This window comes from Flagellimonas allohymeniacidonis, assembly GCF_004296335.1.
Classification (GTDB): Bacteria; Bacteroidota; Bacteroidia; order Flavobacteriales; family Flavobacteriaceae; genus Flagellimonas; species Flagellimonas allohymeniacidonis.
On the sequence record NZ_SGIU01000002.1, the window covers coordinates 302,239 to 359,909 of the forward strand.

The window sequence follows — 57,671 nt, forward strand, 5'->3', positions numbered from 1 at the left end:
GTACAGCCCAACACAAGGCAATCTATTCCCACCTCAAGCATTGGTGCAAGGTATTGGATCAGCAATTTCCGAACTTCGTCAGACGCTTGCTTTCCCTGCTCAATAAGCTCTACCAAACCTTTCCCCTCTTGTTCCATAACAGTAATGCCTTCAGCATACATTTTAGAAGTACTGTGGAACAAAGAGCTGGACAGTGTGCCTTTTGTAGCCAATACCCCCACTTTCTTGGTTTGCGTATGAAGGGCAGCCGGTTTTATGGCTGGTTCGATGCCAATAAATGGCACTTCATAGGTTTTCCGAAGATATTCTATCGCATTGGTAGTAGCTGTGTTGCATGCCACAACAATAATTTTACAATTTTTCTCTAACAGCAGCTCTACATTCTTTATGCTCAATTGTAAGATTTCCTCACTTGGCTTGGCCCCATAAGGGGCATTCTTGCTATCGGCCAAGTAGATGGTATCTTCATATGGCATTTTCTTTCGAATTTCTTTCCAAATGGATGTACCACCAACTCCAGAATCAAAAATACCGACGGGTTTTTGCATACCTAAAAATAGCTAGAATTACAGCAACAAAAAACCGCTCATCCTTTCGGGAGGCGGTTTTCTATAGTATTTTTTTGAGCGTAATTGTTAGAACCCCAGCTCTTGCTTTACTGCAGGCAAAAGGTCTTTCCCTTTGGCCACAATTAGACTCAACCCTGGGCTGGCATCAATTACATATTCGATACCTTCGGAAGCGGCCACTTTCTCAATGGCTGCTTTGGCCTTATCGGAAATAGGTGCAAACAATTCTTGTTGCTTTTTCTGCATTTCTTGTACCGCAGCTTGTTCCGCCTCTTGAATATTTTTTTCAAATCCCTGTAGTTCAACCGCTCTTTTTTGGTTCTCTTCTTCGGATTTTGAGGTAGCCTCGTTTGAGTATTGGGTATATTTATTTTTAAGCTCTGTCATTGAACTTTCTATATCCGCCCGGTAGGTTTCCTGTAATTTTTTAAGTTCGGCCTGAGCTGCCTTCATTTCAGGCATTTCAGAAAGCAATTGCTGCACGTTGATGTGGGCAACCTTACTCTGGGCATTTACAAATCCCGTAGCCGCTACAAACAAAACCAGAGCTACGGCCATCTTCTTTACATTTTTCATGATCTAAGTTACTATTTGAATGTTAATTTTAGTGTTTCAATATCTATTTTTGAATTGAATCCTTTGGTTGTTCTTGCGCCTTTTTGCGATCCTCCAACTTTGCATTTCTTTTTGCCTCGCGTTCCTCCAACAACTTCTTTCTTCTTTCTTCGTAGGCTTTTTTGCGTTCTTCCCTTAACTTCAGCTGTTCCGCTCTTCGATCCTCAGCCGCTTTGGCCTTCGCATCGCGAGATTCCGCAGCTTTTTCTTGTCTTTGTTTCAGGGCTTCGCTGATTTCCTTATCGGCTTCTTCCTCCTCCTCCTTGAACTGATCCAAACGACTTTTTTCTTTTGCTTTTCTATTGGATTTGCTCACCTTTCGGGTTCGAGCTATTTCCCTAAGAACCAAGTCGCTAATGTCATGTCTTTTTTCGGAGTACAACATTACGACATCTGCCGATTTATCGAAAATAAAATCGTATCTTTTATTTCCTCCTATTTTCTGCACCTCATTAAAGACCTGATCTTGGATTGGTTGGATCAATAGTTGCTTTTGAAGCACCAAATCGCCCCTGGGTCCAAAGCGGTCTTGTTGATAATCCAGCATTTCGGCTTCCAAAATCTGAATTTCCTCTTCCCTTTCGGTAATCAATTCATCCGTTAAAAGAACTTTTTCGGCCATCAAGTCTTTTTTCATTTGCTCAATGACACTTTTTTTGAGCTCAATTTCCTGCTTCCACTTTTCAGCTTTGGCGCTCAATTGTTCGCTAGCTTCTCGATATTCCTCCACATTTTCAAGGATATATTCCATATCCACATATCCGATGCGCACACCTCGTTGCGAGAAGCCATACAGGCAGGTCATTAATGCAATAAATGACCATAGAATCTTGCTATTCATGCGAAATCCGCTTTTATAAAGAAAATATCGTGCCAAATTACTAAATAATTTAAAATGAATTACTTAGACATTTTTCCATGCCCGAATTTTCCATTGATTAAAACTGCTGCCCGATGATGAAGTGTGTTTGCCAGCCGCTAGGACCCACTGACCCGGGCCTGGCATCTGTATCGAAGCCGTAACCGAAATCAATTCCCAATAGACCGAATGCCGGCATAAAAATACGTAGCCCCACTCCGGCAGATCTTTTTAATTCAAACGGATTAAAGTCGCTAAAATTGTTGAAGGCGTTTCCTGCCTCCAAAAACGAAAGTGCATAAATGGAAGCCGCTGGTTTAAGCGTGAGGGGATAACGCAGTTCAAGAGAGAACTTGTTATAAATGGTTCCCCCGTCCTGTTCCTGGCGACCTGTAATCGGATTTATGATGAAAGGAGTCAAAGAGCTGTTTTCATAACCCCGTAACTGAATAATGTCCCTACCATCCAAAGTAAAGTTTCCTAGACCGTCTCCCCCAACAAAAAAGCGCTCAAAAGGAACATCGCCAATATCATTATTGTAGCTTCCCAAAAACCCGAACTCGGCATTGGTACGCAGCACCAGTTTGTCTACCAAACGGGTGTACCAATCGCCCCTGAACTTGATCTTGTAGAATTCCAAAAGCTTGAACCGTTCTTCTTCCAATTCTTCCAAATCGTTACTCAGACTCTGAAATTCCTGCTGCTCTGCCAATGAACCCGGTGTTTGCCCTATTTCGAAAAGTCGTTCGGTAATTTCGTCAATTTCGTTGCGTATTGCCTTAAAATCCTTATTTCTGAACAGCGAGTAAGGAGGTGTAAATTTGGCCGTAAACTCAAAATTGGAACCTGTCAGCGGGAATATTCGGCTCGGTCCCTGAGAACTTCTTGATATCCCAAAAGTATAGTTCAGGGAATTTGAGGTTCCGTTTCCAAAATTGAAAAGACCGTTATTGAAATCATTAAAGTCATATAACTGGTAGCTCAAGGCATGGGATACCGTAAAGAAGTCATCAGGCCATTGAACCCTTTTTGCCAAACCAAGTGAAATTCCCGTGATGGAAAATCCACGATCCCTATCTACATCAATTCGGCCCCTATTGTCAAAATTACTGGCAAACTGTTGGGTCCGCGATAATGAAAAGTTAAATCGAACCGGTTTTTTCCCGCCCAACCACGGTTCTGAGAAATTCAGACTATACACCCTAAACGACCGACTTGCCTGAAGACGAAGGGAGAAGGTTTGACCGTCTCCCATTGGGACAGGTTTGTAAGCCTCTCCTTTAAAAATATTCCTGAGTGAAAAATTGTTGAACGAAAGCCCCAAGGTTCCTATAAAGCCACCCCCACCGAAGCCACCTTGCAGTTCAATCTGACTGGATCCTGATTCAACCAAGCTATATTTTATGTCCACGGTCCCTGCATTGGGGTCTGGGTTTTGAATATCCGGCACGATTTGTTCCGCATCAAAAAACCCAAGTTGACCCAATTCCCGAATACTTCGAACGATATTGTCCTTACTGTATCGCTGACCTGGTCGAGTTCGCAATTCCCGGAAAATAACGTGATCATTGGTTTTGTCATTTCCGGCAACGGTAACATGATTGAGGAAAGTTTCTTTTCCTTCGATAATACGAATCTCAAAATCTATGGTATCGTTGACCGCAGAAACCTCAACCGGGTTAATGCTTGAAAATAGATAACCGTTGTTTTGGTAGAGGTTGGTCAAATCTTCCCCATCAGGCTTGGAATCATCGGCAATTCGTTTTTTAAGCAAAACACCATTATATGTAGCCCCTTTTCGAATTCCTAAAACCTGTGCAAGTTGCCTATCGGTGTAAACCGAGTTACCTACAAAGTTGATATCTCCGAAGTAGTATTTATTTCCTTCTTCAACCTTAATTTTAAGGTCGATGTTGTTCTCATTGACCTTAATGAAGGTATCTGAAAGAACCCGGGCATCACGATATCCTCTTTCCGCATAGGTATCAATCAGGTTTGAAAGGTCTTCCTGGTAATCACTTTTAATGTATTTCGATTTCTTCCAAAAACGATAAAGCTTCTTCTTTTTGGTCTTCTTCAATGCTTTGCTCAGCCTACTGTCGGACAGCTGTTCGTTGCCCTCAAAGGTGATACTTCTGATTTTTACCTTATCTCCTTTATTAACGTTGATTACCATATTTTGGGTATTGGTACCCGAGGTATCAGCAGCTGTTGCGATATTAACTTTGGCATTTAAGTAGCCTTGCTTCTTATACTTGTTCTGAAGATAATTTTTTGTGTTGGCGATTAGACTTTCGGTAATTTTCTTGCCTTTCTTTAAATCGGTATCATTGATGATATCATCGATTTTTCTTTTCTTGACTCCGTAAATGGTAACATTTGCCAGCGTGGGACGCTCCAAAATATTCAACTCCAAGAAAATCTTTCCGTCCTCAATTTTGGTGTAGTACATGGAGACGTTGCTAAAAAGCTCTAAACTCCAAAGCTTCTTGATCACAGCACTTATCTGGTCACCGGGAACGGTAATGGATTGACCAACTCTGAGTCCGGTATACGTTTTTACGGTCTGCTCGTTGTAACTTTGAAGACCGGTTACCGACAAACCCCCTAAAATATACGTTTTGCCATCTTCAAATGAAGTTTCCTGGGCAAAGCTGGTATTTAGGCTGAAGAGGAGAAGGAGTAGTGTTAGGTATGGTTTTATAGTATGGAGTTTGTTCTCAATTGAGTTGTTCGCTAGTTTTTCCAAATCGTCGTTCTCTATTTTGGTAACTTAATATTGCTTCTACCAAATGATGCTCACTAAAATCGGGCCAAAATACGTCAATAAAATATAATTCGGCGTATGCAATCTGCCAAAGTAAAAAATTGCTTATTCTATGCTCTCCACTGGTACGAATAAGCAAGTCTACATCCGGCAAAAAATGCGTGTAAAGATGAGTATTTATAACGGCTTCATCAATATTTTCAGGTGAAATTATATTATTTTTAACTTTGAGACTGATGTCCTTAATCACGGTCTTCAACTCTTCGCGAGAACCATAGCTAAGGGCCAATGTCAAGGTCAATCCTGAATTTTTGTTTGTTTTTGAAATCACTTCGGAAAGTTCTTTTTGAGCCTTTGTGGGAAGTGATTCGATATTGCCGATGGCCCTTAATCGAATATTGTTCTTGTTAAGGGTATCCAATTCTTTTCGCAAAGAGGCTACCAGAAGTTTCATTAAAGTTTCGACCTCAATCTTGGGACGATTCCAGTTTTCCGTGGAAAAAGCGTAAAGGGTAAGGAACTCTATTTCGAGTTTAGCACAGTTTTCAACGGTCCTGCGAACCGCATCCACCCCATTCTGATGACCGAATACCCGGAGTTTTCCCCGTTGCTTCGCCCATCTCCCGTTGCCATCCATAATGATGGCCACGTGTTTGGGAAGTCTATCCTTGTTTACATCGGTTAAAGTGTGCATTTCATTCAAAGCAGTCCTGGCAAGGTTTGCGTCCAAAGGTATACGTTAACGTAAGACCTGTAAAGACGTACCAGTCGTCGCTCAAAATGTTTCCAAATCTAAATTGCTCAAAATTGGAACCTTCGGGATTACTTCCATCCAAATTATCCGTGAAGGTATATCTTGCTCCAATCTCAGCACCTAGAATGAGAAAATTGTTCAAGCGGTACTTGGCCCCAACCGTCATTGGAATTGCAAAACTACCTTCTTTTTGGTTAATATCCTGCACTTGTTGTGCATCAAAATAATTGAAGTCGTATCGAAAATAGGTCAAACCCGTATAAAGATAGGGTGTGAAGGCTGGTCCTAACTTATGAAGATTGTACTCAACAAAGTTGAATTCAAGGCCGGCAGAGGCTTCTAAGACCGAATTATCGATAACATACCCTCTTTGCACCCGAGATGCTTTTGAAGATTTGGAATCGTCGGCGGTAAAGCTGCCGTAGATAACACTGGCACGCCAAGCATACCTTTTGCTCTTGTTCCATTTGAATATACCCCCAAAAGCAGGTCCTGAAGGTAGAATGTAATTTGTTCTACCAACATCCCCTATCATATTGGCTCCTCCGGCAAAAACCCCAATTTCATAGGTTTGCGCATTCATTTTGAAGACAATGCACAAAAAAATAGCCAAAACTATTCGCATACGATCAAAAAAGTTATTGTAATTAGGAGTAAAGGAAAGTCAATAAAAATACGGTTTTAAATGTTCTCCCTTGTTAAACAGTTTTTAAACGCTTTTATTGTTTTTTCTTGGTTCAATTACGCTTATCCTCGCCCCAGAGAAGTTTATTGCGAAGTGTTTTCAAAAAGCTTTCCGATTTATACTCTATCATTTTAATGGTGAAGTCTGATTTTCTTATACGGATTTCCGTTCCATTGGGGATACTGGCAATTCTAGAATCCAAGGAAATAAGGTGATTTTCTTCCCTACCGGAAACCTTTAGCCGAATTTCAGTGTCATCTGAAATTACTAAAGGGCGTGCGTTAAGATTATGTGGTGCAATTGGGGTAAGCACTAGTGACTTTGCAGTTGGTGCGATTACCGGTCCACCACAGCTCAGCGAATAGCCTGTTGAGCCGGTCGGCGTGGCAACGATCAGTCCATCGGCCCAGTATGAGGTGAGATACTCCTCATTCAAATAGGTCTCCACGGTAATCATGGAGGTAGTATCCTTTCGACTCACAGTGATTTCATTTAAGGCAAAGTTTAGGCCGTTAAATTCATCCAAACCCGAAGTGGAGACAACTTCGACCAAGCTTCTTTCCTGAATCTTATAGGATTCCTTCAAAAATTCAGTCACCACCTTCCGGACATCTTCTTTTTTAAACGTTGACAAAAATCCGAGTCTTCCGGTATTGACCCCCACAATGGGAATCCCTAAATCCTCTATATAGGTCACAGCTCTCAACATAGTGCCATCACCGCCAAAACTGACAAGCATGTCATACGATTTGTCCAAGCCGGAAGATTGCGTAAATTTTTGGTAATCGTCAGATATTCCGAATTCGTAGAGAAGTTGAAAAAATTGTTCCTCAATACAGACCGTCGCTCCTATTTTGACAAGTTCATCCAACAACTCGTTTACGCAAGCCGTGTCCTGCTCGAGCAAGGTTTGACCGTAAATTGCCACTTTCATACTAAACGTTGAGGTATTTTTCGAGGTATTCCGAACGTTGCTTTAGATCCTCCAAAAACTGGTCGTCCCCGTTTCCAAAAACAACGTTGTAATTATATCGTCTAAAGGTCTGAGCCACCTCATTAAGGTTTAAGGTGCCTACTTTTAGGGTAATTTGAACCACATCATTTTGGGAATCAGAAATAAAGGCACCAAGCAATCGGGCGTTGTTACCTTCCACAATCTGGGCAATTTCGCTAAAGGAATAATCTTTTATGCCTACAGAAACCACCAAAATTCCACCAGGCTCCTTAAAAAAAGGAGTGTCAATAAAACGTGCTACCACGTCACCCAGGTCATAATAGCCAATAATAAGTTTGTTTTCATCCAAAACCGGTAGAATATTGGCTTCGTTTCTGGCAAACATCTCCAAAACATCCATCCAAGCCGTCTCTTTGGTTACTGAGAAGGTCTCCATGTCATATCTGAAATCCTCAATTTTTTTGTCTGGCTCAAAACAAGGAAGGTCGTTTTCTGAAAGTACCCCCAAATATTCACCATTTTCCGTAACACCTACATGGGAAAAAGTGGTTTCCTCAAAAAAGAGAATCACTTTTTCCAGGGTTTCAGAAACCTCAAAAACAGGTACCGAAGAGATTATTTGATCTTGAATCTGCATAACTAAACTCTTAAACGCAAAATACTAATTTTAAATCGCAAAAGGCGTGCCTAATTCTTAATTTTGCTGGTCTAAAATAAATCCATGACAAAGCTAAGCGTAAATATCAACAAGCTGGCAACTTTACGAAATTCAAGAGGGGGAAACGTTCCCGATCTTATTCAATCTGCAAAAGACATCGAGTCCTTTGGTGCCCAAGGCATTACCATTCATCCAAGGCCCGATGAACGACATATTCGCTACCAAGATGCCCTGGATTTGAAGCAAGTGGTACAAACCGAGTTTAATATTGAGGGTAATCCTATTCCCAAATTTGTCGATTTGGTCTTACAAGTTAAACCAACACAGGTAACTTTGGTCCCCGATGCGGAGGATGCCATTACTTCCAATGCAGGTTGGGACACCCTAAAACACAAGGATTTTTTAGTAGATGTTATCGAAACATTTAAATCAGAAGGTATACGTACCTCGATTTTTGTAGATCCATCTCAGGAAATGGTTGAAGGAGCCGCAATGGTAGGGACGGACCGAATAGAATTGTACACAGAAAACTTCGCCAAGGAGTTTGCTCAGGGTAACCAAAGCAATGCAATACAGCCCTATTTTGAAGCCGCACTCGTAGCGCAAAAAGTGGGGTTAGGAATCAATGCGGGCCACGACTTAAATCTGGACAACGTGAAATTTTTCAAGGAGAATATTCCCAATCTTTTAGAAGTGTCCATAGGGCACGCTTTGATCTGCGAATCCATCTATTTGGGTCTTGAAAATGTTGTCAATATGTATTTACATCGTTTAAAATAATGGAATTACTACATTCAAAAATACTTGGCGAAGGAGAACCCTTGCTTATTTTACATGGATTTCTGGGTATGTCCGATAACTGGAAATCCTTGGGGAAGCAGTATGCAGATGCTGGGTTTCAGGTGCACCTTATCGACCAACGTAATCATGGGAGGAGTTTTCACTCCCCAGACTTTGACTACGAACTTATGGGTGAGGACCTATTGTTTTACATGGATCATTATCAAATCGGCGAGGGCAACCTTATTGGTCATTCCATGGGTGGAAAAACGGCCATGCAGTTTGCGACATCAAATTATGAACGTCTGGACAAGTTAGTTGTGGCGGATATCTCTCCAAAATATTATCCTGCCCACCATCAACCCATCATCAATGCGTTGACCCAATTGGATTTTGAATCCATCTCCAGCAGAAAAGAAGCCGATGAACAACTTGCCAAACATTTATCAGACTTTGGAATTCGACAGTTTTTGTTAAAAAACCTTCATTGGGTAGAAACAGAAAAACTGGGGCTTCGTTTTAATTTGGATGTGTTGCGAAACAAAATGGAGGAAGTTGGGGATAACATTGATCCCCATGCAACCTTCAAGGGACCCACTCTATTTCTGCGTGGTGACCGTTCGGAATACATAGTGCCCAATGACTTTGGTGACATTAAAAAACATTTCCCTCAAGCTGCCATTGAGACCATTGAAAATGCCGGTCATTGGTTGCACGCAGAGAACCCAAAGCAATTCTTCGAAAAATCAGTCGATTTTTTAAATTCCTAAAAAATAACACCTTTTATTATGCATGCATAATTTTTTTGACCAATTAATTGTCTGTATAACAAATTTCGCCTAGATTTGGTTAATACTGGTTAACGCTAAGTTTAACTTAAACTAACTCAAATTAATTTTAAATATGAAAAAGCTTTATGCCCTACTCCCCTTATTAGGGTTATTGTTTATTGCATGTGAGGATGATGACGCCCCGATCACAACTACACCAGACCCAGACCCGCCGGTTTTCTCCGCGGGCACAGCAAATTTTTCGAACTATGTAGCCGTTGGTAATTCCCTTACCGCCGGTTTCTCCGATAATGCCCTATTTAGGGATGGACAAGAGGCTTCTTTACCCAACATGTTGGCTTCCAATTTTGCGCTAGTTGGTGGCGGTGCTTTCAATATTCCTTTTATGGCCGATAATCTTGGAGGAGCTACCCTTCAAGGGAATCCTATTTTAGGCAACCGTTTAATTTTGGCCTTCTTACCAGATGGTCCTTCTCCCGTGCCTGCAGATGGCGTTGGAACCACAGAAATTTCAACCAAGCTGGCAGGGCCTTTCAACAATATGGGTATCCCTGGAGCGAAGAGTTATGAATTGCTGGCTCCAGGATATGGCAGCGTGGCTGGTGTAGCCCTTGGCACGGCTAATCCTTACTTTGCTCGTTTTTCTTCTTCTGAAACAGCAACCGTAATCGGAGATGCTGCTGCACAAGGCCCAACCTTTTTCTCACTTTGGGCAGGAGCCAACGATATTCTGCTCTATGCCACCAACGGAGGCTCTGGCGTGGACAGAACTGGAAATTTAGATCCAACGTCCTACGACCGAAACGATATTACAGACCCCAACGTATTTGCTGGGGCACTCGACGGTATGTTGCAAGCATTAACTGCCAGCGGAGCAGACGGTGTTATTGCCAACCTTCCCAATGTAACGGACATTCCTTTCTTTAATACTGTCCCCTTTGCTCCATTGGATCCTACCAATCCAGATTTTGGACCTCAAATTCCGGTTTTGAATGCCCAGTTTGCTGGCCTTAACTTGGTTTTCCAAGCTTTGGGAGTACCTGAAAGGCAATTTGTATTTTCTGAAACAGCGGCAAGTGCGGTAATAATCCATGATGAAGATTTGCCAAACTTATCTGCTCAAATTACAGGGGCATTAATAATGAACGGAGTGGACGCTGCTACTGCCGGCGTAACAGGGTTTTTATATGGTCAAGCTCGCCAAGCCAATGAGAATGATCTTTTGACCCTAACAAGTTCTTCAGAAATTGCTTCCTTAAATGAAGATGCAGTGACCACTTTGGAAGGACTCGGTCTACCTCCTGCAAGTGCTGCTCAACTAGCGGTCAACGGTATCACCTATCCCTTGGAAGACCAATGGGTGTTGACCCCGCAAGAGCAAGACGCAGTGGAAACTGCATTGATGGCTTACAATCAAACCATTGAAACTTTGGCAACAGTATATGATTTGGCTTTAGTGGACGCCAATGCTTTACTATCCGAATTGAATGCCAATGGAATACCTTTATTGGATGGTAGTACGGTTACAGCAACCTTTGCTACCGGCGGCGGATTTTCATTGGATGGTGTCCACCCTGCGCCTCGGGGATATGCGATTTTGGCCAACGCCTTTATCGATGCCATTGAAGCAAAGTATGGCGCTGAGCTTCCAGGTGTAAACCCTTTGGATTATACAGGACTCTATATCGACTAACATCAACAAAATTTTATACCTTAAAGGCACCGCTTGTCGGTGCTTTTTTTTATTCACCTAATCAAACAACTATGAATTTCATTATTCGCTTATTGATCAATGCCCTGGCAGTAATTATTTTGTCATATGCCTTGCCGGGGGTTGGGGTAGATTCCTTTTTGACCGCTATCATTGTGGCTTTGGTGCTAGGGTTTCTTAACTTTTTGGTAAAACCTATCCTTGTGCTTTTGACCTTGCCCATCACCATTTTAACCTTGGGACTTTTTCTTTTGATCATCAATGCCATTATCATCCTTTTGGCAGCCCATTTTATTTCAGGATTTTATGTGTCCAGTATCTGGTGGGCCATTCTTTTTAGTATCCTGCTCTCGATTTTGCAATCCATTTTGCAGTCCCTTCTTAAAGAAGATAAAAAGAAATGATAAACTTTAAAGTACAGCACTTTAAAAGTTGCTGACCACAAGAAAATATCTTACTTTTGCCACCCGTTTTTCAACAGTAATTTTAAGGTAGAAGGATGAATATTACAAAAGAGCAGATTGATGATCTTAATGCAGTGGTTAAGGTTGCCATCACCAAGGATGACTATCAAGAAAAGGTGGATAAAATCCTTAAAGATTATAGAAAGCAGGCGAATGTGCCTGGCTTCAGAAAGGGGCAAGTACCATTGGGCTTGATTAAAAAGCAATACGGCAAAGCTGTATTGGTAGATGAGGTGAACAAACTGATTCAAGACAATCTCAACAAATATCTTACTGAAGAAAAGTTGGATGTTCTAGGAAATCCGCTTCCCAAGCAAAAGGAAGATTTTGACTGGGACAATGAAACCCTTGATTTTGAATTTGAGTTGGGCCTCGCTCCCAACTTTGATGTTCAATTGAAAACCAAAAAGGCCATTGTTCAGTACAAGATTGTTGCCGATAAGAAGATGATCGATGAACAGGTTGAACGTATTCAAAAACAATACGGAAAACTAGTTACCAAAGCAGAGGTAGGTAAAGTTGCTGAGGTCATCGGCATCTTCAAAAATGAGGCTGAGGAAATCGAAAACAAGAGCACTCTTGAAATCGATAAAATAAAAAGCAAAAAAGCCGTAAATGCCCTTTTAGGGAAAAAAGTTGGGGAAGAAGTTACCCTAAATACCAAAGGTCTTTTCAAAGAGGATTATTTGCTTTCCGGTGCCTTGGGAATCGATAGGGAAAAGGCCGAAAAATTGAACATCGATGTAACATTTACCATCGAGGAAATCAATGAAAGACAAGCTGCTACTCTAGATCAAGAATTGTTCGACAAACTTTTTGGAAAGGACAATGTGACCTCTGAAAACGAGCTTCGGGACAAAATCAAGGAGGATTCTGAAAAGCAATTCGAGCAGCAGTCTGATCAAAAATTATTGAACGACATAACCGAAAGGTTAATAGACAATACAAAGTTTGAACTTCCTGCTGAGTTTTTAAAAAAATGGATTCAACTTAGTGGAGAAAACCCATTAAGTGATGACGAAGCTTCCGAGGAGTATGAAAAATCAGAAAAAGGTCTTCGCTATCAATTGATTGAGGGTAAAATAATCAAGGAGAACGACCTCCAGGTACAGTTGGAAGAATTAAAAGAGTTTTCCAAAGGATTCATCAAATCCCAAATGGCCCAGTACGGTCATTTGAATCCTTCTGAGGAAGAATTGGAAAACATCTCCATGCGGGTTTTGGGCAATCAAGACGAGGTGAAAAGATTATCAGAACAATTGATGAGCCAAAAATTATTGGACCTTTATAAGGAAAAGGCCAATCTTAAGGTTAAGGAGGTGTCCTATGACAACTTCATTAAGGAAGCATATAGCTAAGCTTGGTCTAAAAGAAAATAAGTATCTTTACGGTGCCGAAAAACATAGTTTTCGGCACCTTTTTTTTAAGCTAAATTGAACAAAATCCTATGGATTACGGAAAAGAATTCGAAAAATATGCTACCCAACACTACGGTATAAACAGCATGTACTACGACAAAATTGTTAGTAGTATGTATCCCGTAAATATGACCCCAAATATTATTGAGGAAAGACAACTCAATGCCATTGCCATGGATGTTTTCTCCCGTCTTATGATGGACCGAATCATATTTATGGGAACCGGAATCAATGATCAAGTGGCAAATATTGTACAGGCCCAGTTGTTGTTCCTTGAAAGTGCCGATGCCTCAAAGGATATTCAAATCTACATCAACTCCCCAGGTGGAAGCGTTTACGCCGGTCTAGGGATTTATGACACCATGCAGTTCATCAAACCTGATGTGGCCACCATTTGTACGGGAATTGCCGCTTCCATGGCCGCAATCTTACTATGTGCAGGTGAAAAGGGAAAAAGAAGTGGCCTTACCCATTCAAGGGTCATGATACACCAACCTTTGTCTGGAGCTCAGGGACAGGCCAGTGATATTGAGATTGCAGCAAAAGAGGTCCTGAAAATCAAAGATGAGCTTTACCAAATCATTGCAAACCATTCAGGACAGAAGTTTGACAAGGTATATGAAGACAGTGACCGTGATTTCTGGATGAAGGCTCCAGAGGCAAAAGATTATGGGATGATCGACGAAGTTTTGGTAAGGGAACCCTAATAATTCCGAACCAATAAGTCAAAAAAAAACAGTTATCACGCGTACAAAACTCTCCTTTTTTTACGTTATTGTACGTTGAACCTCAAAGGTTAGTATGGCCAAGGAAAATTTAGAATGCTCTTTTTGTGGTAGAAAGAAACCGGAAACCAACCTCTTGATTGCCGGTTTAGATGCCCATATCTGTGATCGATGTATTGAACAGGCCCATAGCATTGTAGCCGAAGAATCGAAACAATCAAAAAATCAAGATTTATCTTCTGAGCTCATTTTGAAAAAGCCCATGGAGATCCGCGATTTTTTGGACACTTTCGTCATTGGTCAAGAACGTACCAAAAAGGTCATGTCCGTAGCTGTGTACAATCATTACAAAAGGTTATTGCAGCCCAAAGGAAAGGACGATGAGGTTGAAATACAGAAGAGTAATATCGTAATGGTAGGCCAAACAGGAACGGGAAAAACCTTGATTGCCAAAACTATTGCGCGTATGCTCAATGTTCCTTTGGCCATTGTGGATGCCACGGTGCTTACGGAAGCCGGTTATGTTGGAGAAGATGTGGAGAGTATTTTGACCCGTTTGCTTCAAGCAGCGGACTACAATTTGGAAAAAGCAGAGCGGGGCATCGTTTTTATTGACGAAATCGATAAAATCGCACGCAAAAGTGATAATCCCTCCATTACGAGGGATGTTTCTGGGGAAGGTGTTCAGCAAGGTCTATTAAAACTTCTGGAAGGTACCGTTGTCAACGTTCCACCAAAAGGTGGGCGTAAACACCCCGATCAAAAATTTATCGAAGTCAATACAGAAAACATTCTTTTTGTGGCGGGTGGTGCTTTTGATGGTATTGAACGGATCATCACCAAAAGGCTGAATATGCAAGCGGTGGGTTACAGTGCTTCAAAGGCAGAGGAAAGTCTGGACAGTGAGAATCTTCTGCAATACATTATTCCCAGGGATTTAAAGGAATTTGGATTGATTCCAGAGATTATTGGTAGACTTCCCGTACTGACCCATATGAACCCTTTGGATGCAAAAACCTTGCGGGCCATCCTCACCGAACCTAGGAATGCCATCATCAAACAATACGAAAAGTTGTTTGCCATGGACAATATTACATTCAGCATTACCGAGCAGGCTCTGAACTACATTGTTGAAAAAGCGGTGGAATACAAATTGGGGGCCCGAGGACTTCGATCTCTATGTGAAGCTGTTTTTACCGATGCCATGTTTACTTTACCAAGCAGCGAGGAAAAAGAATTTAAGGTAACCAAGGCCTACGCGGAAGAGAAGTTATCTCATGAGACCATTAAAAAGTTAAAGGCAGTTTCTTAAAGTTCAACCGCCTTGTTGGTCACTTTTTGTAGCAATCCCAAACAAACTTCTGAAATAATCTTTTCGTCAGAATATAACTCGTGACCAAAACCTGGAACGATCTCCATTTTGGCGCCTACCTTACTGGCCCAATCCATTTTGGGTTTAAATTCATCACATTCTCCAAAAATTAGGCGCATTGCCACATTGGGCTTTCGCTCCTCAAATCGAACTCTAGTAGGCGAAACTGCGGTTAATGATTTCATGGGCAGGCCTTTTAAAGCGGCCTTATATGCTATGGTCCCTCCAGTACTAAAAGCCAAATAATGACAGGCTTCAGCTTCCTTCTTTAACAAATGGGCCACCGCTGTATCCATACCACCCTCCACAAAAGCCTTATGGATATTATCCTCAGTAGAAACTCTAACGTCTACGTTTCCAAGCTGTTGGCAGTCATAAAAGACAATATTGAAGTATTGCTGGAGGTATCCAAAGTAGGAGGTGATCCAAAGACCTTTTTTTACGCCCCACATATCAGAAAGTACAACGAGTTTTTCAGCCATTTTACGGTTTGGTTATAGTCTGTTCAACGATTAGGATGTGAAATTTCAACAGAAAAACTCGAAAATGCGCAATTAATTGTTCATCTGAAGCAATTCTTCGATGTACGTTCTTTCATTGGACAATCTTGGTATCTTATGTTGCCCTCCCAATTTATCTTTAGATGCAAGCCAGTCACGGAACAAGTTTTTGCGGCCTAAATGCACTGTGGGCATTCCCAAGGTCATATTATTGTAGCGTTTGGCCTCATAGTCGGAATTCAAGGATTTTAAGGCATTATCCAAGAATTCAGTGAAGTAGGCGACATCCTTGGGTGGCTTTCTAAATTCAATGATCCATTCATGCCCTCCTTTTTCCGAACCGTTCATAAAAATGGGCGCTGCCGTATAGTCCATGATTTCCGTATCTGTTTTGATACAGATTTGCTTAAGTGCCTGTTCGGCGTTTTCAATGATCAATTCCTCACCAAAAGCGTTGATATGATGTTTGGTCCGCCCTGTTATCCGAATCCGGTAAGGGTTTTTTGAGGTAAACCGTACCGTATCCCCAATTTTGTATCGCCACAGACCCGCATTTGTGCTGATGACCAAGGCGTAGTTCACCCCAATCTCAACTTCCCATAATGGTATGGCCAGCTCCTCTCTTCCATAAACGTCCATGGGAATGAACTCATAGAAAATACCATAATCCAGCATCAGCAATAAATCTTCCGAGTTGTTTCGGTCTTGAATGGCAAAGAAACCCTCACTGGCATTATAGGTTTCGTAGTAGTTAAAATTTCGCCTTGGTAAAAGTTTTTTGAATTGATCTCGGTACGGGGCAAAACTTACTCCCCCATGAAAATAAACTTCCAGGTTTTCCCAAACTTGAAACAAATGTTCCGAACCGGTTCGTTCAAGAACATCATTGAGCAAGACGAGCATCCAAGATGGCACTCCGGCCAAGCTGGTCACATTTTCGGTCAAACTCTCCTGAATAATGGCCTCTAATTTTGAATCCCATTCGCTCATCAAAGACACCTTATTGCTTGGCGTACTACTAAACTCTGCCCATAGGGGCATATTGTCTATCAAAATTGCCGAAAGGTCACCGAAAAAGCTCCCACTGTCTTCATAAAGCTCCTTACTCCCACCCAAGCGAAGGCTCTTGCCCGTAAAAAGCTGTGAATTTTCATTATTGTTCAAGTACAAACAGAGCAAGTCTTTACTGGACTTGTAGTGGCAATCTTCCAAAGCCTCCGAACTTACCGGAATAAACTTGCTTTTTGCATTTGTGGTCCCGCTACTTTTTGCGAACCACTTGATGTTGGTTGGCCAGAAGAGGTTTTGCTCACCCTTTCGGGTTCGCTCAATTAAAGTGGCGATATCTTCATATTCCACCAGGGGGACCCTTTCACGAAATGCCTCATATTTCAATCTATCACCAAAACCGTGTTGTTTTCCCATTACCGTATCCTTAGAAAAGTCAATCAAATAGGAAAGAACTTCGCTTTGCACATCCAACGGATACTTTAAAAAAAGCTCAATCTGATGGTAACGCTTTCTCAGTAACCAAGAGGCTATGGAGTTGAATAATGGTATTGGCATTTTAGGTATCTTTATCCTACATAAGGTAGGACCTTTGGCTAAAATAGGTCATCTCCTTTTCATTATCAAATCCAATAAAACTCAATAATTCCACTATGCTGTATGAAGGCGTGTTGCGCAAAATGCAAACTGAACTTGGCAGTCCCATCCAATATTTTTTGGTATTCGAAAATGATTTTTTGAACATGAACCAAGCGCTGAACAAGCAGCTAAAAATCGAGTTCATTAAATATCAGTGCCTAAATTGTGGAGAAAACCGACCCATTTACAGACAAGGCTTTTGTAAAAGTTGTTTTTATGAAACCCCTGCCGCAGGGGAATGGATCATGAAACCTGAGCTCAGCAAGGCGCACTTAGATCAAGAGGACCGTGATTTGGAATATGAAAAGAAAGTACAACTACAACCCCATATTGTGTATTTGGCCAATTCGAGCAACGTGAAAGTTGGGGTAACCCGAAAATCCCAGGTCCCAACGCGTTGGATTGATCAAGGGGCCCATGAAGCCATTGCAATTGCCGAAGTGCCCAATCGCTATTTGGCAGGAATTACCGAAGTTGCCCTAAAAGATTTCGTCAGTGACAAAACAAGCTGGCAAAAAATGCTCACCAACCGTTTGGAAGATGTAGATTTAGTGGAATGGCGTGAACGTTTGAAAGACAACATTCCCGAGGAAGCAAAAGAGTTTTTTCTGGAAAACAATGGTGAAACGGAATTGGAATTCCCAGTACTTCAATATCCAGAAAAAGTAAAGAGTCTTAACCTTTCCAAAACACCCTCGTATTCGGGAATGCTTAAGGGCATAAAAGGTCAATACCTCATCTTTGAAGATAGCACGGTTTTCAACGTTCGGGGCAGCGAGGGGTATTATGTGGGAATTGATATCCGGTAAATGCGCATGAAAAGGTTTACCTCAGATATTACAACGCTTTCCCTAAAAAAATGAAGCATCCTTTAAGGGAACATATCGAGGAAATTATTGCAGTTACCGACGACGAATTCGACTTCATTTTAGGCCATTTCTCACCCCTGCAAAAGCGCAGACATCAGTTTTTGGTAGAAGAAGGAAAGATTGCGGATAAAGAATATTGGGTGGTCAAGGGATGTGTCAAAAGCTACTTCTTTGATGAGGAGGGAAAAGAACACATTCTTCAGTTTGGGATGGAAAACTGGTGGATTACGGATTATGAATCCTTTGTGACCCAAACCCCTTCAAAAATCTATATCGACTGCCTTGAGGACAGTGAACTGCTATATATTACCCACGAAAACCGGGAAAAATTAACCTCCCAAATGCACAAAATGGAACGTTTTTGGGCCAAAAAAAGTAAGTTTGGCCGAATCGCTCTTCAAAATAGAATTTTATCCCTACTCAAAAACTCGGCAAAAGAACGCTACAATGTGTTGCTTGCCCAATATCCTCAGCTATTTCAGCGTGTTCCAAAAAAATTGATAGCGGCATATCTCGGGGTATCCAGAGAAACGCTTAGCAGATTGAACGATTAGATAAGAGAATATTATTTCTCTATTCTCCTTCTCTTCACTTAGCGCATTTCGTCTTCATACAAGGTGACACACCTCACAAATTATTTGTGATTTTTCTCCTAACATCAGGGCTAAGCATGCCCATAATTTTGTGTCATATTTAAATCATACTGTTATGCCATACATTAACATTCAGGTTACGGATGAAAACGTGACCAAAAACCAAAAACGTCAGTTAATTGAGGGGGTAACCCAGCTTTTAGTCGACGTTCTCGACAAGAATCCCAAAACTACCCATGTGGTCATTCAAGAGGTACCCATCGATAATTGGGGATTCGATTCAAAACAATATTCAGAAACAAAAAAACAATGAAAATGAAAAATCAAACCGTAATTATTACTGGGGCTTCAACCGGAATTGGGAAGGGAATCACTAGCTACTTCCTTGAAAAGGGCAGTAATGTAGTTATGAACTCTTCTAACGAGGAAAATCTAAAGAAAACGTATGAATCATTGGGAGCTCCATCCAATGCGGCTTGTTTAGCCGGAGATGTCAGTAACCCTAAAACAGGGCAAAAACTTGTGGCCTTAGCGCTTGAAAAGTTCGGCAGTTTGGACGTACTCATCAACAACGCTGGCGTATTTGCCCCTAAACCCTTTTTAGATGTTGACGAAAGCGACCTGGATTATTATTTCAACGTCAATCTCAAAGGAACCTATTATACCTCACAAGCTGCTGTCTCAGAAATGGTAAAGCAGAACAACGGTTCTATTATTAACATCGGAACAGTGTTGGTAGACCATGCCATCGACGGATTTCCTTCGTCGGCACCCATTACCAGCAAGGGGGCTATTCATGCATTGACCAGACAGTTGGCCGCAGAGTTCGGTAAACATAACATTAAGGTCAACACCATTGCTCCAGGCATCATCAGAAGTCCACTACAAGGTAAAATTGGGGTGGAAGATGCAGACAGTCTGGCCGGGTTGCATTTGTTAAACCGAATTGGGGAAACCCATGAAGTTGCAGAAGCCGCCTATTACTTGGCCACAGCAGATTTTGTAACGGGAGAAACTATAAACGTAGCGGGCGGTCATACCGTTGGCCATGCTATTTAAATAGGTTGATATGTATCAAAATGAAATAGCCGCAATAGAGCAATTGATCGCAAATTACTTCAATGGAATTTTTAAGGGAGATGTGACCTTATTGGGTTCATGTTTCCAGGAAGATGTGACCATTTATGGGGACATTGAAGGCAATGAATATAAAAAAAGTGTAAGCAGTTACTTGGATGGGGTAAAAAACCGAAAAAGTCCTCGAGAACTCAACGAAGAATTTGCCATGAACATTATTGGAGTAGATGTAATGGGCAAAATAGCCATGGCGAAATTGCATGTTCCCATGTTGGGGTATAACTACTACGATTATTTGTCTTTGTGGAAAATAGACGACACTTGGAAAATTGTGAACAAGGTGTTTACCCATGTCACTTAATTGGGAATGAGAAATGGCTTGGTTGAAAAATACCAAGCCATTTCTATACTTTTTAACTGGGGGTTGGCAATTAATTTTCCTCATTAAACACTAGGTCGATTTCCCCACCTGTTTGATAATAGGTTCTATGGTGGCTTTGTCTATATAATCAAATCCTTAGCGTTCTACTTTACTGGCTTTTGGGGTCTGGGTTTAACAGGGCGGCAATGTGCAACGAAGACTTCGCCAATAACAAAACAAAGGAGTTTAACACACCTGTTTTTGGATAACTACATACGAATTTGAAACAATTTCTGTGATAACTCGTCTAAGGGTTAAGATACCATGGCCACTAGATTTTGAAAAAGCTTCTCTGTCTCTTTTTCATCGGACTTTTAAGTTCAAATTGCGCTGATTACACCAAAAAAAAGGAAATCAGCAACAACTTCGATTTGTCTTTGAAAATACAAGGAGAGTTGGATTCAATAAATCGGGTAAGCAATAGTCTGGTAAGGACACCAGAAACAAGCAAAGAAATTGTTCAAAATGATTCACTGACAAGAAGAATTAGCTATTTCACTGATAATATTATAGCGCTGCTGATTGAATCGTATGGAAAGGTAGAAACGGATACTATTCTTAAAACTTTGGGAGAACTGGATAACTCAGGTTTTATCCCTAGAAATCTTTATGATAAGATGACCATTGAAGATTTCTCTACGGAAATTGGAAAAAAGGCCAAAAAAAAATACTTAGCTCATTTATCATCGATAAGAAAAAAGCAGACCAGTATTGAAAATGTAAATCTCATATCAGAAGACTTCATCGTTTACAGAGTTTTAGAAAAAGATACGGTTTCCCTCATAAAAGTGCTATCCAACCATAAGGGGCACACCGTTCTGGATTTTTGGACCACATGGTGCGCGCCATGTAGGGCATTCAATCGAAACTTTGCCAAGGAATATCAAAAATTCAATGAAAGTGGTATACTCGTTATTGGACTAGGAGTTCGAGTACATGATGAGATTGAAAAGGAAAAATTCTTGACTGCTGTCCAAAACGATAACACTCCTTGGAAGCAGTACATTGATCTTGACAATCGACTTTATGATCGATTTAAAACCAAAAAGGTTCCTTTCCAAGTTCTTCTGGATGAAGAAAACAAAATAGTGAAAATCCTTTCATATGATATGGAAACCGAGCTTGAAGAATTAATACAAAGTCAATAAAATTCCAACCTGGGACGTTTAATTGATTTTAATCGTTTACGCTATCTTTCTTCTTTTTCTTCAACAAGCCCCCTAAAAGTGACTTGGCTGTTTTCTTGACTGGATCTTTGTCAGTTTCCGTGGAATCAGAAGTTTCTTCGTCTTTACCCCCCAATAAAGACCCCAGAACTTCCTTGGCAGCGGATTTTTCAGTATTGGTGGAATCCTTTCCTTCGGATTTGAACACGTCTGAAATTAAATCCTTAGCGGAATCCTTTCCCTTGTTGAGCAATTTTTGTTTTTGAATCTCCACCAATTGATGGGTAAGTTTACTTACGCCAGACGACAAATCTGTATTTACCGATGGGTTGGTATAGCTACCTCCAATATTGGCCACAACAGGAATGGTGATATCCTCCAAATCGGAATCATCCATCTGGGCGATGAGGTTGTTCACCTCACTTCCCAAATACTTGGCAGGAACGTCAAGAGTGGCTTTGTAATCGAGTTGTTTTTCAAAACTGTGCCCTCCTGAAACGTTCACGGCAATATCCTTATAATTTACCGTGAAAGGTTTTACAGAAACTAGACCGTTATCAAAATTGAGAACGGTCTTCAAATCATCAAGATTCAAATCTTTGGCATCCAAAAAATCCAATTGCCCGTTAAAGGCCGACAGAAGGGGTGCCTTTTGAGTGTTGACCTGAGTTGCCAAAAGTTCCGCCAAAATATTTCCTGAAATTGTTGCCAAATTTGGTGTGAAATCCTCCTTTAAGTTCCCAGAAATTTCGATGTCTGAATTGAGTTTTCCCTGCAAGGCGTTAGCAATGGGCGCAACCACCTTGAATAAATCCAAGGCCTGAAAAGATTCCCCGATATTAAAATTGTCCATGCCCAAATTCATGGCAAAAGTGGGAATGGACTCCTTGGTGGAAACGGAACCTTGAAGGCCCAACGTACCGCCAAAAAGATTGGATTGAAATCCATCCAGCGTAACCGTTTCATCCTTAATGACCATTGTCCCTTCAACGTTTTTCAAATTCAAATTGTCATATAGAACCGTATTTGCCTTAGCCCGTATCGTGCAATCCAAAAAAGAAGGGATCTTTAGCTGCTCGTCGGCATCAGATGTGTTCGTATCCGGTTCGGCTTCCGAGGTTTCATCCACCATAAAATCGTTTACAGCAAAGGTGTCGGAACTCAAATTGAAGTTCCCTTGCATATCCTCTTCATTGAACAGAAAGCCCAGAAAGTTCGTCAAGGTGCCAGATGCTTTAAAATCCGTACTGCCGGTCTTTCCATGAAAGGAATTCAAGACAACCGTTTGCGGATTAAAGGTTAAGGACGCAGAACTTATGGCTAAAGGGTTTTTCAATTCCGCACTGGTATACTCAAAATTTGATACCGCCAAGGTGCCTGAAGTCCTGGTTCGCTCATAGTGCTTATTCTCCACTGAGGCCATATCAAAGGCCGTGGTCACGTCCGCTTCTAAAATTCCTTTCAAATTGTAATCTTCGGGCATGGGGTAAACTTGTGAGAGATTGCCCAAATTCATTCTTCCATCTGCATGGGCATTGACCTTGGTATTTCCCAATAAATCAGTGATACGGGAATTGACACTAAAACGGTCTTGTCCGATCATAAAAGATAACCTTTTAATGTCCACATAAGTGTCTTCGGTAACCCCTGTTGTGTTGGCAATTAGAGCATCAATGAAAATATTCCGTACGGTCTGGGGTAATTCTGGATACTTGAATGAGGCATCATCGGAGTTTAACTTGATTTGAAACGTTGGAATATGTTCCTCATCCGCTATCCCCTTTAATTTTCCATCAACAGAAAAGTTTCCGGTGGTCTGAACATCTTCAATGTTTTTGGAATAGGTCTCTGGAATAACGGCCAAAAAATTCTTGAAATCTGACGAAGGCGTTCTAAAGCTGATATCAACTTCTTGATTCTCTTCATTGACTTGTACAAATCCCTCAAAAACCAAAGGCAATTGGTTTACCAAAGCTTTGTTTTCCAAAAATGAATATCGATTGTTCTTTAAGTCAATACCGATGAGGGCATCCAGAAACAATTTATTGTTTTTCAAATATTGAATACTGTCCAACTCAAAGGATACCGAGGCATCGGTCAAAGTCTTTAATTCAGAGGTTTCAAGGGAAAGGTCTCCGGTACCTGAGTGGTTCATCTCGGTAATTTCGAGGTGCATTCCACTGGCAAAATCATCGTAAACCACTTTGGATTCAAGTATTTCATAGGAATCCAATGCCAGAGTAAAACTATCATCCGTTGTATTGGACGTTGATGCTTCACTGGACTCTTTTCCAATATCGTAGTTCGCATTTTCCAAAGAATCAACCTTAATGGCCAAATGGGCACCGGCAATCTTTAAACTTTTTATGGCAATGGGTTCTTCCGCACTTTTAAACAACTCACCGATACCCATTTTTAATTCAATTGCATCGGAAGCAAAAAGGGTATCCCCTTCAAATGGCGCTTGATTGACCAGCGAAATGCCCTTAAGGGCAACATTGGCGTTGGGAAAGCTTTTAAGCAGGCTCAGTTGTGCTTCATCAATGGTCAAGGTCGCATTGATACTGTTATTGACTTTTTTGGTAATGATCTGTGCAATCTCACCCTTAAAAAAAAAGGGAAGGGCAATCAACAATACTAACAGAAGCAGTAGGGTTATTCCGGTGATTTTGAGAACCTTCTTTTTCATTTTATAAGATTTGAGAATACAAAGTAAAAGGGTAGCTGCTAATTGAGCGATATCTCTTCCCCTATTTTTAAGTTAAATCTTTTTCTTAGAAGATATACGAAAAAATAGAGCAAAGGGGTGTCCAAGAGGGCAATCATTATCTTAAAAACGAACCCACTCAAAACCAAACCGTAGAATTTATCCCAAGGAAGAACCCCAAAAACACATAGCAATCCCACTACAGTAAGGGTGTCCACAAATTGGGAAGAAAAGGTTGAAAAATTGTTGCGGAGCCAAAGCATTCTGCCCTCAGTAAGGCGTTTCCAAAAATGGTATATGGAAATATCGATGTACTGCGCGAAGAGGTAAGCCAACATCGACGCCAGTACCCCTAGAGGAGACAATCCAAAAACTTTGATAAAAGTTTCATCATCAATACCAGAATCTGCAATGGCAGGGACCTCATTGGCCACAAAAATGATCAGCATGGAGAAAAAGGAGGCGAAAATACCTGCAGTCACAACCTGGTTCGCCTTTTTCTTTCCATAGATTTCAGAAATAAGGTCAGTGATCAAAAAAGTGATGGGATAGGGCAATATCCCCACGGATAGCTCAAACAAAGGTGCCCCAAAAACGGTGACATCCCCAAAGGGTTTCCAATAAAAAAACTTTTGAAAAATAAGGTTGGAAACCACCAAGGAGGTGATGAACAATGCGCCCAAATAAAGATATATGGAAAACGCAAGCCGTTTATCTTTTTGCGTCATTCCCCTATTTGATATTTAAGCTGAAGGGCATTTTTGCCTGAACTCCTTTTTGTTTGTTAAACTGTTTAAATTCTTTGAGCACCTGATACACCTCGGTACCTATTTCCTCCTCAATCAATTCTGAGGTAATTTTAGATTTTGCTCCGCTAAAATCTTCCATAAATCGTTCAAAATCGGATTTGTACTTCGGATATTTTCGAATGCCATAAATATCAAGTTCCGCCATTTCGGCTGCAGCTCCAACGGCATCTTCCAAACTTCCCAATTCATCTACCAGTCCCAATGCTATGGCTTCTTGTCCACTCCATACACGACCTTGGGCCACCGAATCAACTTCGGCCACACTCATGTTCCTGCCTTCCGCAACCCGCTGTAAAAAAGTATTGTAAGTTTCCTCTATTCCTTCTTGTACCACCTGTCTAAAGGAATTGCTCATGGGTTCAAAAAGTGAGTAATCCACCGAGTTTTTGTTGGTTCCCACCTGCTCGGCATTGATTCCTATGTCTCCCGCCAATTCGTTGATATTGGGAATTGTTCCAAAGACACCTATGGAACCTGTAATTGTCGTGGGCTCCGCAAAAATTTTATCTCCACCTACCCCGATGTAATATCCGCCGGAAGCTGCGACATTCCCAAATGAAACCACTACGGGTTTTTCTTTTTTCACAAGTTGTACCTGTCGCCAAATAATATCGGAAACCAATGCACTACCTCCAGGAGAATCAACGCGCAATACAATCGCTTTTACATTGTCGTTCTTCATAGCCTTTTGCAGCGATTTAATAACAATGCCCTGACCAATAAAGTCCTTTCCTCCTTCCCCATAATAAATCTCACCTTGGGCATAGATAACGGCCACTTTGTCCTTTCCTGTTTGTAGTTTTTTCTTGCGGGCGTTACGCATATAATCATTAAAATCAACATAGTTGACCTCTTCATCTTCCGCCATGCCAAGCTCATTTTTCAAAAGGCCCTCATACTCATCAAAATGCAGGGTTTCATCTATGAGTCCAGAAGCAACCGCATATGTTGGCGTTCGGGCGCCAAGGGTATCAGCGATAACATTCAGATTGTCTTGATGTATATTTCGGGAATAGGATATATCATCTATCATCGTTTTCCAAAGCGAAATGAGCAAAGCTGTAATCTGCGCCCTGTTCTCCTCACTCATCGAATCGAATAAATAGGGTTCCACGGCACTTTTATATTTCCCATGCCGAATCACTTCCATTTTTATCCCTGATTTTTCTTGTAGATCTTTAAAATAAAGTACTTCCGTCGCCAAGCCCTTAAAATCCATCGCACCTACGGGATTAAGATAGATTTTGTCCGCCACGCTGGCTAAATAATAGTCCTTCTGTGTAAAAAAGTCGGAATGGGCGTAAACGAATTTGCCCGATAATTTGAAATCGACCAAAGCCTTTCGAATTTCTTGGGTTTGGGCCAGCCCGGCCTGCAAAAAACTGGTGGTGAGGCTAATACCCCGAATATCCTTATCGGAAGCCGCAACTTTTATGGTATGTAGAATATCATCCAAGCCTACTTCGTCTTCCCAAAGTCCAGCGAAGGGGTCTGTCTCATCCCGACCTACATAATCTTTGACCGAATCGGTAAAGCTCAACTCCAAAACCGAATTCTTTTTTACCACCACTCCGTCATCTCCACTGCCCACCAAGGCAAAGAAGAAAAAGAACATCACGAACAAAATTCCGACAGCAATCAATGTTCCCAGAATGGCAGCCAACAAATTCCTCAAAAACTTCATTAAAAATCATTTAATTCAACATCAAAGATAACCATTGTTGTATTGTTTTGCTTACTTTGTTTTCTTGATTATGGGCAAAACGCACAAGGTATATCTTTCGTTGGGAAGTAATTTGGGAGAGCGGTATGTAACGCTTCAAAAAGCCATATTTGAAATAGGTCATCGCCTGGGTTCGGTGGAAGATGTCTCCGCGGTTTATGAAAATCCCGCTGTCGGCTTTGACGGTGAGGATTTCTTAAATGCCTGCATTTTAGTGGAGACGGAGAAACCCCCTTCCGAAGTGCTGGCGACCATCTTGGAACTGGAGCAAGACCATGGAAGGCTTAGGACCCTAGCCGAAGGTTATCAGTCACGTACTCTGGATATCGATATTCTCTTTTATGATCACGAGGTCATCGATATGGAGAACCTCAAAATTCCGCATCCAAGTCTCCCAACACGAAGTTTTGTGTTGAAACCTCTGGCCGATATCGCTCCGCAATATTATCATCCCCTCTTGAACAAGGATGTTCGCAACTTGTTGCAACAGACCAAAGACCGTCAAAAAGTAAGAAAAACAAAACTACGGCTGTTTCGGAATCGGTCGGAGCTCTTCAACCAATTACAGTTTCTTTCGATTGAAGGAAATATTGGGGCGGGCAAGACCACCTTGTCGCAAATGATTGCCAAGGACTTCAATGCGAAACTTGTACTGGAACGTTTTGCCGACAACCCCTTTCTGCCTAAATTCTATGAGGATCAATCCCGTTTTGCCTTCCCATTGGAAATGTCCTTTTTGGCCGACCGCTATCAGCAGTTTATGGACGATACCACCCAGTTTGATTTGTTCAAAAACTTTATGGTAAGTGATTACGACATCTTTAAATCCCTGATTTTTGCCAAAATCACCTTGCAGCAAGATGAGTTCAACCTATACCGAAAGGTATTCAACTTCATGTACAACGAGGTTAAAAAACCCGATATCTACTTGTACCTCTATCAAAACACCGAACGTCTTTTAGAAAATATAAAAAAACGGGGAAGGGATTATGAGCAAAATATTGAGGCCGCGTATTTGGAAAAAATCAACAGGGGGTATCTTGATTTCATCAAAAGCCACACCCAACAAAACAGCATTGTACTGGATGTTAGCGATTTAGATTTTGTATCCAACATTTCGGACTATGAAACGGTTTTAAAACAGCTCGATGAGCACATGCTCCGCTTCTTGATTTAAGATAATTTTGGGAAAAATGTTTGGATATAACGAATGGTTTTTTAATATTAGCTGCCTCTAACAGAGAAACTAACTAACTCAAACTATATGTTAAGCCCTGCAAATGCAGGGCTTTTTTTATTTCTGGAGCTGAAATTTTGACCAAAGGTCCCAGACCACTACCCCCGTACTTACCGAAATGTTCAAGGAATGCTTGGTGCCAAATTGGGGAATTTCCAATACTCCATCACAGGCCGATACCACATCTTGGGCGACACCTTTTACTTCGTTGCCGAAAATCAAGGCCATTTTCTTGCCTTTTTCAGGATAGAAATCATGAAGCATCACCGTATTCTCGGCTTGCTCCACAGCTATAACCTTAACACCCTCCTTTTTGAGCGCTTTCACCAATTCCAAAGTGTCCTTGCAATACGCCCAATCCACACTTTCGGTAGCTCCCAAAGCGGTTTTCCGAATGTCCTTGTGCGGTGGGGTGGCCGTTATGCCACAGAGGTAGATTTTTTCAATCAAGAAGGCATCTGCCGTTCGAAAAACGGATCCAATATTGTTCAGACTTCGGATGTTGTCCAAAACAAGAATAAGCGGAGTTTTTGTCGCTTGTTTGAATTCTTCGACATTCAATCGTTCCAATTCTTCATTTTCCAATTTCCGCATGCCTAGTTTTCAACTTTAGGGTTCAAAATATCAACAATTATTTTTGGGATTGCCGGAAAAAACTACATTAGTCCAACCAGTTCGCCCACAAAAATAAACGAATTAAATCCATTGGCAGATAAAGAAAAATCAAAGAAGGTAACCCCCTTGATGCAGCAATACAACGCCATCAAGGTGAAGCATCCTGATGCGTTATTACTCTTTCGGGTCGGGGATTTTTACGAGACTTTTGGAGAGGATGCCATCAAGGCTTCAAAAATCTTGGGCATTATCCTTACCCACAGAAACAATGGCGGGGACAAGACCGAACTTGCCGGATTTCCCCATCATTCCTTAAACACTTACCTGCCCAAACTGGTACGTGCCGGCGAACGTGTGGCCATTTGTGATCAGCTGGAAGACCCAAAAATGACCAAGAGCATCGTGAAACGCGGGGTCACTGAGCTCGTTACGCCTGGGGTCGCTTTAAATGATGATATTCTTACCTCAAAAAGCAACAACTTTTTGGGGGCCCTGCATTTTGGCCCCCGAAATTTTGGCATCGCCTTTTTGGATATTTCCACAGGGGAGTTTTTGACCGCCGAAGGGTCAATGGATCAAATGGATAAGCTTTTGCAGAATTTTTCTCCATCTGAACTATTGATCTCCAAAAGCCATAAAACCGAGATTTCCGAAAAGTTGGGTCCAGCCTATCACACCTTCTTTTTAGAAGATTGGATTTTTCAAGAAGACTATGCCCATGAAAGCCTTACCCAGCATTTTAAGACCAAAAACCTCAAGGGTTTCGGTATTGACCATCTCAAAAACGGAATCATAGCTGCAGGTGCCATTTTTCACTACCTATCGGAAACCCAGCATACGCGTCTGCAACATATCACCAAAATTCAGCGAATTGCCGAAGAGGACCATATTTGGATGGACCGGTTCACCATCAAAAACCTCGAGCTGTATCAATCCCATAATGCCAATGCCATTACCCTCGTCGATGTAATTGACAAAACCATTTCACCCATGGGAGGTCGCCTACTTAAACGTTGGTTGGCCCTTCCTTTGAAAAACCTGGAGGGCATTAAAAAAAGACATCGGGTGGTGGCCCATTTAAAAGCGTCGCAAGACCAGCTAGAAAAATTGCAACATTGGATTAAGCCGATGGGCGACTTGGAGCGCTTAATCTCAAAGTTGGCCACGGGCAAAATCAATCCTAGGGAAGTCATCCAACTAAAAAATAGCTTGGAAGCAGTGGTCCCCATAAAACAATTGGCGCAAGAGAGTGAAAATGAGGCCATGGCCCAAATGGGAACCCAACTGGATGCTTGCGAAGCTTTACGGTCCAAAATCAAGGAAGTGCTCAAAGAGGAAGCCCCCATTCAAATCGCCAAAGGTGATGTCATTGCTGAAGGGTATTCCGAAGAATTGGACGAGCTTCGTGCCTTAGCCTTTTCAAGCAAGGATTATCTCGACAAAATGTCGGCTCGAGAGACCGAAAATACCGGCATTACATCATTGAAAATTGCCTCCAACAACGTATTTGGGTATTACATCGAAGTGCGGAACACCCATAAAGACAAGGTACCTGAATCTTGGATTCGCAAACAGACCTTGGTGAATGCCGAACGGTACATTACGGAAGAACTCAAAGAATATGAGGCCAAAATTCTAGGGGCCGAAGAACGCATTCTCCACCTGGAACAACAACTCTTTGAACAGTTGCTCATGTGGATGCAGGAGTATATCGCTCCGGTTCAAAAGAATGCATATCTCATTGCACAACTCGACTGTCTGGGCAGTTTTGCCGAATTGGCGCATCAAAATCAATATGTGTGCCCCGAAATGGACGATTCCACCGTTTTGGAAATCAAGGAGGGTCGTCATCCTGTTATTGAAAAGCAACTACCACTTGGGGAAAGCTACATTGCCAATGATCTCACCCTCAACCGGGATGACCAACAAATTATCATGGTGACCGGACCCAATATGAGTGGAAAATCGGCCATTTTGAGACAAACCGCGCTTGTGGTACTCCTGGCACAAATGGGAAGTTTTGTCCCCGCCTCCTCCGCTCGCATCGGACTGGTGGATAAAATCTTTACCCGGGTAGGGGCCAGCGACAATATTTCACTGGGCGAATCCACCTTTATGGTCGAAATGAACGAGACAGCCAGTATTTTGAACAACCTCTCCGAACGCAGTTTGGTGCTACTGGATGAAATTGGTAGGGGCACCAGCACCTATGATGGCATTTCCATTGCTTGGGCCATTTCGGAGTATTTGCACGAGCATCCATCCCGTGCGAAAACGCTTTTTGCCACCCACTACCACGAGTTGAATGAAATGACCAAGACCTTCGAGCGGATAAAGAACTTCAACGTCTCGGTAAAGGAGCTTAAAAACAAGGTGCTTTTCTTAAGAAAACTCGTGCCCGGCGGAAGCGAGCACAGCTTCGGAATCCATGTGGCCCAAATGGCAGGAATGCCACAACAAGTGGTTCAGAAAGCATCGAAAATTCTAAAAAAGCTGGAAAAATCCCATTCCAGTGAAGAGATTTCCGATAAGTTGCAGCAAGTGGGCCAAAATGAAATGCAACTCAGTTTTTTCAACTTGGATGACCCCTTGTTGGAGGAAATTAGGGATGAAATTTTGCACTTGGACATTGATACCTTGACCCCTGTTGAGGCCCTGATGAAACTCAATGAAATCAAACGCTTGTTGAGTAAAAAGAAAAAAGCTTCCTCCTAAATTTCTTTCTATTTTAGAGAAATGTATTAAATTTGCATCCGCATCAATGAAAACGATGCTGGTGTTCTTTTAAATGCGAAAATAGCTCAGTTGGTAGAGCATCACCTTGCCAAGGTGGAGGTCGCGGGTTCGAATCCCGTTTTTCGCTCAAAAACGCTGTTCGCAGCGTTTTTTTGTTTAAGTCCTGCTCGAGTGGTGGAACCTGCCTGCCGGCAGGCAGGTTGGTAGATAAAAGAGTTGATGGAAACGTTCTATGCTTATGCGCTAAGTAGTTTGAAAAGAAACTATATTTATGTCGGGATAACTTCCGACGTTAGAAGAAGGCTCAATGAACATAACTCGGGGAAAAACAAAACGACCAAGCCTTACAGACCTTTTGTTTTGATTTTTGAAAAGGAATTTGAAACAAGGTTGGAGGCCAGAAATTATGAGAAGAAATTAAAATCAGGCTCCGGAAAGGAATTCCTGAAAAGTTTGGTCAACACATAGCATGATCAAATGATTAAATTAAGTCCTGCTCGAGTGGTGGAATTGGTAGACACGCCGGACTTAAAATCCTGTGGGCATTTTGCCCGTGCGGGTTCAAGTCCCGCCTCGAGTACAGATGTATGCAAAAGCCAGTGAAAAATCACTGGCTTTTTTGTTTTGAAGGGCGAGCCGAACCTGTTCGAGCGCAGTTCAGAGAAACGAAAAAGCACAACGCAAGGAGGGCTTTTGCATGTTCAAGATGTTCGAAAGAGACTCAGCGGAGCTAATTCCCGCCTCGAGTACAGATGTATGCAAAAGCCAGTGAAAAATCACTGGCTTTTTTGTTTTAAGAATTCCACTGAGTAAAATTAGGAGAATTTAAACAGTCGGTAATCTAGGCTTTTGTTACCTTGAGAATTGTGAAATAAGAGTCTCACCATGTCAGGAAAATATTGGGTACTGGTTTTGTTCGTTATTTTGGTTTTTTCAGCACTCCTCGCATTTCATACCATTCCGCTTGATTCCCAAATTCAAACGGCTCTCCCCTTTAAAAATGTCACCAACACCAACCTCGAAGGCATTGACACCTCCAAAAACTCCATGGACGTAGAGGCCGTAGACATTGATAAGGACGGTGACTTGGATTTGGTAATTGCCAAGGAATTTCAACCCAATCAAATCCTTATCAATGATGGTTCCGGAAAATTTACAGATGAAAGTCGGTCAAGACTTCCCCAAAACCGTCATGATTCCGAGCATATTGCCATCGCCGATTTCGATAACGACAACGATTTGGATATCATCTTCGTAAGTGAAGATGACAAAACCAATGAGTATTATCTCAATGATGGAAAGGGCTTTTTCAAAAAATCCAGTGCCCTGCAAAATTTTCTTGGAGTTTCCAATGTGGTTATAGCTCCGGATGTAAACAACGACGCCCATCCCGACCTGATCATCGGAAACCGGGGCAATAATTTTTTGTTGATCAATGATGGAAAGGGAAATTTCAAAGATGAGTCCAAAAAAAGACTGGATTTGAACTCCGAAACCACCCAAGATATGGAAGCGGTGGACATTGACAATGATGGGGATTTGGATTTGTTGGAAGCCAATGAATCTATCAGTCGTATATTGATAAATGATGGAAACGGACATTTCACTGATGAATCACAAGAACGGTTGAACATCGGAAAGCACCAAACCCGTGAAATCGAAGCTGGGGATTTGGACAATGATGGGGACATCGACCTCTTTTTGGCCAATGTGGATTTTGGCGGAATCGGCAATCCCCAAAATCGACTGCTTATCAATGATGGAAAAGGCTATTTCCAAGACATCACGGCTACGGGCCTACCTTCAAGCAGTTTAAGAACGGTCGGGGCCCTGTTGTATGATCTGGACCATGATGGCTTTTTGGATATTGTGGCCGGAAATCGTTTTAACGGTATGCAACAATTGGTGCTACTGAACAATGGAGAAAACACCTTTGTAGACCACACTGCTGACTATTTTCCAAAACTCGATCATTATACCTTTGATGTTGCCTTCGCGGATTTCAATGGGGACGGCCTTGCTGATGTTTACTTGGCCAATTTTAGGGGAAGCGATGTGTTGCTTTTCCAAACCAAACCATAGGTTCTCCCCCACTGTATTTTACTTTACTGCCCTAGCTCTCAGCAAGAAGCTATATTTCAAAACCCCCATTCGTCAATTCATTTCAAGCACCCATCAATTCATGGTCTATTAAGGTTTTCACCCTCCCTAGTTTTACCCAAAACTATGAAAACCAAATTCTTATGAAAGCATTAAAACTTTTTAGCGCGGCCCTCATGGCCGTTACCCTTTGTTTAACCTCCTGCTCCCCCGAGGACGGTACAGATGGACAGCCCGGTATAGACGGTCAACAAGGGAATACTGGCCCGGTAGGTGATATGGGCTCAACTGGCGCAACTGGCGAAAACGGTGTCGGTTTTGATGAACTAACCCAATACGGAAATGTCTCCCTAGTGTTAAAAGGCACCCGACTGGACGGCGTTGAATTTGAGGATTCTGCCTTGTTTAAGTTCACCCCTATAGATTTTGATGATGAATATCAGAACAACACCTACATACACGATGAATCCCTAGATAACGTATTTGTTTTCACCAGATATCTGAGTTCTCCCGGGGATTCGCCTCAGCAGACCTATGTACAATTTTATGTCGAGGTTTCCAATTTGGGAGAAACAGACCAAGCCATTACCTACAAATCTTTTTACATCAATGATTATGCTGTAATTGGAGATGACAACAAATACTTTGTTGTAGACAATGGCTATGATGATGATGAAACTGAAATTTCCAGCTTTACCATCACCGACCTGACCTTTGATGAAGAGACCCACAATCTTACTTTTTCATATGCAATAGCTGTTAATGCAGATTATGAAGGGAACGGAACCGGGCATGACCTCAGCATCTCCGGCGAAGTAGACGTTATCGTGTTTGAGGAAATTACGGGCATTTAATTCCAATGTTGGGGCCTGTTTCTCGCGAGTCTCTATTTATCAACATATTAAATAAAAATATCATGAAACTACCAAAACTATGTTTGTTGGCCCTCATGGCCGTTACCCTTTGTTTAACCTCCTGCACCGGCGAAGACGGTGCCGACGGAATACCAGGTATGGATGGAGCACCTGGAGCAACCGGTGCCACTGGGGCAACAGGCGATATGGGTGCAACCGGCGAAAACGGCGTCGGCTTTGACGAACTCACAAAATATGGCCATATCGGCCTTAAACTTGAGGGCACGCGGCCCGATAATGTGGCTTTTCAAGATTCAACAGCATTTAAGTTCTATTCAGTAAGTGGAGAATACATGTATTACATAAATAACTTATCCATTTCCGAAGAAGGCGAGGACATAACTCATGATTTTGATTTCCAACGTTTTCTCAGTGCTCCTGACGATGTATATCAGTCGAGTTATATCTATTTTGATTTGGTCATTACCAATTTGGGGGAATCAGATGAGGTAATTGATTACTTGGAAATCGAAATTAATGGCTACACTGTTCTTGGACAGGACAATAAGTACTTCGTAATCGATGACATACATAGATTGGGAGACATCGGGGTCACCGACTTTGTCCTCACCGACCTAGTTTTTGACGATGAGACCAACCACCTTACCTTTTCATATTCCCTTAATGTTGATGCTGAAAACAACGATTCTGAGAACGATTTGAGTATTTCGGGAGAAGTCGATGTCATTGTATTTGAGGAAATAGGTTCATCCGGTGGTGGTTTGTAGCATACTGTTCCCAAGCTTTTCGATACAATTTCAAAATTACTTGTAGCACGATTAACATATTGTACAAAAGCCAAGGTTAAACCTTGGCTTTTTTTGTTCGTTTGAGTGATTACTAAAAAAACCTCGAGAGTGTCACCCGCAAAAAGCTGTCCTCCCGAAAATTCCCCAAAATAAGGATGGAGCGCATACTTTACATTTCCTAGTAGTTCATATTTTTCTTTTTCAAAGAGGCTACTACCCTACAATTTTCTAAGTTTATGGTGATTTCGCGCCATAAGGGCAGAAAGGGTATAGCTATCGCTTATGAACTTTAATCAACTTGATAATCTGGTTCCTTTGGATCTTATTTCCAAGATCTTTGAACTGATGGAACAGCATAGCTTTCCCAAAAACCATCTACTTCACGAAAAGGGAACAGTATGCAAGCACATTTATTTGATTCACAAAGGCCTGGCCCGAACCTTCTTTTATAAGCACGGCAAGGACATCACCGTGCATTTGGCCTCCGAAGGGGAGGTCATCACGGCTGTGGACAGTATTATCAGTCTAAAAAAGAGCCGCTACAATGTGGAACTATTGGAAGACAGTGAGGTCCTTTCCATATCGTACAAGACGCTACAGGACTTGTTATCCCAATATCCGGAATACGAAAAATATGTACGGCTGGTCTTGGAACGCATGTACACAGAAGGCGCGGACCGCATTGAAGAATTCTTGTTCTATTCTGCCAAAGAGCGATATGAGAACCTAATACGAACGCGGCCCCAACTCATACAAAGGGTAAATTTGGGCCATATTGCCTCTTATTTGGGCATGACACAGGAAACCTTGAGCAGGATTCGAAAAATGCCTTGAACTTTTTGATAAATGTCAAAACGTAAGGAGTATTGGAATCTTAATTTTGCCCCAAAATCACATTTATATGAATTCAAGATATATCAAATTATTCTTGCGAGCGGCCATTGCAACCGCCTTTTTATCTGCCGTGGCCGACCGATTGGGCCTCTGGCCCGAAGGACTTTACGCTTGGGGCAATTGGGACAGTTTTGTTCAAAGTACGGAGGCTATGAACCCTTGGTTCCCCCCAGCGATTATTCCAGCTGTCGCCTTTATGGCCACAGCACTGGAGGTTGTTTTTGCTTTATGCCTTCTTATCGGGTTTAAGACCGAACTGTTTGCCAAGCTTTCAGGCTATTTACTATTGGCCTTTGCCTTGGCAATAACATTTTCCTCGAACATAAAAGGGTCATTTGACTATTCTGTTTTTACCGCTGCTGCTGCTGCTTTTGCATTGAGTCTGCTTCGGGAAAAACATTGGGAACTGGATACCCTAATTTTCCCTAATAAGGTTTAGCAACGAGTTTTCATCAACGAAAAATTAAAAGCCCCAACTTAGTTGGGGCTTTTTATACAAGAACTATTCGTGGATGATTTCAGCTTTTCTATCAAGCTTCTTATTCTAAAAGAATCGGGATAAGGTTATCCTTAGAAAACTATCCTCCCGAAAGTTGCCCAAGATCAGTTCATCCTCGGCTATCGAGCTAAAAATGCGGGCCTCTACCTCAGCCCGCCAATTGGAGCCAAAACGTCGGGACGCCTCCAAACTAAAAATAGCACTGCTCGATTCCAAATCGGCAATGCCGCCAACTAAAACAGAGGTGTCCTGTACATCGTTAAAGGCCAATCGACTTCCAAAGAAAATGTCGTTTTGCAAGGCGGTCAAGGCCAGTTCATCCCGTTCGTCATAGAGATATTCAGCCAAAAGGCCAATGTCGAGGCCGTTGCCATTGATATTGCTAAAGGTATATTCCAACCCGGCCACCAGGGCGAAGAAACTTTGAGCATCCGCATCCCGATAGATGGATTCCACTTTCCAAAGAAAGGCATCGTGGGTAATCTGTAAATCCACTCCACTTTGGTGAATCACGGGATAAAATGATTGTATGTTTCCAAACGCATCAAAAACAAACAAGGGTTCGCGACCATTCCCATAAAAATGGGATAGCCCAATATCGAAAATCCCAAAATAGTGCTTCCACCGAATAGCCAGGTCCTGTCGCCACTCCTCTGCCCCACTTTCATATCCAATATCATCTTGGTTGATGACCGTGCCAAAACGCAATCGCCCTGTTTCTCCAGGAAAGGTCCGTCTGCGATGGTATGGCAGGTAAAAGAAATCAAAGGTTCCGAGCTTGTTGGTGATATAGCTGAACTGCACCATGGGCTGTCCCAATTTTTCCTCCCCGTCAAAAGTTTCTACAGCATCCGTTTGGTTGATGATATCGACCAAATGATTGCTTTCGGCCACCCCCCAATACACTTTTTTGAGACCTGCACTCAACTCCCAATTATCCTTCGCTTTTTGGTAGTACAACTCACGAATGTCCCAATGGGTACGCTCATCATCCCGGTCTACTCGTAAAAAGCCCGTAAAGTTGATACTTTCATAGCCATCGTTCCATTCTACCGAATATTCAGGTCGCAATGCTATGGAAGGATAGTGGTCCAATTGATCCTCAAATTGGGCATCATCCCAAAAATAGCGGTACTCCGCTTCCATTTCCAGTTCAAATTCTTGGGTGACCTTGCGTTCTTCGGCTTCTTGGGAAAAAAGTCCTGTTATCCCCAAAACGCCGAAACCGAGGAACAAAAGATGTCGCAACACGTGCTGCATATCAAAAAATGTTACTATTGAAGAAAGCCATATCAGATTGGGGAACAATCAACCTTAAGAAGGATTGCTAACCTATCACAACAAAATACCCGTTTCCGATATGGCTGTTTCTGAATGTTTCCGTTGTTATTTTCCCGCTCTTTTAAGCGCTACTTCCGTGAAATTCTCATCGGAAAGCGCAGCAGCAAAATTGTAATCGCTAAAGGTCAACAAGGTCTCCTTGTTGGTCTGATGGTTGACCATATTCAGTGTCAAAGCTCTCCAATATTTATTTTTGTAAAGCTTATAATCCTCATAGGTCAATGTCTTCAAAAGGGAGTTTTTACGGTCGTAAAAATCCATTTTCTCCAGACGGTATCCCTTGTCTTTGTTGTACACGGCAATCCTACGGGTATATCCTGACTTGGGATCTACTGGGTCTTGTTCCACATATAGCAAGTCACCTTCGGCCTTGATAAATTTGTAGGCATATTTTTCCACCTCTTGACTGGATAGATCCTCATAGGCAAACTCACTCCCCACAAAAGGCCCCGATTTGTTGTTCGAGGAAATCCGCTTCACCCTTTTTATGGATGGGAGGTACAACCACTGGTCGTCGCTGCCCACTTTATGGGTAAACGTCAAAGTTGCGGTGCCCTTAACGTCCTTCGGGCTATCGAAAACGATGAGTGATTTATCGCCGTCCTCAGTCAGTTCAAGGAAACTGTTGCTCAAAAAACGTTGACTTGTTTGTCCGTTCTTGTTTTTCAAGACCATTTTCAGGTCCACGGAAGAACTTCCCCAGCCCTCATCGGCCTTTTCTGCCGCTTTGGCAATTTGAAGTCCACGTTCTTCGGCGGTTTGCGCCGAAATAAAAGATGCATGTAAAGCTATGCTGGCTACTAAAAATAATCTGATTGTTTTCATTGCTTTGTTTTATAGGATTTTCTTCAATTAATTGGTTTGCACCTGTGGTGCTCTAGTGACAGTTTTTTCGCTTTTCTCCCTACTTATCAAAATCAATAGGGATGGCAGTAAAAAGAAGTCAATGATCAATGCGGCTAGGATGATAATCACCGTGATTCGGGCCATATAACTGTTTAAGGCAAAGGAAGATGTGGAAAGCACAATAAAGCCTGCTAACAGTACCAAGGTGGTAGTCACCAAGGCCTTGCCCACTGTTTCGAAGGCGTAGATGATAGCCGCCCGGGCATCGTACCCCAATTCCCTACGCGCCCGAAGAAACTTGCTCATAAAATGCACGGTATCGTCCACGATAATCCCCAACGTCATCCCGAAAACGATGACCATACCTGTATTGATGGTTCCTTTAAACAGATACCAGAAACCAAAGCCGACCAAAACTGGGGTCACATTTGGGATAATACTCAACAAGCCCAGTTTGAAATTGCGCAGGGCGATCATCAACACCAGCGAGATCAGGATGAGGGCGACAATGTTTCCGTTGAACATACTTTCGGCCTGTCGGAATCCCAATTTGGAGAACATCATCGTCGGGCTTACGCCAATCGCATGCATGGGTTCTGGAGCATTGTCCTTCAACCACTGCTCAGCCCGATTGGAAAACGCTATCATTTCGGCACTGCTTATGTTTTCGAGGGTAGCCGTGACCCGACTTTCCGATTTATCCACGTTGATTTGGTTGTTCAAATCCAGACCAAAAGGGAGTGACAATTCATAAAGCAACAGATATTGTGCAGCTTCCTCTCTGTTGGTAGGAACCCTGTAATAGGTTTCATTATCCCCATGCATGGAGCGGTTTACTCTGCGAGCCACTTCGCTAAACGCGTTAACATGGACCACTTCGGGTTGCTCTTCCATCCAATCTTCAAAGGCATTGAGTTTTTGCAGATAGGTCGGGTTGTTGATACCTCCACTTTCACCGCTTCCCACCGAGAATTCAACATTGTAGAATCCGGTGAGGTTATCGTTTACAAAATCACTGTCTGTTCGAAACTGAACCGAATTATCGAAGTATTCCACAAACTCGTCATTGAAGACGTTTTTCGTTGCCAAAAAGGTCAAAATGGCGATGATCCCGGTGGAAATCAAGGTCAATTGAATAGGTCGGGCCACTACAAAGGTTCCCAAGTTGGTATACCACCCCATTTTTTCCTGTGCTGCTTCGGCTGACTTTTTCTTTTTCCAAATTGGAAAAATCGCCATCAAGGCCGGAAGGGTAGTTGTTGAGAACAAGAAGGCCATGGTCATCCCAAAAGCGACAATGTTCCCCAAGTCCCAAAATGGAGGTACATCCCCAAAATTCAAGGTCAAAAATCCGATGACTGTGGTCAAACTGGTGATGAATACCGGCATAAAATTCAGTCGCATGGACTCAACCAGTGCCTCCTTTTTCTCCATCCCATCCTTACGTACCTTCTGCAGGAAGGTGATGAGGATATGGATACTATCAGCAACGGCCAGAGTCAATATCATGGTCGGGAATACTGAGGATGGAGGGGTGAGTTTAATGTTATTCAATCCGAGGAACCCTACTGCGCTCATAATGGAAAACAGCACCACAAAAAGTGTGGCAATCGTCGCAAAAATGTTTCGGGTCAAAATCAAGGTGACCCCGATAACAATCAGCAACATTACCATGGTCAGCATCAAATCTCTTTGAGCGGCCTCAAAAAAGGCAGTGTTTAAGGGCACCAGACCTGTGGTGTACACCTCGAACTCCGGATGTTTTTCCTTGAAATTGGTAATCATTTCACGTGTGGCAATAGTAACCTCTGGGATTTCGGTGGCACTGTCCACTCCGGGAAGTTTTACGGTGATATTGATGGCTGTTACACTTCCTGTTTCATTAATGATTCGATGAACTAATAAAGGTTCTTTAAGTGCCTTCTCTTTGATTTCCAAAATTTCGGCATCTGTTTTGGAGACCGACTCGTAGGAAAGATCATCTACATAGAGATCATCGCCTTGGGCGCTGGTATGCTGAAAATTGGTAACCGCATCCACCCTTGACGAATACGGTGTATTCCAAGCCTCAGCGGTCAGCTCCTCAATGGCCATTAGGTTTTCTTTGGTAAAGATGTCCCCATTTTTAGGTGCTAGCACAACAATTACGTTGTCGTCTTTGGTATACTTTTCTTGAAGGGCATCAAAAGCCTCCAATTCTGGGTTGGATTCACTAAAAAATACATGATAATCACCATCAAACTGCATTTTACCTTGGGAGGCTAGGCCCGTGGCCAGTAGAATGGTGAAAATTAAAACGGGCCATTTAAATTTAATGACAAAATTGGCCCAGTTTTTTGCAAATGCATTGGTTGCATTTTTGGCTTTGTTGATTGCGTTCATTGGATTTAGTTTATTACTGTTTTGGTTTAAGACGTTTTAGTGGCAATGAATTGGACATACTTATAACTGACTGGTCAACTTTTCTTTGAATATAATCACTGAATTTAATACTTGACCGGTCATCTATTAATTGATCAAAAAAAATTAAATCAACTTCCTGACCATGCTCATGAAATTGTCGATAGGATATGCGCTGTTCCTTTCCTTCATCGTTACCATGGCTCCCTTCCCTGCATCTTCCAAGAATGCCACCAAATCAGCGGCATTCAATGTGGTATCAATTTCACCATATTCCTGAGCTTCCTCAACCGCTTCGGTGATATAGGTATTGACCAATTGGGTTTTCACTTCAATGGCTTTTCGTATTTCCTCATTGTGCTCAGCCATCTCACTGGCCAAATTACAGGCCATACAGCCCATTTTACAATTCAGTTCATCCTTGAGCACTTGGGAACGAAACTCATAAAAATCAAGAATTCTTTGCTTGGGGGATACCGATTTGTTTTGCAATACCTCCAAAGCAGGTGGGAACATTGTTCCGAAGTATTTCTCGATGGCTTTTACGGTGAAATCTTCCTTGCTTTTGAAATAGAAATAAAAAGAACCTTTAGGTACGCCAGCCGCTTCCACAATATCGTTGATACTAGTGGCATTATATCCTTTCGACCAAAGAATCTCCATCCCTTTCTCTAGAAGGGTGTCGTTCTTCATCTCTCCCTTTTCTGTCTTTCTCTCCATTGCGCACCAAAAATATGACCGGTCGTCTAGTAAACCAAATTTTTTAGGGAAAATTTAGGGTTTAGGGTCGGTGAACCTGCAATTGTTCTTTCTCAACCTTTTCCACAACAAATTGATTATCAATGGATTTCATCTTTAAGATTTCCTCCAGAAACCTCTGGGTTTCTTTTTCAACTGAAGCTAAATCCTTGGAGGTAATATAGGATGTCATCACATGATTGTTCGATTCTGGGAAGGCCACTTTTCGTTTTTCGTTGGATTTTGTACCCAATTGTTCGAACATTTCCAACATCGCGGGAACAGAGACCACTTTATCTTGAATGGAGTCGTTTTTATAAAAATAGCCCATAAAAACAGGTTGGGTAATCTTTTCAAAAGTTTCCGGCACCATGGTATTATCCACCAAAGCCTGTAAATGTGTTAGGGCCTCCACTCGATATTTATGGGTCCAATATTTTTTTCGTGCTTCATTCGCTTCAAATTCATGATAATCGCTTTGCTTCACTATTTTGGCCAAATTAACTCCCCAAGGGCCAGCCAATAGTTTTGCATTTTTATCATAGATTTCAACGTTGGGAGAATACAACAACATACCGGCAATGTCAGAATCCTCCTGGGCCAAATGCAAGGCCAAGGTTCCCCCTGTGGAAGTGGCCATAAGAATGACCTTTTTCCCCAACTGTTTGCCAATGGCAATAGCTTCTTTAGCAGAATCAATCAACGCATCTGCCGTAATGGTCAGCATGGGTTCTTTTTCGAAGATCCCGTGTCCTGCCAAACGAGGTAGATAGAGATTACACCCATATTTTTTCGCAATATTCGTATGCAAAGGACTCCCCTCCCCTTGGCTGGCCGACCATCCATGCAAATAGACAATACAATACTCTGTTTTGGCGGGAATACTATCGAACCAGATAATTCGCGCTTCATTGTCCGGCTTCAGATTAGAAATGTCTTGCTCACGTTCCTGAATCATTTTTTCCAATGCCAAAAGATTGGTTTCCACCTCAGGAAGTACAGTATCTAAATTCGGTTTCTCCACCTTGGGACCTAAAACATAGAAAAAACCAAGCAGGAACAAAATCCCCACAACAACTTTTACAATTTTAAGGGCAATTTTCATGAACAAATGAGTTTTTGAGTGCAAGCATAGTGGTATTTGATAAATATACTATTTTCGTCCTACGTACTCCCCTTTTATGTCACAACTCAAAACACTTATCAAAAACCTTGGCCCTGGGCTGTTATTTGCAAGTATGGCTATTGGCACTTCGCATTTGGTGCTGTCCACAAAGGGTGGGGCACAATATGGTTGGGTAATGGTCATCCCAATTATTCTGGCCAACGTATTGAAGTATCCATTTTTCGAATTCGGTATCCGCTATACTTCTGTTACCCAAAAAAGTTTGATTCAAGGGTACTTGAACATGGGAAAGGGTTACCTCTGGATCTATGCCTTTATTACCCTAATTTCCACATTCACCATCTTGGCGGCACTATATGTGGTCACTTCCGGTCTTTTTATCAACCTTTTTCAAATAGAGGCGGATATTGGTCTGGTCGCCTTTGGGCTTTTTGTGTTCATTAGTGCTTTGCTCATCATTGGAAAGTATCAATTTCTAGAGGATTCCCTGAAGGCCGTAATTTCCATATTGTTCCTGGCGCTTTTGGTTACTACGGTAATGGTCATACACAAAGGTCCGGTCGCCGATACCACAAATTACGTAGCGCCTGAAATTTTTAATGAGGTTGGCATTCTTTTTTTGATCAGCCTTATGGGGTGGATGCCCACTGCGGTGGAAGCATCAGGTTGGGTGAGTCTTTGGACCATTGAAAACCAAAATACGATGAAGTCCAAACCTACATTAAAAATGGCTTTGCAGGAATTTAATGTCGGATACTTTATGACGGCTTTATTAGCCATTTTCTTTTTGGTTATTGGCTGGATGACCCTCTATGGTACAGGCACGGAACTAAGCGGAAACGCTGTCGTTTTTGCTGACCAGGTTGTTGGATTATTTACGACCCATATTGGTAATTGGGCTTACATATTAATTGCCGTGGCTGCCTTTGCCACCATGTTCAGTACCTGCATGACGGCCCATGATGCTGTTTCGAGGGTGAGCTTGGACGTTTTGGACAAGTTGTTTTCAAAAACTTCGGCTTTTCGGCATAAAAATGCCTTTTCGTATACCGTCTTGTTTATGGCCTTGGTCAACTGGGTCGTGATTGCCGCTTTTGGTGCCCATATGGGCAATTTAGTGGCTTTGGCAACTTTCGTGTCTTTTGTGATGGCTCCCTTGATTGGGTGGATGAATCTTAAAGCTGTTTTGGGGAAAGATATTCCAAAAGAGTTTAAGCCCAAAAAAGGACTTCAGGCCCTTACCTACGTAGGCATGGTCTTTCTCTCTCTGTTTGCCCTTTACTATTGTTGGATGTTATTGACCTAGGTTATTCGAAAAGTACGTTGTCATTCAACACAACAATCAATGATCTTTGATTTTTCTTGTGTAGAATTTCCAAACAATACACCCCGTTGGTGCAATTGTTGAGTATTTTTTCCTCCCCATACCCAATGGAATACAAAATATTGGATGAGGGCACTCCCTTCTCGATCAAGTAGCTTTTAATGGCATCCGACCTATTTTGCGTAAGACGGAAATTGGTGCTACTGCCACCTCTACTGTCCGTATAGGTTTCAATACGAAACTGTACGGAGGGAAAATCCTTGTTGAATTGCACAACCTTATCGAGTTCTGCAGTAATTTCAGGGATTAAACTGGTCTGACCCGTATTGAAAAAGAAATCTTTCAACTTCACTACGGTTTGACCTTCTTTTTCCTCCACCAAATCATCATAGGCAGCAAGGCTGATATTGAAATCCTGTCCTTCAAAAGAGGTCAGCTCATCTTCATCATAGACTTGGGAATAGGTGGAAAATCTATTCTTTGCCGACTCCACAGTAACTGATTCTTGCCATGGAATCTCAATGCGATAAGCTCCTTCATCGTCGGTTGTGGTTCGGGCCAAAATATTTCCTTGGGAATCCTTTAATCGAACCAATGCTTGGGGAATCTTTTCCGATGAACGATTCGATTTACTCACAATCCCTCGCAGGGTCAATGTTTTTAACCCTGGTTTTTCATCCAATTTGAACCCATAAACATCATCATCACCTTTTCCACCAGAGCGGTTGGAAGCAAAATAACCCAAAAGCCCATCGCCTTCATTTCGCATGATCAATCCGAAGTCATCTTCAGCGGAATTGATGCCTTCACCCAAATTTATGGGTATGCTAAAAGCATCCCTTGACTCGATATTGGATTTATAAACGTCCATTCCCCCCAGACCATAGAAAACATCAGAAGCGAAGTATAGGCTATTTTCGAAAATGAAGGGAGAGATCTCATTGCCTGGCGAATTGATACGGGGCCCTAGGTTGACCGGTGCGGACATAATTTGGCCATTATTGGTAGAAACGTAATACAAATCTGTTCCTCCATAACCATCTTCAAAATTAGCTGCGAAATACAGCCTTTCCGTTCCTTCATCATAAAAAGGATAATAGAACGAAGTGCTCAGGTCCCTGAACAAAAATTGTAGGGTCCCGCCTTCTCTTTGCTTTGCAATGGAAAGTGCGTTTTTTCCATTTTCATCAAAAAGCAGTTCGCCATTTTCAGAATTGGAAGTCACAAAGAATACACTTTGAAGGCCTGCTGAGTAATAGGGTGTCGCCTTGTGAAAATTTGAACTAGGAATCCCCTCAAAAGTAATGGGCTGTGCAAGTTGTCCATCAGGTCGAATTCCTGAAACAAAAATATTGAGAAAACCATTCCCGGCACGATTTCTTTTCTTGGTGTTTTGAACCCTGCCGCTCGAAAACAACACGGCGTTCCTATAAAAAGCAGGTGAAAAATCAGATTGGGCACTATTTGAAGCGGCATTGAAGATTTGATAATCCGGCTCGGTGCTCGCTATTTCACTTTGCAACAGGGCAGTATTGAACTCTGCATTTTCCATTAATTCCCGTGATAAATATTCGGGTTTCTGGGCCAGCAACTCATTTACACGACCTTTCTTTGAATTCTTGGACAAGCTCTGCAACCATTTATTGAAATGATGACCTGTCATTAATGAATCATTCTCGTAGAGCGAAGCATAAAGGTCTGAGGCCTTGTCAAAGGCATTGGTCTTAAAATATGAATCTGCTAGGTTCAACTGCTGTTGGGCTGTTAGCGGTTGGGTCAATCGTTCGGCTTCGTAGGCCAAGATGGCCTGGCGATACTCATACTGAAAGAAATAATTGTCGCCATTGGATTTTTTTTCCTGCCCTATACCAATGGAGCACGATAGAAGCAAAAGAAGTATAGATATGGTTTTGGGGTAACGCTTCATGTCAAAAAAATCTTGGTGAATCAATTTGCTTCGGTTTTCCTTTTGCAGGCTTGTTTTTGTTCCTACTCCTATCGCGTTGATTTCCTTCACGTCCAAAATAGAATTTTAAAATGGCCTCGTGCGAACCGCCACTAAACTCTCCCAAATTATTCGTGTTGTAATCATACGTATAGCCTAAGAAAATCCCATTTGAAATTTGAAATCCAGCCAACCCACTTACCGCATTATCGAAGCGATAGGATGCCCCCAAGGTAAAAGCGTCCAAAAACTGAAAATTGGCCGATAGGTTTACCGTTACTGGAGCTCCTTCCAAATAGTTGGCCAGAAACGCAGGCTTAAACTTCGTACGGTCTGAAATATTGAACACATAGCCCCCGATAAATGTAAATTGTAGATTGTCTTCTACCACTGTGGCCACTTCATCATTGTAGAGCCCATTGGTGAGCACATTGGGTACCGATAGTCCTAAATACCAATCTTCATCATACATGAACACGCCAGCTCCCGCAGTTGGATAGAAGTTGCTCAGATTCTCTCCTGTTGTGGCGGGATCAAGCGGATTGCTAAATGTTCCCTCAGAGTAATCAAGACTTAGCAGGGAACCTCCTCCCGAAATTCCGAAGGAAAGTTTTGTGTCATCCGACAATTGAATTTGGTAGGAGTACGAAACCGTAATAAAGGTTTGATCGGAAGGTCCAAGGGCATCGTTGACCACATTGAGTCCCAATCCTGTTTTTTCATTGGCAAAAGGCACATTGACCCCGAAACGAAGGGTTGTAGGTGCTCCAGGAATATCAATCCATTGCGCACGATAAAGTCCAGCCAATTCTGGTGATTCAACAGTGCCCACATAGGCGGGATTAAAACTGCCTATATTATACATGTACTGTGTGTACTGGGGTTCTTTTTGACCAAAGCATAAGACCATCCCGAATAAAAACAGGAAGGTGAATACTTTTAACATGACTGTTTGCTTAAGCCCCATACTTTATCTTATGATTTGAATCCAACCTTTTTGAACTTCTGACCCATCCCCTAAATCCAAGAGATAGAAGTAAGTCCCCTTAGGTAAATTGCCATTGCTTCCCGTACCATCCCAAGAACTATCATAACCATCCATCTCAAATACGCTGTTGCCGTAACGGTCAAACACTTCCAATCTGGCATTTGGAAATTCGTTAAGGGGATCAACGAACTCCAAGGTATCGTTAATGCCATCCCCATTGGGTGAAAAAATGTTACACAAGGTGCCGGGGTCGGTACACGGACTTGCTACCACTTCAAAAGTTACGGTTGCCGTATCATTCGCCGGATTGTTATCTATGGGAAATGTGGACGTAATGGTGGCTGTGTTCGACAATTGTCCGGTTCCTGTAACGGTAACCACAATTTCCAAGGTCACAATCTGTTCTGGAAGCAATTCTGGGATGGTCCAAATTCCAGTGGTAGCATCATACGTACCGCTGGAAGGTGTATCCGAAACATAGGTATACCCAGCATCAGTGCCAATTATATCTTCTACTTCCACGTCCAACACCCTGTCCATAGTCGTGTTTTCCAATGTTATTGTAAATGTGATACTGGCTCCTACCAATACTCTCGTATTATCAACCTCTTTGGTGATTGCCAAATCAATAGGTTCAGGATCACATGCAGGCGTTAAAAAGGGATCACAATCATCCAATGGATCAGAAGGACCAGAAGGTACCGCTGTGGTGCTGGGGTCATCTACGGCCAACACTTCCTCTCCATCCGTTAGTCCGTCATTATCGGTATCTGCATTATTGGGGTCCGTTCCCAAATCGTTTTCTTCAGCGTTGGTCAATCCATCCCCATCTGTATCAATCACACATGCACTTACCGAAATTGTAACCTGAACTGAGGTATTCGTGCAGGGAGATATATCTCCTGAAACGGTAAACTCGAAAACATAGTCCCCATCGGGTTGTCCTTCAAAATTGACAGCATTTCCAGCTCCAACAGTTGATGTCCCTCCGGTGGGCTGTGATATGATGGCCCAAGTGCCGGCTGTTGGACCTGTCAGAGTATCATCCAAATCAATGATGGTAGGACCTCCATTTCCGGCGACGTTACAGGCTATGGTGTTTGTAGCAGCAGGCTCTTCGTTTACTGTGGCGATGACCTCTGATCTTGCGGAAGTACATCCATTGGCCGTGGTCTCTACAAAGAAGGAAGTCGTTGTCGCAATGGAAGGCGTTTCAAAGGAAGGGCCGGTTCCCAAAACGGCTCCTCCTGTAGCTGCGGCATACCAACTTAGCACAGCACTATCTTCGGTCTCTGCGGTAAGGGTCAAAGTCCCCTCGCCACATCGGGTATCTCCTTGGGGATTATCAACTGTAGGTGTTATATTCAATGCAAGGGTAACCGTTAAAACCGGACTTGCACAGTTATTGGCCGCATCAAAAAAGAAACCAAAATAGGACCCCGGAGCAATGACATTGTTGCTTCTGTGCGCTGCAGTGTCCAAGGGATCGGGATTGGTGCTCCACGTCAGTACACTTCCTGCCGGCGCTGTGTCTGTTACATAGTCGTTTAGATCAGCACTCACGGCATCGCAAAACTCTAAGGGCTGTGACGTGTCCAAAGTTGGTGCCGAATTTCCAGCATCGCAGGGAATGGAACAATCAATTACAGATACTGTGAGGTCGGTAGTTTGATTCACGCAAGGGGCTACTGCTCCAGAAGTTGTATATCGAAAAATGTAATCCCCCAAAGGTTGTCCGTTAAAGTTTACAATGTTGCTCGCGTTAATGGTAATGGATGCACCACCTGGAGCACTGAACAAATTCCAGCTACCTGAGTCTGCACCGGTTAATTGGTCATCCAAATCCACCACACTGTCACCTTCGCTGGAGTTATCACAAGTGTTCGTATTTGTAGCAGTCCCGGATGAAGGCGTATTGCTCAAGGAAAGTGTAACACTCAAGGTTGGACTAGCGCAATCATTAAGGGCATCATAGAAAAAACCGAAGTAGGTACCCTCTGCTGTCACTGTACTTGTAGGAAGATAATCCCCTGTCACACTGGTATCTGAATTGGCACTCCAGCGGAGAGAAGACCCTGGAGGAGCAGTGCTTATGGTATATTCATCCAGATCTTGGACTAGATTATCACAGAATTCAGTAGCTATAGCCCCATCCAAGGCAGGAGCTATTGTTCCGGCAGCACAGGTATCATCGTCAGTGAAGGAACTGTTCCCAACAGCGGTAACTATACTGGCGTTGGCACTTGGATTGCTCAAGGTGACGCTCACCGCCTCATCGGCCTCTATCACCGTGTCGCCGTTGGTGGTCAAGCTTACCGTTTGGGAAAGCGTCGCAGTCCCCGCCAAAAAGGTCAGGGTACCACCCGTGCCATTTTCGTTTCCTCCGGTTATCGCAAAGTCAACCGTGATGTCCGCCAAAGGGTCGGAGGCATCTATGGAAACCGTAAAATCTATCGTACTGGTGCCCACATTCCCCTCAGCTGTGGCAGTTGGGTTATTGATGTTGATGTTGAATGTATCATCGTCGGTAAAGGAGCTGTTCCCAACAGCTGTCACAATGTTCGCATTTGCGCTTGGGTTGCTCAGGGTGACACTCACCGCTTCGTCCAGTTCTACGGTTACGTCGCCATTGGTGGTCACGCTGACTGTTTGGGAAAGGGTTGCGGTGCCTGCCAAAAAAGTCAGGGTACCCCCAGTGCCATTTTCGTTGCCTCCGCTTATCGCAAAGTCCACCGTGATGTCCGCCAAAGGGTCCGAAGCGTCTATCGATACCGTGAAATCTATGGTGCTGGTTCCAGCATCGCCCTCCGGGACCGATGTAGGACTGTCCACATTGATGCTTGAGGCATCATCGTCAGCAAAGGAGCTGTTCCCCAAAGCTGTCACTATGTTCGCATTTACGCTTGGGTTACTCAAGGTGACACTTATTGCTTCATCCGGTTCTATGACCGTGTCCCCATTTGTGGTCACGCTGACTGTTTGGGAAAGGGTCGCGGTCCCTGCCAAAAAGGTCAGGGTGCCACCCGTGCCGTCCTCGTTGCCTCCGCTTATCGCAAAGTCAACCGTGATGTCCGCCAAAGGGTCGGAGGCATCTATCGATACCGTAAAATCTATCGCACTGGTTCCAACATCACCCTCGGGGACCGATGCAGGACTGTCCACATTGACGCTTGAGGCATCATCGTCGGTAAAGGAACTGTTCCCTAAAGCTGTCACTATGTTCGCATTAGCACTCGGGTTGCTCAGGGTGACGCTCACCGCTTCGTCGGCCTCGAGCAACGTATCCCCGTTTGTGGTCACGCTGACCGTTTGGGAAAGTGTCGCGGTGCCCGCCAAAAAGGTCAGGGTGCCACCCGTGCCGTCCTCGTTGCCTCCGCTTATCGCAAAGTCAACCGTGATGTCCGCCAAGGGGTCGGAGGCATCTATCGACACCGTGAAATCTATCGTACTGGTGCCAACATCACCCTCGGGGACCGATGCAGGACTGTCCACATTGACGCTTGAGGCATCATCGTCGGTAAAGGAACTGTTCCCTAAAGCTGTCACTATGTTCGCATTAGCACTCGGGTTGCTCAGGGTGACGCTCACCGCTTCGTCGGCCTCTATGACCGTGTCCCCGTTGGTGGTCACACTTACCGTTTGGGAAAGTGTCGCGGTACCTGCCAAAAAGGTCAGGGTGCCGCCCGTGCCATCTTCGTTGCCTCCGCTTATCGCAAAATCAACCGTGATGTCCGCCAAAGGGTCGGAGGCATCTATCGATACCGTGAAATCTATCGTACTGGTACCAACATCCCCCTCTGGGACCGATGCAGGGCTGTCCACATTGATGCTTGAGGCATCATCATCGGTAAAGGAGCTGTTCCCCACAGTCGTCACAATCGTGGCATTCGCGCTCTCGTTGCTCAAGGTGACGCTCACCGCTTCGTCGGCCTCTATGACCGTGTCGCCGTTGGTGGTCACACTTACCGTTTGGGAAAGTGTCGCGGTCCCAGCCAAAAAGGTCAGGGTGCCACCCGTGCCGTCCTCGTTGCCGCCACTAATTGCAAAGTCCACCGTGATGTCCGCCAAAGGGTCGGAGGCATCTATGGAAACCGTGAAATCTATTGTACTGGTGCCAACATCGCCCTCGGGGACCGATGCAGGGCTGTCTATGCTTATGTTCGATACATCATCGTCCGTGAATGAACTGTTCCCAACTGCGGTGACTATATTGGCATTGGCACTCGGGTTGCTCAAGGTGACGCTCACTGTTTCGTCGGCCTCGAGCAACGTATCCCCGTTTGTGGTCACGCTGACCGTTTGGGACAAGGTTGTTGTGTTTGCTAAAAACGTCAAGGTACCTCCTGTGCCATCCTCGTTGCCTCCGCTTATCGCAAAGTCAACCGTGATGTCCGCCAAAGGGTCGGAGGCATCTATGGAAACCGTGAAATCTATCGTACTGGTGCCCACATTCCCCTCGGGGACCGATGCAGGGCTGTCTATGCTTATGTTCGATACATCATCGTCCGTGAATGAACTGTTCCCCACAGCCGTCACAATCGTGGCATTCGCGCTCTCGTTGCTCAAGGTCACACTGACCAACTCATCTGCTTCGATCAAGGTATCCCCAGTTGTGGTCACGCTCACCGTCTGGGACAAGGTTGTTGTGTTTGCTGAAAACGTCAAGGTGCCTCCTGTGCCATCCTCGTTTCCACCAGTAATGGAAAAGTCCACCGTGATATCCGCCAAAGGATCTGAGGCATCTATGGAAACCGTGAAATCTATCGTACTGGTGCCAACATCGCCCTCGGGGACCGATGCAGGGCTGTCTATATCGATGTTGGATTGTCCAAACGAATTAAATCCAAAAAAAAGCATGAAAACAAACCCCAAAATGAGTTTTGAACCAAAGAATGCATGGTTTGAATTTGAGGTAATCTTAGATAAGGACAACATGACCTAGTTTGCTTATTAATTTAGGGCCATTGTAGGTTTTGTTCGGAGATTTAGGGCAGAACCAATATTACTAAAAAAAAGAAGGATTCCCCCAACTTTGAGGATTAAATCTCCGTTTCTTGGGTGAATGGTGTTAAAGTATTTTTTTAAGAATTTTTAAACTGTAGCCGAAGCCGTTTCCACCGAATTGTCAATTTTTCGAACCAGTCCTTGCAAGACCTTGCCCGGGCCGACTTCCACAAAGGATTTGGCTCCGTCCGCTATCATGTGCTGTACACTTTGCGTCCATTTAACGGGTGCTGTCAATTGGGATATGAGATTAGCTTTGATTTCATCAGGGTTGGTGACCGCCGTTGTAGTTACATTTTGATAGACGGGTGCCGTTGGGTTGTTAAATTGGGTGCCCTCAATGGCTGCTGCCAATTCTTCGCGGGCAGGTTCCATCAAAGGTGAATGAAATGCACCTCCAACCGGTAATACCAAAGCTCTTCGTGCCCCCGCTTCTTTCATCTTTTCACAGGCCAGGTTGATTGCCTCCACCTCACCTGAAATCACCAACTGCCCGGGACAATTGTAATTTGCCGGTACCACAATTCCTTTGGTTTCTTCACAAATTCGCTCTACAACCTCATCATCCAATCCTAAAACAGCCGCCATTGTGCTGGGTTGTAATTCGCAGGCTTTTTGCATGGCTATTGCCCGTTGGGAGACCAGCTTCAATCCATCTTCAAAGTTTAAGGTACCGTTGGCCACCAAGGCAGAAAACTCACCTAACGAATGCCCTGCCACCATATCGGGCACAAAACCCTCTCCAAGTACCTTGCTCAAAATCACAGAGTGTAAAAAAATCGCGGGCTGTGTCACCTTGGTTTGCTTTAATTCCTCAGCAGTTCCTTCGAACATGATGTCGGTTATGGAAAATCCGAGAATATCATTGGCTTGTTCAAAGAGTTCCTGTGCAATGGGATGTGCTTCATAGAGGTCAAGTCCCATTCCGACAAATTGGGCACCCTGCCCAGGGAAAATATATGCGTTCATTGGTGTGTTCTGTTTTGATTCGGTGCTAAAATAGCGATAATTTGTTTTCTCTTTCTATTTGAACCAACTGGCATATTTGACATAGTTATTGGCAATTCGATTGATTTCGCCTTCTGTCAATTCAGGGCTAATGTCCTTGATTTTTTTTGCGGGCATCCCAGCATAAATACTTCCTGCTTCCACGTGGGTTCTTTGGGTAACCACCGCTCCGGCTGCAATTATGGAATTGCTTTCTACAACGCAATGGTCCATTAGAATGCTTCCCATTCCAATCAATACGTTGTCCTTCACCGTACACCCATGCACAATGGCGCCATGACCTATGGAAACATTGTTTCCAATCGTAGTGGGCGCCCTTTCATAAGTACAATGAATTATGGCCCCATCTTGAACATTGACTTTATTTCCCATTTTTATGAAATGTACATCGCCACGGACTACGGCATTGAACCAAATACTACATTCATCCCCCATATCCACCTCACCAACGATAGTGGCATTTTCAGCAATGAAACAATCCTTTCCCATTTTTGGGGATTTTCCCCTAACTGATTTCATGATCATGATCTAATATCTATTGAAAGTATGATAACAAGGTTGATTTCTTGGAAGCTGAAACCGATAGCTCTTTCCCATTTGACAATACCACGCTACCGCCCTTTCCTTTTCTGTACTTCACAACCTCTCCAACATTCACCAAATAGGATTTATGAATCCGTGCAAAGGAATATTCACTTAGGGCATCTTCAAAGTATTTAAGTGTTTTACTGACCAAAATCTTCTTGTGCTCTAGGTAAATTTCTGTGTAATTGTCATCCGCTTTGCAAAAGAAAATATCCCCAACGTTCAAAACCTGAAATCCGTCTTGCTGCGGCAGGGTTATTTTTCCCTCGGCCTTGGTGGTTTTGGCCTTCAGCACTTGTCCTTCCAAAGCATTCTCTTTTTGTTTGATTTCAACAACATACTCAACTGCCTTGATCAATTCATCAATGTTGATGGGCTTCATCAAATAATAGGCGGCATGATTGTTTAGGGCATCCATCGCATATTGGTTGTATGCCGTTACAAAAATGGTTTCGAAGGTTCGGTCTGGCACTTTGTCCAAAAGGTCAAACGCATTGCCAAAAGGCATCTCAACATCCAAAAAGATAAGGTCTGGGTTATGCTTTTTAATCAATTCGAGACCTTCGGTGATATTGGAAGCCTCTCCTAAAACCTTGACCTGAGGACAATACTTTGCCAAATAGTTTTGAAGAATCTCTCTGCTGGTGGCCTCATCTTCAACGATTATCATTTTTAATTCCATTATTTCTTTTTCAGTTGCAGTGAGACTTTTGTACCCGTTTGGTCATGGTTGAGATCGCTTATAACAACAGCGACCCTATTCTTATACATATCGTTCAATATTTGAATACGTTTTTTGATGTTCCCCATACCTTTAGATCTCTGTTTTTTCTGGTTTTGGGTCTTCAATTGGGCTGATTTTTTGCGCCCGATGCCATTGTCCGTAATCGTAATTTGAAGGGTTTCGTTATCCATTGGGTTTACATCAATATGTAAATATCCTTTTTCTTCTTTATACCGCAAACCGTGCCAAATGGCATTTTCGATATAGGGCTGCAATAGCATGGGCGGTATTTGAAACGCCTCTACATCGATGGTTTGATCTACATTGATTTCATAATCAAATTTGTCGGCGAACCGGGAATGCTCCAATTTAACATAAAGCTCCAGCAGTTCCATTTCTTTGGAAAGTGGAATGAAATCCTCTTCCGAGTTTTCGAGAACACTGCGCATCAAAACCGAAAATTCGCTTAAAAACCGATTCGCGCTCCGCTCGTCGCTTTTGGCAATATAATTGTTCACCGAATTCAGGGCATTGAAAATAAAATGTGGATTCATTTGGGTACGAAGCGACTTTAGGGCCAATAAATTGTTCGCCAATTTTTGTTGCTTGTTGCTTCGGTAAAAGAAGTAGGCAGTAGAGCCCAATAGCACCATCGCCATAAGTAAGGTATAAATAATCCACTTTTGGCGTTTGCTGTTTTCCTCGAACAACTGTTGTTCGGTGACCGCCAAATCGTATTTACTTTGGGACAATTGCCGTTCTTGCTCCAAACTTGAAATACGGTTTTGCTTAGTTGCTATCTCGCGATTGAACCGAGCTGCCCTTGAGATTTCTTGTTCTTTTAAGATGTACAAACTATCCACAACCGCTACATATTCTTGATATGACTCTAGGGCCTTTGAAAAATCTCCCTTATATCGGTATACTTCAGAGAGTTTTCGGGTAGCATCTTTTTGAACCACCAAATCGTTTTCACTATCCGCCTCAACAATACTCCGCTGCAGATAGGGTATTGCCTCATCAAGTTTGTCCTGTGCGATATAGGCATTTGCGATTTTGTAATTGATGCGCTGAGAGGTAATGGAATCTTGATCATCCAGAACCTCAGCTTTTGTTGACGGCACTGGCTTTGGCAACTGGGCCAACTCGTTCAAACTTTGCTTTCGAAGGCGAATTTCCTCATCATATCTGCGTTCATCATTGTAAAAATCGGCTACTTTCTCGTTTTCCTTTACGACACGTTCTGGGGCCACTTCTTTGGAAAGGCTCAATGAGTTATTGAAAAAGCCTTCGGCCTCCAAAATTCTGTTTTGTTGTGAAAAGCTCTCGCCAATTTTAGAATTTAAGTCAATAATTTTTGGTGAAATCTGATTCTTTTGCGCTATGGTCAGACCTTCTTGATAAAAATCCACCGCCTTATTAAAATCTCCTTGCCCTTTGTAGGAGTCTCCCAAGGCTTCATAAAGTTCCACACGCTGGTAGGGCACCAAATCCCTTACATCCATTAAGGGCAACAATTCTGTTTCTGCATTTTTGAACTCCCCATTGGCGTTATAGGCCTTTCCTAAAAGTAAAATTGTTCTGGAAGAAGAACTTGCACTTAGGGCATCTTTCAGATTGGCAATGGCCAAATCGTATTGCCTGTGATATGTATAAATTTCACCCAACGCCGTCAAGGATTTGGAAAGCTCAGCCTTATTTCCCCTTTTGCCCAAATTGGAAATCGATTTTGCTATGAAATCGATACTCTTTTGTAAATCGGTTCTTTTATAAAAGTTGGCGGAATCTAAAAAACGCTGGTGGTTCATTGCGTTACCCAATATTGCCTTTTTGGACCTTGTGCTTCTTGTGTCGGGCGCGTAACCCATGACCAAAACATCAATATCCTCATTGGACTTTATCCGGTGACGTACGGTTTCAAAATCGGGGCTTTCAACAATCAAGATATCCCCCAAAGCAGCTTGGATTCGAAACTCTCCCAATCGATTTGTGGTGGTGTACTCTCCCTTATCAGTAGATACAGAAACCCCCGAAATTGGAGCAAGGGTTTCTTTTCCCTTTACTGAACCTTCGATAGTCAGCAAAGAGCGTGAGTTGTTTACTTGGGCAAATCCTGTAACACAACAAAAAACAACTACAAGGGTTATGTACTTTTTGCGTCCCATATACACTATAAGTTAGGGTAAACTTACTTCATTACAGCCGGTTTAAAAAATGGGAATTCGAGCAAAACTGAACTAAATGAGCCCTTTTTTCCCACATTACGAAGCCGTGGTTCCCATTCACTCAATGTCATGACCTATTCACTCATTCTGGATTTTTCTTGCTTTTTGTTCAACCTACTTTTATCCCAGATTTTTAAAACTTTTAGTCATGAAACAAACAAAACTTTTGGTCAGCATAGCTTTCTTTTCCTTCATATTGGGAAATGTATATAGCTGTAACTTAAAATCCGATAGTCAAAAAAGTATTGCCCTAAATACGCAATACACAGCGGATAAACCCAAGGAACAATATGTGAAAATAGCCCTACTTCTTGATACAAGCAACAGTATGGACGGGCTTATTAATCAGGCAAAGGCACAACTTTGGGACATTGTAAATGAATTTACCCATGCCAAATGTGGCAATGAGGTTAGACCCTCTCTTCAAATTGCCCTATATGAGTATGGGAATGACAACCTATCGGCCCGAGAGGGATACATTCGCCAAGTAATCGGGTTCAGTAGTGATTTGGATGAAATTTCTGAAAAACTCTTTTCATTGACCACCAATGGCGGTGAAGAGTATTGCGGCGAGGTCATTCATACATCCTTGAAACAATTGGATTGGGGAAAAAACAACGACGATTTAAAAATGATCTTTATCGCCGGGAATGAACCTTTTACCCAAGGCAAACTCAGCTATAGGGATGCAGCTATGAATGCCAAGGAAAAAGACATCATAGTCAACACTATATTCTGCGGAAATTATGAGCAAGGGATTTCCACTAAGTGGAAAACCGGTGCCACATTGACTGGAGGCGAGTACATGGCCATTGACCATAACAAGCAGGTGGTGCATATTAAGACCCCGTATGATGATGTAATCATCAAGCTCAACTCCCAACTCAATAACACCTATATTTCTTATGGGGCCTTGGGAAGCCAAAAAAAGGCCATGCAATCGGCCCAAGATTCAAACGCAGCCGAGTTGGAGGAGGCGGTAGTCGTAAAAAGAGCGGTAAGCAAGAGTTCAAGAATGTACAAGAATTCAAAATGGGA

49 protein-coding genes and 2 tRNA genes (2 of these 51 only partly in view) are annotated in these 57,671 nt (G+C 42.8%); 25 read left to right on the top strand and 26 right to left on the bottom strand.

What is annotated here, in order from left to right; all coding sequences use genetic code 11:
• The 8 genes from murI to EW142_RS09765 form a co-directional block, all read right to left on the bottom strand.
• On the bottom strand, positions 1-548 hold the 5' portion of the coding sequence (gene murI, locus EW142_RS09730) for a glutamate racemase (RefSeq protein ID WP_130613339.1). Its footprint begins 229 nt before the window's first position; the window shows 548 of its 777 coding nt (coding positions 1-548); the start codon lies at positions 546-548; its stop codon lies beyond the left edge, outside the window.
• A gap of 87 nt (positions 549-635) precedes the next feature.
• Positions 636-1,145 carry an OmpH/Skp family outer membrane protein gene (locus EW142_RS09735; protein WP_130613342.1) on the bottom strand — a complete coding sequence of 170 codons (510 nt, stop codon included), beginning with the start codon at positions 1,143-1,145 and terminating at the stop codon, positions 636-638.
• A gap of 43 nt (positions 1,146-1,188) precedes the next feature.
• A complete protein-coding gene (locus EW142_RS09740) occupies positions 1,189-2,025 on the bottom strand; it encodes an OmpH/Skp family outer membrane protein (RefSeq protein WP_130613345.1) in 837 nt (278 codons plus the stop codon).
• Between the two features lie 97 nt (positions 2,026-2,122).
• The gene (locus tag EW142_RS09745; RefSeq protein ID WP_130613348.1) at positions 2,123-4,792 is read right to left on the bottom strand and encodes a BamA/OMP85 family outer membrane protein; all 2,670 of its coding nucleotides are present in this window, start codon (positions 4,790-4,792) and stop codon (positions 2,123-2,125) included.
• Positions 4,764-5,504, bottom strand: a complete 741-nt coding sequence (locus tag EW142_RS09750) for an isoprenyl transferase (RefSeq protein ID WP_130615654.1) — start codon at positions 5,502-5,504, stop codon at positions 4,764-4,766. The genes EW142_RS09745 and EW142_RS09750 overlap by 29 nt, the downstream gene beginning before the upstream one ends.
• Position 5,505: 1 nt before the next feature.
• Positions 5,506-6,189, bottom strand: coding sequence for a type IX secretion system protein PorG (gene porG, locus EW142_RS09755; RefSeq protein WP_130613350.1), 684 nt, complete (start codon positions 6,187-6,189; stop codon positions 5,506-5,508).
• Between the two features lie 112 nt (positions 6,190-6,301).
• Positions 6,302-7,183, bottom strand: coding sequence for an NAD kinase (locus EW142_RS09760; RefSeq protein WP_130613353.1), 882 nt, complete (start codon positions 7,181-7,183; stop codon positions 6,302-6,304).
• Position 7,184: 1 nt separating this feature from the next.
• On the bottom strand, positions 7,185-7,841 hold the full coding sequence (locus tag EW142_RS09765; RefSeq protein ID WP_130613356.1) for a CBS domain-containing protein: 657 nt from the start codon (positions 7,839-7,841) through the stop codon (positions 7,185-7,187).
• An 84-nt stretch (positions 7,842-7,925) separates the two neighbouring features.
• Between EW142_RS09765 and EW142_RS09770 the strand changes: the two genes are divergently transcribed.
• The 7 genes from EW142_RS09770 (at position 7,926) to clpX (ending at position 15,063) form a co-directional block, all read left to right on the top strand.
• The gene (locus tag EW142_RS09770; RefSeq protein WP_130613358.1) at positions 7,926-8,642 is read left to right on the top strand and encodes a pyridoxine 5'-phosphate synthase; all 717 of its coding nucleotides are present in this window, start codon (positions 7,926-7,928) and stop codon (positions 8,640-8,642) included.
• Positions 8,642-9,412 (top strand): alpha/beta fold hydrolase, encoded by a 771-nt coding sequence (locus tag EW142_RS09775; protein WP_130613361.1) that lies wholly within the window; start codon positions 8,642-8,644, stop codon positions 9,410-9,412. Before EW142_RS09770 ends, EW142_RS09775 begins: the two co-directional genes overlap by 1 nt.
• Positions 9,413-9,545: 133 nt before the next feature.
• A complete protein-coding gene (locus tag EW142_RS09780; RefSeq protein WP_130613364.1) occupies positions 9,546-11,126 on the top strand; it encodes an SGNH/GDSL hydrolase family protein in 1,581 nt (526 codons plus the stop codon).
• Positions 11,127-11,197: 71 nt separating this feature from the next.
• The gene (locus tag EW142_RS09785; RefSeq protein WP_130613367.1) at positions 11,198-11,548 is read left to right on the top strand and encodes a phage holin family protein; all 351 of its coding nucleotides are present in this window, start codon (positions 11,198-11,200) and stop codon (positions 11,546-11,548) included.
• Between the two features lie 95 nt (positions 11,549-11,643).
• Complete coding sequence (tig, locus tag EW142_RS09790; RefSeq protein WP_130613370.1) at positions 11,644-12,966, top strand: trigger factor; 1,323 nt, start codon at positions 11,644-11,646, stop codon at positions 12,964-12,966.
• A gap of 89 nt (positions 12,967-13,055) precedes the next feature.
• Positions 13,056-13,733 (top strand): ATP-dependent Clp endopeptidase proteolytic subunit ClpP, encoded by a 678-nt coding sequence (gene clpP / locus EW142_RS09795; RefSeq protein WP_130613373.1) that lies wholly within the window; start codon positions 13,056-13,058, stop codon positions 13,731-13,733.
• 94 nt (positions 13,734-13,827) lie between these two features.
• Positions 13,828-15,063, top strand: coding sequence for an ATP-dependent Clp protease ATP-binding subunit ClpX (clpX, locus tag EW142_RS09800; protein ID WP_130613376.1), 1,236 nt, complete (start codon positions 13,828-13,830; stop codon positions 15,061-15,063).
• On the opposite strand, the gene EW142_RS09805 is transcribed toward clpX, so the two are convergent.
• Entirely contained in the window at positions 15,060-15,605 is a 546-nt protein-coding gene (locus tag EW142_RS09805) for a hypothetical protein (RefSeq protein WP_130613379.1), read from the bottom strand. The two genes, clpX and EW142_RS09805, sit on opposite strands and share 4 nt — an antisense overlap.
• A 72-nt stretch (positions 15,606-15,677) precedes the next feature.
• Positions 15,678-17,189, bottom strand: a complete 1,512-nt coding sequence (locus EW142_RS09810; protein ID WP_130613381.1) for a GH3 auxin-responsive promoter family protein — start codon at positions 17,187-17,189, stop codon at positions 15,678-15,680.
• A gap of 95 nt (positions 17,190-17,284) precedes the next feature.
• Here EW142_RS09810 and EW142_RS09815 point away from each other — a divergent pair, with 95 nt between their 5' ends.
• The 6 genes from EW142_RS09815 to EW142_RS09840 all read left to right on the top strand — a co-directional run bounded on the left by EW142_RS09815 (position 17,285) and on the right by EW142_RS09840 (position 21,378).
• Positions 17,285-18,079 (top strand): DUF2797 domain-containing protein, encoded by a 795-nt coding sequence (locus EW142_RS09815; RefSeq protein ID WP_130613383.1) that lies wholly within the window; start codon positions 17,285-17,287, stop codon positions 18,077-18,079.
• 50 nt (positions 18,080-18,129) lie between these two features.
• Positions 18,130-18,693 (top strand): Crp/Fnr family transcriptional regulator, encoded by a 564-nt coding sequence (locus tag EW142_RS09820; protein WP_130613385.1) that lies wholly within the window; start codon positions 18,130-18,132, stop codon positions 18,691-18,693.
• A 154-nt stretch (positions 18,694-18,847) separates the two neighbouring features.
• On the top strand, positions 18,848-19,045 hold the full coding sequence (locus tag EW142_RS09825; protein ID WP_130613387.1) for a tautomerase family protein: 198 nt from the start codon (positions 18,848-18,850) through the stop codon (positions 19,043-19,045).
• A 2-nt stretch (positions 19,046-19,047) separates the two neighbouring features.
• Positions 19,048-19,791 (top strand): SDR family NAD(P)-dependent oxidoreductase, encoded by a 744-nt coding sequence (locus tag EW142_RS09830; protein ID WP_130613389.1) that lies wholly within the window; start codon positions 19,048-19,050, stop codon positions 19,789-19,791.
• Positions 19,792-19,801: 10 nt separating this feature from the next.
• The gene (locus EW142_RS09835; RefSeq protein WP_130613391.1) at positions 19,802-20,170 is read left to right on the top strand and encodes a nuclear transport factor 2 family protein; all 369 of its coding nucleotides are present in this window, start codon (positions 19,802-19,804) and stop codon (positions 20,168-20,170) included.
• A gap of 338 nt (positions 20,171-20,508) precedes the next feature.
• Complete coding sequence (locus EW142_RS09840; RefSeq protein ID WP_130613393.1) at positions 20,509-21,378, top strand: TlpA family protein disulfide reductase; 870 nt, start codon at positions 20,509-20,511, stop codon at positions 21,376-21,378.
• 28 nt (positions 21,379-21,406) lie between these two features.
• Here EW142_RS09840 and EW142_RS09845 read toward each other — a convergent pair whose 3' ends face one another.
• The 3 genes from EW142_RS09845 to sppA are packed head-to-tail and all read right to left on the bottom strand — an operon-like array spanning position 21,407 to position 26,596.
• A complete protein-coding gene (locus EW142_RS09845) occupies positions 21,407-24,085 on the bottom strand; it encodes an AsmA-like C-terminal region-containing protein (protein WP_130613395.1) in 2,679 nt (892 codons plus the stop codon).
• Between the two features lie 38 nt (positions 24,086-24,123).
• Positions 24,124-24,831, bottom strand: a complete 708-nt coding sequence (locus tag EW142_RS09850; RefSeq protein WP_130613397.1) for a queuosine precursor transporter — start codon at positions 24,829-24,831, stop codon at positions 24,124-24,126.
• Between the two features lie 4 nt (positions 24,832-24,835).
• Positions 24,836-26,596 carry a signal peptide peptidase SppA gene (gene sppA, locus EW142_RS09855; RefSeq protein ID WP_130613399.1) on the bottom strand — a complete coding sequence of 587 codons (1,761 nt, stop codon included), beginning with the start codon at positions 26,594-26,596 and terminating at the stop codon, positions 24,836-24,838.
• A 70-nt stretch (positions 26,597-26,666) separates the two neighbouring features.
• On the opposite strand from sppA, the gene folK reads away from it, so the two are divergent.
• Entirely contained in the window at positions 26,667-27,812 is a 1,146-nt protein-coding gene (gene folK, locus EW142_RS09860) for a 2-amino-4-hydroxy-6-hydroxymethyldihydropteridine diphosphokinase (protein WP_130613401.1), read from the top strand.
• 117 nt (positions 27,813-27,929) lie between these two features.
• On the opposite strand, the gene EW142_RS09865 is transcribed toward folK, so the two are convergent.
• The gene (locus EW142_RS09865; RefSeq protein WP_130613403.1) at positions 27,930-28,466 is read right to left on the bottom strand and encodes an RNA methyltransferase; all 537 of its coding nucleotides are present in this window, start codon (positions 28,464-28,466) and stop codon (positions 27,930-27,932) included.
• Between the two features lie 150 nt (positions 28,467-28,616).
• Here EW142_RS09865 and mutS point away from each other — a divergent pair, with 150 nt between their 5' ends.
• The 9 genes from mutS to EW142_RS09910 all read left to right on the top strand — a co-directional run bounded on the left by mutS (position 28,617) and on the right by EW142_RS09910 (position 36,319).
• On the top strand, positions 28,617-31,202 hold the full coding sequence (gene mutS / locus EW142_RS09870; RefSeq protein WP_130615656.1) for a DNA mismatch repair protein MutS: 2,586 nt from the start codon (positions 28,617-28,619) through the stop codon (positions 31,200-31,202).
• Positions 31,203-31,277: 75 nt separating this feature from the next.
• Positions 31,278-31,350: transfer RNA gene (locus EW142_RS09875), tRNA-Gly, on the top strand.
• Between the two features lie 92 nt (positions 31,351-31,442).
• A complete protein-coding gene (locus EW142_RS09880; protein ID WP_130613405.1) occupies positions 31,443-31,691 on the top strand; it encodes a GIY-YIG nuclease family protein in 249 nt (82 codons plus the stop codon).
• Positions 31,692-31,718: 27 nt separating this feature from the next.
• A tRNA-Leu gene (locus EW142_RS09885) sits at positions 31,719-31,803 on the top strand.
• Positions 31,804-32,108: 305 nt separating this feature from the next.
• A complete protein-coding gene (locus EW142_RS09890) occupies positions 32,109-33,305 on the top strand; it encodes an FG-GAP repeat domain-containing protein (protein WP_130613407.1) in 1,197 nt (398 codons plus the stop codon).
• Between the two features lie 161 nt (positions 33,306-33,466).
• Positions 33,467-34,177 (top strand): collagen-like triple helix repeat-containing protein, encoded by a 711-nt coding sequence (locus EW142_RS09895; RefSeq protein WP_130613408.1) that lies wholly within the window; start codon positions 33,467-33,469, stop codon positions 34,175-34,177.
• Positions 34,178-34,239: 62 nt separating this feature from the next.
• On the top strand, positions 34,240-34,965 hold the full coding sequence (locus EW142_RS09900; protein WP_130613410.1) for a hypothetical protein: 726 nt from the start codon (positions 34,240-34,242) through the stop codon (positions 34,963-34,965).
• A gap of 303 nt (positions 34,966-35,268) precedes the next feature.
• Positions 35,269-35,820: a Crp/Fnr family transcriptional regulator gene (locus tag EW142_RS09905; RefSeq protein ID WP_130613412.1), complete on the top strand. Its 552-nt coding sequence runs from the start codon at positions 35,269-35,271 to the stop codon at positions 35,818-35,820.
• Between the two features lie 67 nt (positions 35,821-35,887).
• Positions 35,888-36,319, top strand: a complete 432-nt coding sequence (locus EW142_RS09910) for a DoxX family protein (protein WP_130613414.1) — start codon at positions 35,888-35,890, stop codon at positions 36,317-36,319.
• A 105-nt stretch (positions 36,320-36,424) separates the two neighbouring features.
• Here EW142_RS09910 and EW142_RS09915 read toward each other — a convergent pair whose 3' ends face one another.
• The 5 genes from EW142_RS09915 to EW142_RS09935 all read right to left on the bottom strand — a co-directional run bounded on the left by EW142_RS09915 (position 36,425) and on the right by EW142_RS09935 (position 42,809).
• Positions 36,425-37,639, bottom strand: a complete 1,215-nt coding sequence (locus tag EW142_RS09915) for a hypothetical protein (protein WP_130613416.1) — start codon at positions 37,637-37,639, stop codon at positions 36,425-36,427.
• A 126-nt stretch (positions 37,640-37,765) separates the two neighbouring features.
• On the bottom strand, positions 37,766-38,545 hold the full coding sequence (locus EW142_RS09920; protein ID WP_130613418.1) for an outer membrane lipoprotein-sorting protein: 780 nt from the start codon (positions 38,543-38,545) through the stop codon (positions 37,766-37,768).
• A 27-nt stretch (positions 38,546-38,572) separates the two neighbouring features.
• Complete coding sequence (locus EW142_RS09925; RefSeq protein ID WP_130613420.1) at positions 38,573-40,948, bottom strand: efflux RND transporter permease subunit; 2,376 nt, start codon at positions 40,946-40,948, stop codon at positions 38,573-38,575.
• Between the two features lie 144 nt (positions 40,949-41,092).
• Complete coding sequence (locus EW142_RS09930) at positions 41,093-41,686, bottom strand: TetR/AcrR family transcriptional regulator (RefSeq protein ID WP_130613422.1); 594 nt, start codon at positions 41,684-41,686, stop codon at positions 41,093-41,095.
• 61 nt (positions 41,687-41,747) lie between these two features.
• Positions 41,748-42,809 (bottom strand): alpha/beta hydrolase, encoded by a 1,062-nt coding sequence (locus EW142_RS09935; protein WP_130613424.1) that lies wholly within the window; start codon positions 42,807-42,809, stop codon positions 41,748-41,750.
• 76 nt (positions 42,810-42,885) lie between these two features.
• Between EW142_RS09935 and EW142_RS09940 the strand changes: the two genes are divergently transcribed.
• Positions 42,886-44,136 (top strand): NRAMP family divalent metal transporter, encoded by a 1,251-nt coding sequence (locus tag EW142_RS09940; RefSeq protein ID WP_130613426.1) that lies wholly within the window; start codon positions 42,886-42,888, stop codon positions 44,134-44,136.
• Between the two features lies 1 nt (position 44,137).
• Here EW142_RS09940 and EW142_RS09945 read toward each other — a convergent pair whose 3' ends face one another.
• From EW142_RS09945 to EW142_RS09975, 7 genes are all read right to left on the bottom strand, one after another.
• Positions 44,138-46,081: an OmpA family protein gene (locus tag EW142_RS09945; RefSeq protein WP_130613428.1), complete on the bottom strand. Its 1,944-nt coding sequence runs from the start codon at positions 46,079-46,081 to the stop codon at positions 44,138-44,140.
• 1 nt (position 46,082) lies between these two features.
• Positions 46,083-47,045, bottom strand: coding sequence for a PorP/SprF family type IX secretion system membrane protein (locus tag EW142_RS09950; RefSeq protein WP_130613430.1), 963 nt, complete (start codon positions 47,043-47,045; stop codon positions 46,083-46,085).
• Positions 47,046-47,069: 24 nt separating this feature from the next.
• A complete protein-coding gene (locus EW142_RS09955) occupies positions 47,070-52,022 on the bottom strand; it encodes a Calx-beta domain-containing protein (RefSeq protein WP_130613432.1) in 4,953 nt (1,650 codons plus the stop codon).
• Between the two features lie 156 nt (positions 52,023-52,178).
• Positions 52,179-53,060, bottom strand: a complete 882-nt coding sequence (fabD, locus tag EW142_RS09960) for an ACP S-malonyltransferase (protein ID WP_130613433.1) — start codon at positions 53,058-53,060, stop codon at positions 52,179-52,181.
• Between the two features lie 54 nt (positions 53,061-53,114).
• Positions 53,115-53,624: a gamma carbonic anhydrase family protein gene (locus tag EW142_RS09965; RefSeq protein WP_130613435.1), complete on the bottom strand. Its 510-nt coding sequence runs from the start codon at positions 53,622-53,624 to the stop codon at positions 53,115-53,117.
• Between the two features lie 10 nt (positions 53,625-53,634).
• Positions 53,635-54,366, bottom strand: a complete 732-nt coding sequence (locus EW142_RS09970; RefSeq protein ID WP_130613437.1) for a LytR/AlgR family response regulator transcription factor — start codon at positions 54,364-54,366, stop codon at positions 53,635-53,637.
• A complete protein-coding gene (locus EW142_RS09975; RefSeq protein WP_130613439.1) occupies positions 54,366-56,573 on the bottom strand; it encodes a tetratricopeptide repeat-containing sensor histidine kinase in 2,208 nt (735 codons plus the stop codon). Before EW142_RS09975 ends, EW142_RS09970 begins: the two co-directional genes overlap by 1 nt.
• Before the next feature lie 208 nt (positions 56,574-56,781).
• On the opposite strand from EW142_RS09975, the gene EW142_RS09980 reads away from it, so the two are divergent.
• Positions 56,782-57,671 carry the 5' portion of a vWA domain-containing protein gene (locus EW142_RS09980; RefSeq protein ID WP_130613441.1) on the top strand. Its footprint extends 283 nt past the window's final position, so 890 of the gene's 1,173 nt are visible here — the first part of the coding sequence; it begins with the start codon at positions 56,782-56,784; its stop codon lies off the right edge, out of view.

Coding starts and splice junctions, on each gene's coding strand:
- EW142_RS09735 (WP_130613342.1), bottom strand. CDS start 1,145: ATGAAAAATGTAAAGAAGATGGCCGTAGCTCTGGTTTTGTTTGTAGCG.
- EW142_RS09740 (WP_130613345.1), bottom strand. CDS start 2,025: ATGAATAGCAAGATTCTATGGTCATTTATTGCATTAATGACCTGCCTG.
- EW142_RS09750 (WP_130615654.1), bottom strand. CDS start 5,504: ATGCACACTTTAACCGATGTAAACAAGGATAGACTTCCCAAACACGTG.
- porG (WP_130613350.1), bottom strand. CDS start 6,189: ATGCGAATAGTTTTGGCTATTTTTTTGTGCATTGTCTTCAAAATGAAT.
- EW142_RS09760 (WP_130613353.1), bottom strand. CDS start 7,183: ATGAAAGTGGCAATTTACGGTCAAACCTTGCTCGAGCAGGACACGGCT.
- EW142_RS09765 (WP_130613356.1), bottom strand. CDS start 7,841: ATGCAGATTCAAGATCAAATAATCTCTTCGGTACCTGTTTTTGAGGTT.
- EW142_RS09770 (WP_130613358.1), top strand. CDS start 7,926: ATGACAAAGCTAAGCGTAAATATCAACAAGCTGGCAACTTTACGAAAT.
- EW142_RS09775 (WP_130613361.1), top strand. CDS start 8,642: ATGGAATTACTACATTCAAAAATACTTGGCGAAGGAGAACCCTTGCTT.
- EW142_RS09780 (WP_130613364.1), top strand. CDS start 9,546: ATGAAAAAGCTTTATGCCCTACTCCCCTTATTAGGGTTATTGTTTATT.
- EW142_RS09785 (WP_130613367.1), top strand. CDS start 11,198: ATGAATTTCATTATTCGCTTATTGATCAATGCCCTGGCAGTAATTATT.
- tig (WP_130613370.1), top strand. CDS start 11,644: ATGAATATTACAAAAGAGCAGATTGATGATCTTAATGCAGTGGTTAAG.
- clpP (WP_130613373.1), top strand. CDS start 13,056: ATGGATTACGGAAAAGAATTCGAAAAATATGCTACCCAACACTACGGT.
- clpX (WP_130613376.1), top strand. CDS start 13,828: ATGGCCAAGGAAAATTTAGAATGCTCTTTTTGTGGTAGAAAGAAACCG.
- EW142_RS09805 (WP_130613379.1), bottom strand. CDS start 15,605: ATGGCTGAAAAACTCGTTGTACTTTCTGATATGTGGGGCGTAAAAAAA.
- EW142_RS09810 (WP_130613381.1), bottom strand. CDS start 17,189: ATGCCAATACCATTATTCAACTCCATAGCCTCTTGGTTACTGAGAAAG.
- EW142_RS09815 (WP_130613383.1), top strand. CDS start 17,285: ATGCTGTATGAAGGCGTGTTGCGCAAAATGCAAACTGAACTTGGCAGT.
- EW142_RS09820 (WP_130613385.1), top strand. CDS start 18,130: ATGAAGCATCCTTTAAGGGAACATATCGAGGAAATTATTGCAGTTACC.
- EW142_RS09825 (WP_130613387.1), top strand. CDS start 18,848: ATGCCATACATTAACATTCAGGTTACGGATGAAAACGTGACCAAAAAC.
- EW142_RS09830 (WP_130613389.1), top strand. CDS start 19,048: ATGAAAAATCAAACCGTAATTATTACTGGGGCTTCAACCGGAATTGGG.
- EW142_RS09835 (WP_130613391.1), top strand. CDS start 19,802: ATGTATCAAAATGAAATAGCCGCAATAGAGCAATTGATCGCAAATTAC.
- EW142_RS09845 (WP_130613395.1), bottom strand. CDS start 24,085: ATGAAAAAGAAGGTTCTCAAAATCACCGGAATAACCCTACTGCTTCTG.
- EW142_RS09850 (WP_130613397.1), bottom strand. CDS start 24,831: ATGACGCAAAAAGATAAACGGCTTGCGTTTTCCATATATCTTTATTTG.
- sppA (WP_130613399.1), bottom strand. CDS start 26,596: ATGAAGTTTTTGAGGAATTTGTTGGCTGCCATTCTGGGAACATTGATT.
- folK (WP_130613401.1), top strand. CDS start 26,667: ATGGGCAAAACGCACAAGGTATATCTTTCGTTGGGAAGTAATTTGGGA.
- EW142_RS09865 (WP_130613403.1), bottom strand. CDS start 28,466: ATGCGGAAATTGGAAAATGAAGAATTGGAACGATTGAATGTCGAAGAA.
- mutS (WP_130615656.1), top strand. CDS start 28,617: ATGCAGCAATACAACGCCATCAAGGTGAAGCATCCTGATGCGTTATTA.
- EW142_RS09880 (WP_130613405.1), top strand. CDS start 31,443: ATGGAAACGTTCTATGCTTATGCGCTAAGTAGTTTGAAAAGAAACTAT.
- EW142_RS09890 (WP_130613407.1), top strand. CDS start 32,109: ATGTCAGGAAAATATTGGGTACTGGTTTTGTTCGTTATTTTGGTTTTT.
- EW142_RS09895 (WP_130613408.1), top strand. CDS start 33,467: ATGAAAGCATTAAAACTTTTTAGCGCGGCCCTCATGGCCGTTACCCTT.
- EW142_RS09900 (WP_130613410.1), top strand. CDS start 34,240: ATGAAACTACCAAAACTATGTTTGTTGGCCCTCATGGCCGTTACCCTT.
- EW142_RS09905 (WP_130613412.1), top strand. CDS start 35,269: ATGAACTTTAATCAACTTGATAATCTGGTTCCTTTGGATCTTATTTCC.
- EW142_RS09910 (WP_130613414.1), top strand. CDS start 35,888: ATGAATTCAAGATATATCAAATTATTCTTGCGAGCGGCCATTGCAACC.
- EW142_RS09915 (WP_130613416.1), bottom strand. CDS start 37,639: ATGCAGCACGTGTTGCGACATCTTTTGTTCCTCGGTTTCGGCGTTTTG.
- EW142_RS09920 (WP_130613418.1), bottom strand. CDS start 38,545: ATGAAAACAATCAGATTATTTTTAGTAGCCAGCATAGCTTTACATGCA.
- EW142_RS09925 (WP_130613420.1), bottom strand. CDS start 40,948: ATGAACGCAATCAACAAAGCCAAAAATGCAACCAATGCATTTGCAAAA.
- EW142_RS09930 (WP_130613422.1), bottom strand. CDS start 41,686: ATGGAGAGAAAGACAGAAAAGGGAGAGATGAAGAACGACACCCTTCTA.
- EW142_RS09935 (WP_130613424.1), bottom strand. CDS start 42,809: ATGAAAATTGCCCTTAAAATTGTAAAAGTTGTTGTGGGGATTTTGTTC.
- EW142_RS09940 (WP_130613426.1), top strand. CDS start 42,886: ATGTCACAACTCAAAACACTTATCAAAAACCTTGGCCCTGGGCTGTTA.
- EW142_RS09945 (WP_130613428.1), bottom strand. CDS start 46,081: ATGAAGCGTTACCCCAAAACCATATCTATACTTCTTTTGCTTCTATCG.
- EW142_RS09950 (WP_130613430.1), bottom strand. CDS start 47,045: ATGTTAAAAGTATTCACCTTCCTGTTTTTATTCGGGATGGTCTTATGC.
- EW142_RS09955 (WP_130613432.1), bottom strand. CDS start 52,022: ATGTTGTCCTTATCTAAGATTACCTCAAATTCAAACCATGCATTCTTT.
- fabD (WP_130613433.1), bottom strand. CDS start 53,060: ATGAACGCATATATTTTCCCTGGGCAGGGTGCCCAATTTGTCGGAATG.
- EW142_RS09965 (WP_130613435.1), bottom strand. CDS start 53,624: ATGATCATGAAATCAGTTAGGGGAAAATCCCCAAAAATGGGAAAGGAT.
- EW142_RS09970 (WP_130613437.1), bottom strand. CDS start 54,366: ATGGAATTAAAAATGATAATCGTTGAAGATGAGGCCACCAGCAGAGAG.
- EW142_RS09975 (WP_130613439.1), bottom strand. CDS start 56,573: ATGGGACGCAAAAAGTACATAACCCTTGTAGTTGTTTTTTGTTGTGTT.